The sequence below is a fragment of the Catellatospora aurea genome (genome assembly GCF_042663325.1).
Lineage (GTDB): Bacteria > Actinomycetota > Actinomycetes > Mycobacteriales > Micromonosporaceae > Catellatospora > Catellatospora aurea.
In genome coordinates this window covers 113,479-170,414 of record NZ_JBHTAC010000008.1, presented here as the reverse complement: position 1 = coordinate 170,414, position 56,936 = coordinate 113,479, and the positions used below count along the sequence as shown (strand labels likewise).

Below are 56,936 nucleotides of genomic sequence, written 5' to 3'. Positions count from 1 at the left end.
CGCGATCAACGACGTGCCGCGGCGCGGCCTGGCCCGGCTCGACCCGGTCACCGGCGCGGTGGACACGGTGTTCGACGCGCGGCTGGACGCTCCGGAGATCGGCCGGGTGAAGGTCGAGGACATCGCCGTCTCGCCGGCGGGCGACCGGCTCCTGGCGATCGGCGCGTTCACCCGGGTCGGCTCGGCCCGCCGGGTGCAGGCCGCCATGTTCGACCTGACCGGCAACCCGTCGAAGGCCGCCAACTGGTCGACCGACGCGTACGTCCCGCTGTGCCGCGAGGGCTTCGACACCTACATGCGCGCGGCCGACTTCTCCCCCGACGGCGAGTACTTCGTCATCGTCACCACCGGCCGCCTCAGCGGCTGGGAGATCAACTGCGACACCGCGGCCCGGTTCGAGACCTACGCCACCGGCAAGGTCCGGCCCACCTGGGTAAACCACACCGGCGGCGACTCGCTGTACGCCGTCGAGATCGTCGGCGGGGCCGTCTACGTGGGCGGCCACCAGCGCTGGCTGAACAACCCGTACGGCATGGAGTCGGCCGGCCCCGGCGCGGTGGAGCGCCCCGGTGTCGCCGCGATCAACCCGGTCACCGGGATGGCCCTGCCCTGGAACCCGACCCGCTCCCGCGGCGTGGGCGTGCGCGCGTTCGCCATCTCCCCGCAGGGCCTGCTGGTGGGCTCGGACACCGACGAACTGGGCCGGGAGTACCACGGCCGGATCGGGCTGTTCCCCCGCATGGAGTGAGCGGGCTCCGCGCGACACAGACGGATCAGCCGCCTGCCCGGGTGTACGAGACCCGGACAGGCGGCTGTCGCCGTCAGAGGGCCCTGCGGCGGTGGAGAGACGTCCTCAGAGCAGCAGGCCGCCGTCGCTGTGCATCCAGTCCACGAAGGTGGTGGACACCGAGGCGGCGCAGTCGAGCAGCTCCATGAGGAGCGCGTCGTGCACGCCGGAGCGCAGGGGCACCTGCCACTCGGCGTAGATCGGCAGCTGGCCGCGCTCCGTGGGGTCGCCCACGTACGCCTTGGCGAAGCGGCGGGTGTGGTTCCACTCGTTGACCGCCCGGTAGGCCAGGTCGGCCAGCTCCGGCGGGACGGTGGCGTGCGGGCGGGCCCGGATCACCAGGATCTCGTCGTCGGGGCCCTCGACCGCGAACAGCAGGGCGTGCCGCTCCCACAGCGCCAGCAGGCTCTCCTCCCCGTCGGAGAGGTAGCGGATGTCGAGCAGGTCGAGGGTGGCGGCGATGCGGCGCAGGTTGACCTGGGGTGTCTCGGCCGGCGCCAGTGTCGTCGGAGCCGGTGGCAGGCTGTCCATCATGGACAGGTCGTCCGGCACCTCGAAGAGGCTGCGCTGCTGCGGGACCGAACGCGGCCGCGCCTCCCCCGCCGTCGACTGACCCACCCGCAAGCGTTGCCACGAAAACCACGCCATGCCCATGCTCCTGTCCGACCGTAGCCTGAAGCCGACAGATCAATGCTGAGGGAGATTGCTTGCCTACCCTCAGTTCCATCCCCGGCGAGGAGGCTACCCGTACAGCCGTCTTTCGTCATCCCCTTACCGAAGGTCCCGGGCTGAACAGCCGATGTCCGATCAACCTATCGACCGACTGACAATCGGCCGTACGGACAATACGGGTGTCCGGAACCAGGCGGTGCCATAGGAACCGGCGAGCCCGGTCCACGTTCCGGCGGTGACCACCGTCACCTCGTCGGCGCCGAGGAATCCCATCCGGACCAAGCCTTGCACGAGCCGCTGCGGAACCGCGAACGACACGCCGTCCACATCGGACACGCCGCTGATGACGACGTGGTCCAGCAGCGCGTCCCGCAGCACCCGCTGCCCCACGGCACGGCCCTTGAGCCCGGTGGACCCGACGTCGCGCAGGGCCTGCGCGGCCGCGGCGGCCGCACCGCCGACCACCGCCGCGGGCAGCCGCTCGACGGCGCGGGCGGTCGCCGGGGGCAGCGCGCCGCGCCAGCGGTCGTCCAGCGCCGGCGGCTCCGCGACGCCTTCCAGCAGCGCCGACGCCTGCGTCACCCGGTCCCGGTCGACACTGCCGGCGACCGTGCGGGTGACCAGCACGCCCCACGGCAGCGTCGCCCACAGCGCCACCCGGCCCGGTCCGGCCGGGCACAGCCGCACCAGCGTCGCCGGATCCAGCCGCACCAGCCGGTGCAGGAACACCGCCGCGTCGGCGCGGTCGGTCAGGTCGACAGCCATGGCTTCAGGAAACTCTGCTCGGCCTCGCTCATCCGGCGGGGCCGCTGCTTGTCGAGGTCGTACGGCACCAGCACGGACCGGGCCCGGCTGGCCAGCAGGTCACCGTCGAACAGCTCGTAGCAGACGGTGAAGCGGGACGGCTTCAGGTCCTCGATCCACAGCTCGATGCGCACCGGGTCGCCGTAGTCGATCGGCCGCAGGTAGTCCACCTCGTGCCGGGACACCACGATGCCGTCCTCGAAGGAGGTCACCCCGGCCTCCCGGGCGCCGACGAACATCATCGCGACCCGGGCCTCCTCGTACAGGGTGAGGAAGCGCGCGTTGTTGACGTGCCCGTACGCGTCAAGATCGGACCACCGGAGCGCGCAGTGGTAGGTGAATCTCATGGTTCTCCCACTCGCCTTGATCGTTCGCCCGGCCGACCGCGGCCGGCCGGGCGAACGATCACGAAGATCCGGATCAGTCGCGCGTCAGACGGCGGTGGGTGACCCGGTGCGGGCGAGCGGCTTCGGCGCCGAGGCGGTCGATCTTGTTCTTCTCGTACGCCTCGAAGTTGCCCTCGAACCAGAACCACTTCGACTCGTCGGAGTCGGTGCCCTCCCATGCCAGGATGTGGGTGGCCACGCGGTCGAGGAACATGCGGTCGTGGGAGATGACCACGGCGCAGCCGGGGAACTCCAGCAGCGCGTTCTCCAGGCTGGAGAGCGTCTCCACGTCCAGGTCGTTGGTGGGCTCGTCGAGCAGCAGCACGTTGCCGCCGATCTTCAGGGTGAGCGCCAGGTTGAGGCGGTTGCGCTCACCGCCGGACAGCACGTTGACCGGCTTCTGCTGGTCCGGCCCCTTGAAGCCGAACGCGGCCACGTACGCCCGCGACGGCATCTCGACCTTGCCGACCATCAGGTAGTCCAGCCCGTCGGAGACGACCTCCCAGACGGTCTGGGCGCTGTCCAGGCCGGCCCGGTTCTGGTCGACGTAGGACAGGGTCACCGTCTCGCCGACCTTGACCGAGCCCTTGTCCGGGTTCTCGATGCCGACGATGGTCTTGAACAGCGTGGTCTTGCCGACGCCGTTCGGGCCGATGATGCCGACGATGCCGTTGCGCGGCAGCGAGAACGACAGGTTCTCGATGAGCACCCGGTCGCCGAAGCCCTTGACCAGGTCCTTGACCTCGATCACCGTGTTGCCCAGGCGCGGGCCCGGCGGGATCTGGATCTCCTCGAAGTCGAGCTTGCGGGTCTTCTCGGCCTCGTTGGCCATCTCCTCGTACCGGTCCAGACGGGCCCGGGACTTGGTCTGGCGCGCCTTGGCGTTGGAGCGCACCCACTCCAGCTCCTCGGAGAGGCGCTTGCGCATCTTGGCGTCCTTGCGGCCCTCGACCGACAGGCGCGCCGCCTTCTTCTCCAGGTAGGTGGAGTAGTTGCCCTCGTACGGGTAGGCGCGGCCGCGGTCGAGCTCCAGGATCCACTGGGCGACGTTGTCCAGGAAGTACCGGTCGTGGGTGATCGCGATCACCGTGCCGGGGTACTTCGCCAGGTGCTGCTCCAGCCAGAGCACGCTCTCGGCGTCCAGGTGGTTGGTGGGCTCGTCGAGCAGCAGCAGGTCGGGCTGCTCCAACAGCACCTTGCACAGCGCCACGCGGCGCTTCTCGCCACCGGAGAGCGGGCCGACCGGCAGGTCGGGCTCCGGGCAGCGCAGCGCGTCCATGGCCTGCTCCAGCTTGGAGTCCAGGTCCCACGCGTCGCTGTGGTCCAGCTCCTCCTGGAGCCGGCCCATCTCGTCCATCAGCTCGTCGGAGTAGTCGGTCGCCATCAGCTCGGCGATCTCGTTGAACCGGGCGAGCTTGGCCTTGGTGCCGGCGACGGCCAGCTCGATGTTCTGCAGCACGGTCAGCGACTCGTCGAGGCGGGGCTCCTGGGCCACCATGCCCACGGTGTAGCCGGGCATGAGCCGGGCCTCGCCGTTGCTGACGATGTCCTGGCCGGACATGATCCGCAGAAGGCTCGACTTACCCGCGCCGTTCGGGCCGACCACGCCGATCTTGGCACCCGGCAGGAAGTTGAGCGTGACGTTGTCGAGCACAACCTTGTCGCCGTGCGCCTTGCGTGCCTTCTCGAGCGTGTAAATGAACTGGGCCACGGTCGGGCCAACCCCCTTCAGACAGTCTTCGGTTCAATACTCCCAGGTGGTCCCGCGGCCTGGGACATCGGGCCGTGTGCGGCGGATCGCGCCGCCGGGACGTGCGACGATCCGGACAGCGGGTTTGGCGGGGCACGGGCCGGGCATCACGCAGCGGGTTGTGATCAATGCGCCCCGCTGGGATGATCTACACGTATCGCCCCAGCGTGCCGCGCCGATGATCCACCTTTCAGGGGACTTCAGTAGTCTCAGAGGATGGCCCACGATCCACCGATCGGAGGAGAGGCAGCGATGGTCGATCGCAGTCCGTTCGTCGTCGTCGCGAACCGGCTGCCCGTGGACGAAGTGACCACGGACACGCCAGGAGGTCGCGTCACGGGTTCCGGTGACTCCGCCCGCCGCTGGCGGCGCAGTCCCGGCGGGCTCGTCACCGCACTGCACCCGGTGCTCGTCGAGCGCCATGGCACGTGGATCGGCTGGTCGGGTTCGCCCGGCCCGGCTCCGGAGCCGTTCGAGCTGGACGGGATCAACCTGCGGCCGGTGCCGCTCTCCGAAGAAGATCTCGAGCGGTACTACGAGGGCCAGTCCAACGCCACCATCTGGCCGCTCTACCACGACAACGTCGAGCCGCCCGTCTTCCGCCGCCGCTGGCGGGAGGCCTACCGGGTGGTCAACCGCCGCTACGCCGAGGCGGCCGCGGAGGTCGCCGCCGAGGGCGCCACCGTCTGGGTGCAGGACTACCAGCTGCAACTGGTGCCCGCGATGCTGCGGGAACTGCGCCCCGACCTCAAGATCGGTTTCTTCCTGCACATCCCCTTTCCGCCGATCGAGCTGTTCATGCAGCTGCCGCAGCGCGCCGAGGTGCTGCGCGGGCTGCTCGGGGCCGACCTGGTCGGCTTTCAGCAGCGGCTGGCCGCGCAGAACTTCATCCGGCTGGCCCGGCACCTGCTCGGCACGCCGTACCACGGCAACGTGATCGAATACGAGGGGCGCCAGGTCAAGGCCGACGCGTTCCCGATCTCGATCGACGTGGGCGAGATGCAGCGTCTCGCGGACAACCCACTTGTCCGGGAGCGGGCCGTGCAGATCCGGGCCGAGCTGGGAGACCCCAAAACGGTCATCCTGGGCGTGGACCGGCTCGACTACACCAAGGGCATCGAGCACCGCCTGAAGGCATATCGCGAGCTCCTGGCCGCGGGACGGCTTTCCGTGCCGGAATCGGTGATGGTGCAGGTCGCGACGCCGAGCCGGGAACGGGTCGAGCACTACCAGGCACTTCGCATCAAGGTCGAGCGCGAGGTGGGCCGGATCAACGGGGATTTCGGCCGCGTCGGCGTGCCTGCGGTGCATTACCTGCACCAGTCGTACAGTCGCAGTGAGTTGGCCGCGCTGTACTGCGCGGCCGACGTCATGATGGTGACCCCGTTGCGGGACGGTATGAACCTGGTGGCCAAGGAGTACGTGGCGGCACGCTTGGAGCATGGCGGCGCACTCGTGTTGAGCGAGTTCGCGGGCGCGGCCGGAGAGATGCGACAGGCGTTCCTGTGCAATCCCCACGATCTGGACGCGGTCAAGGACGCACTCATGCGCGCGGTCACCGTCGACGAGCACGAGGCCCGGCGCCGGATGAGCGTGATGCAGCGGCACCTGCGGCGTCACGACGTGGCGCGCTGGGCGTCAGACTTCCTGACCGAACTGGGAGCAATACCATGACCCTGGGCATGACCGTCGATCTCGACCGCGACGGCTTCGACCCCGAACTGCGCTCCGCGCTGGCGCAGCTGGCCCGCGTACCGCACCTGCTCGTCGCGTGCGACTACGACGGCACCCTGGCCCCGATCGTGGAGGACCCGTCCGCGGCCGCCCCGATCCCGGAGGCGGTCGCAGCGTTGCGATCGCTGGCCACGCTCCCGCAGACCACCGTCGCGGTGGTCTCCGGGCGAGCGCTGCGCGACCTCGCCGCGCTCTCCCGGCTGCCCAGCGAGGTGCATCTCGTCGGCAGCCACGGCTCCGAGTTCGACATCGGCTTCGTCCAGCGGCTCGCCTCCGACCTGGTCGAGCTGCGCAGCCGGCTGCAGACCGAGCTGGAGCGCATCGCCGCCGAGCACCCTGGCGTACGCCTGGAGAACAAGCCCGCCAGCGTCGCCGTGCACCTGCGCACCGCCTCCCGGGCGGTGGCGGCCGCGGTGACCGACGCCATCCGATGCGGCCCGGCCGCCTGGGCCGGCGTGCACACCACCGAGGGCAAGGAGGTCGTCGAGCTGTCGGTGCTCGCCTCGCACAAGGGCACCGCGATCGACGAACTGCGCCGCCAGGTGTCCGCGGGCGCGGTGCTGTTCATGGGCGACGACGTCACCGACGAGAACGCCTTCCGGCAGCTGTCGGGCAAGGACATCGGCGTCAAGGTCGGCGCGGGCGAGACCGCGGCCAACTTCCGGGTGCAGGACCCACTGCAGGCGGTGCGCATCCTGGCGCTGCTGCTGGACACCCGGCGGCACTGGCTGTTCGGCGAGCGGGCGGTGCCCATCGAGCGGCACTCGATGCTGGCCGACGGCCGCACCGTCGCGCTCATCAGCCCGGACGCCCGGGTGAGCTGGCTGTGCCACCCGCGGCCGGACAGCGCGGCCATCTTCGCCGACCTGCTCGGCGGCGCGCCCGCCGGCCACTTCAGCATCGCCCCGCAACGCGGCGGGCACCCGCTGGGCCAGCGCTACCGCCCCGGCACGATGACCGTGGAGACCCGCTGGTCCGGGCTGACCGTGACGGACTGGCTCGAAGGCGACAGCCTCATGCGCCGCCTCACCGGCAACACCGTGGTCCGCGTCGAGTACGCGCCACGGCCCGAGTTCGGCCAGGTGCCGGTGCAGCTGCAGCCGCTCACCGACGGGCTGCTCGTGCTGGGCACCAGCGAGCACCTGTGCCTGTACTCCCCCGGCGTGGAGTGGGACGTCGTCGACGACGGCGGGCACGACACCGCCCGCGCGGTCATCGACCTGTCGAAGATGAACGGCGAGGCGCTGCTGGAGATGCGCATGCGCAGCCACAACCTGACCGCGCACCCGCTGTCCGCGGGCGAGCGGCTGGAGCTGGTCGAGCAGCCGTGGCGGGAGTGGGCCAACTCCCTGGAGCTGCCCTCGGTCGAGAAGGAGGTGGTCATGCGCAGCGCGCTCACGCTGCGCGGGCTGTGCCACTTCGAGGGCGGCGGCGTCATCGCGGCGGCGACCACCTCGCTGCCGGAGACGCTCGGCGGCATCCGCAACTGGGACTACCGCTTCGTCTGGCTGCGCGACGGCGCGATGACCGTCAAGGCGCTGGTCGAACTCGGCTCGCTGACCGAGGCCGAGGCGTTCCTGCGGTGGGTCGACGGTGTGGTCGACCGGACCGGCGGGCACCCGGAGCGGCTGCACCCGCTCTACACCGTGGACGGCTACGAGCTCGGCCCGGAGGCCGTGATCGAGAGCCTGCCCGGTTACGCCGGCTCCCGGCCGGTGCGCGTCGGCAACGCCGCCAACAAGCAGCTCCAGCTGGACGTGTTCGGCCCGGTCGCGGACGTGCTGATGGCGGTCGCGGACAAGCGCGGCAAGATCCGCCACGAGGAGTGGCGGGTCATGGAGGCCATGGTGCAGGCCTGCTCGCAGCGCTGGCACGAGCCCGACCACGGCATCTGGGAGGCCCGGCTGCCTCCGCGCCACCACGTGTACTCCAAGGTCATGTCCTGGATGACGGTGGACCGTGCCCTGCAGGTGCTGGAGCGGCACACCACCGAGGAACGCCCCGAGTGGGTCGAGCTGCGCGACCGCATCGCCGAGAACGTCCTGCACCAGGGCTGGCACGAGGGCACCAAGGCGTACACGGTGGCCTACGGCTTCCCGGAGATGGACGCCTCCAGCCTGTGGATCGGCCTGTCCGGCCTGCTGGCCGACGACGACCCGCGCTTCCTGGACACGGTGCTGGCCGTCGAGGCCGAGCTGCGTTCCGGCCCGGTCGTCTACCGCTACAAGTGGGACGACGGCATGCCCGGCAAGGAGGGCGGCTTCCACATCTGCACCGCCTGGCTGATCGAGGCCTACCTGCGCACCGGCCGCCGCGCCGACGCCGAGGAACTCTTCGACCAGATGCTCGCCACGGCCGGCCCGACCGGCCTGCTCCCCGAGCAGTACGACCCGGACCTGGAGCGCGGCCTCGGCAACCACCCCCAGGCCTACAGCCACCTGGGCCTGATTCGCTGCGCCCAGCTCCTCGGCCGCTGATCCAGCAAGGAAGGGCACCTTCACAGCGCTATGCGCTGAGAAGGTGCCCTTCTTGACGTCCCGGCAACTATGATAGCGGCAACTATGATAGTTGCCGCTACCATAGTTGTGTGGACGCATCGAAACCTGAGCGGTTGCACGGCCGCGCCCTCGAATGGGACGAGCTGACCGACTTCGTGTCCGCGCCGACGCCCGGCGCGACGCTCGGACTCGTCTACGGCCGCCGCCGCCAGGGCAAGACGCTCATGCTCGAACTGCTCGCCCAGCAGGCCGGCGGTTTCTTCTTCGGCGCCACCCAGCAGACCGAAAGCCAGAACCTGGCCGACCTCGGCCGCGCGCTGGCCGAGCACCGCGGGCTCGGCTCGCCGCTGGCTCCGGCCGACTGGCGCGAGGCGCTGACCGAGCTGATCCGCCTCGGACGGGAGCGGCAGCTACCCGTCGTCATCGACGAGTTCCCGTACCTGGTCGCCACGACCCCGGCCCTGCCGTCGTACCTGCAGCAGGCGCTCAGCCCGCTCGGCGAGGCCAAGCAGGACACCCGCACCCGGCTCATCCTCTGCGGCAGCGCGCTGACCACGATGTCCACGTTGCTCGGCGCGGGCGCCCCGCTGCGCGGCCGGGCCGTGCTGGAACTGGTGGTGCGCCCGTTCGGCTACCGCGAGGCGGCCGCCTTCTGGGGGCTCGACGATCCCGAGCTGGCGTTCCGAGTCAACGCGCTGGTCGGTGGCACCCCGGCATATCTGGAGATGGCCGGCGGCGCGGGTCCGCGCAGCGCCGCCGACGTCGACCGCTGGGTGCAGCGCCGGATCGTCAACCCGGCGTCGGCGATGTTCCGCGAGGGCAGCCTGCTGCTGCGCGAGGACCCGTCGATCGCCGACCCCACGTCGTACGCCGCCGTGCTGACCGCGCTCAGCGCCGGCAAGGTCCGCCGCACCGAGATCGCGGCCGAACTCGGCCGGCCCGCTTCCGCCCTGGCCCACCTGCTCAACGGGCTGCAGGGCATCGGCCTGGTCGAGGCCGTCGACGACGCCCTGCGCAGCAAGCGCACCGTCTACCGGATCACCGAACCGGTCGTCCGGCTGTACCAGCTGATCATCAACCGGCACGAGGCCGAGCTGGTCGCCGGGCGAGCGGAGCAGGTGTGGGACCGCAACAGCGACACCATCGCCTCCAAGATCTACGGCCCGCACTTCGAGGACCTGACCCGGCAGTGGTGCCTGTGGCACGCGAGCGAGCAGACCCTCGGCGGCCTGGCGAGCCGGGCGCTGCCCACCGAACTCCCCTGCCGGGAGCACCGGGCCGGCCACGAACTCGACTCCGTCGTCTGGGAGACCCGCTCCGGCCACCCCGATCGCATCATCGCGATCGGCGAGGCGAAGGCCACCGCGAGCCCCGTCGGCGTCGACGAGCTGCACCGCCTCGAGCACCTGCGCACCCTGTTGCCCGCTGACGCCGCGACCCCCGCGCCCCGGCTGCTGCTGTTCGCCCGCTCGGGCTTCACCTCCGCGCTGAGGCGCACCGCGTCCACCCGCGGCGACGTCGAACTCGTCGACCTGGCCCGCCTCTACCAGGGGTCGTGACGGGCCCGGGTCGCGACGACCGGCCCTGCCGTCGCGCTCACCGGCCGCGGCGCTCCGTGTCGGTCGTGCCGCGCCGCCACGGTGGCCTGCACCGCTTCATGATCTGTTTTTGTGGACGCTGGGTGCCCCTACAGGGGCCGCTGGCGTCCACAAAAACAGATCATGGCTGCGAACGGCCCCGGATCTTCCGGCGGCGCGACCCAGGTCCGGGCGGGGTCAGAAAGTGGTGGGCAGGACGTCGACGACGTCGCCGATGACGACGATGGCGGGCGGGTTCAGCTGCTCGGCCAGGGCGGGCAGGTCGGCGAGGGTCCCGTGGACCGACTTCTGCTGGTCGGTGGTGCCCTCCTGGACGATCGCGGCCGGGGTGGCGGCGTCGCGGCCGTGGGCCAGCAGGCTCGCCACGATGGCGGGCAGGTTCTTGAGGCCCATCAGGATCACCAGCGTGCCGCGCAGCCGGGCCAGCGCGGGCCAGTCCACCAGCGAGTCCGGGTGATCCGGGCCGATGTGCCCGCTGATCACGGTGAACTCGTGCGCCACCCGGCGGTGCGTCACCGGGATGCCGGCTGCCGCGGGCACCGAGATCGCACTGGTCACGCCAGGCACGACGGTCACCGGGACACCCGCCTCGGCGCAGGCCAGCACCTCCTCGCCGCCGCGGCCGAAGACGTACGGGTCGCCGCCCTTGAGGCGTACCACGAACAGGCCCGCCTTGGCCCGCCCCACCAGGATGCGGTTGATCTCCTCCTGCTGCGCGGCCGGACCGTACGGCAGCTTCGCCACGTCGACGAGTTCCACGTCCGCGCGCAGCTCGTCGAGCAGCAGGCCGGGCCCGAGCCGGTCGGCGACCACCACGTCCGCGGCGGCCAGCAGCCGGCGGCCCTTGACCGTGATCAGCTCCGGGTCGCCGGGGCCGCCGCCCACCAGCGCCACGGTGCCCTTGACCGTCTCCGGCACCGTCGCCTCGTCGGTGGCCAGCAGGTTCGCGATGCGGTCACGCACCGCGACCGCCCGCCGGGGCGAACCGCCAGCAAGAACGGCGACCGTCACCGCCCCGTGCCGGGCCACGGCCGGGGTCCAGGCGCTCGCGGCGTGCCGGTCGTCGGCGCGTACGCAGAAGATGCGGCGACGCTCAGCGGCGCCCGAGACCGACTCGGCGGCCTCGTGGTCGTCGACCGCGACCTGCACCAGCCAGACGCCGTCCAGGTCGTCCTCGGCGAACGGCCGCTCCTGCCAGGTGAGCCGGCCCGCGTCGGCCAGGCCGCGCAGCGCCGGGGTCAGCTCCGGCGCGACCAGGCGCACCTGTGCCCCGGCCGCCAGCAGCGCGGGCACTCGCCGGGTCGCCACCGCGCCCCCGCCGACGACCAGCACCAGCCGCCCGTCCAACCGCAACGCCAGGGGATACAGCTCAGTCACGGGCGTCCTCACTCGGTTCGCACGGCGAGCCACCACCCGCCGCCGCGGCCGCCGTGGCGGCGGCCGCTGTCATCCTCGTCTGTGCAGTGAAACCGGGCTCGACCCGGTGGGCTCACTCCTCGACTTTCGCGGCTACTCCGGCGCTGTCGAATGTCGCCATCTCGTGCAGGACCCGCACCGCGCCGGCCACGATCGGGTAGGCCAGCACCGCGCCGGTGCCCTCGCCCAGCCGGAGGCCGAGGTCGAGCAGCGGGTTCAGTTCGAGCTGCGACAGGGCCACGCTAGCGCCCGGCTCCACCGACTGGTGTCCGGCGATCATGGCGTCCCGGCTGCTGGGCGCGATGGCGGCGGCGGTCAGCGCGGCGGCGGCCGCGATCACGCCGTCGAGGATGACGGGCACCCGGCGCGACGCCGCGCCCAGGATGAAGCCGGCCAGCCCGGCGTGCTCCAGACCGCCGATCGTCGCGAGCACGGCCACCGGGTCGCTCGCGGCGTCGTCGCCCCAGGACGGGCCGTGCAGCGCCAGCGCCTGCCGGATGACCTCGACCTTGCGCAGGTGGGTGGGCGCGTCGATGCCCGTGCCGTAGCCGGTGACCACGCCGGGGTCGCGCCTGGTGAAGGCCGAGATGAGGGCCGCCGACGCGGTGGTGTTGCCGATGCCCATGTCGCCGGTGAGCAGCACCCGCGCCCCGCCGTCGATCATCGCGTGCGCGGTCTGGATGCCGACCTCCAGCGCGGCCTGCGCCTCGGCGCGGGTCATCGCGGGCTCGACGGTCATGTCCCGCGTCCCGGCGCGGACCTTGGCCGAGACCAGGCCGGGTGCCGGGGGCAGGTCGGCGGCGACGCCGATGTCGACCACGGTCACCGCGACGCCGGTCTGCCGGGCGAACGCGTTCACCGCCGCGCCGCCGGCCAGGAAGTTCGCGACCATCTGCGCGGTGACCTCCTGCGGCCACGGCGTCACGCCCTGCGCGTGCACCCCGTGGTCACCGGCGAAGATCGCCAGCTGGGCCGAGTCCAGCAGCGGCGGCGGGCAGACCGCGGTCAGGCCGGCCAGGCGTACCGACAGTTCCTCCAGCTCACCCAGCGATCCGGCCGGCTTGGTCAGCCGGGCCTGCAGTTCGCGGGCCTGGTTCATCGCGGCGGCGTCGAGCGGACGGACCGCCTCGATCGTTAAGCCCAACAGCTCACTCGTCACGACCTCACCTCACCATGTCGACTGTCGCGATGCCGACTCGGGGGCAGAAATCGTCGCGTCTTTTACTGCTTTGAATCCTTCTTCTGAGTAGTTTGTCCTACCTTTGTAGGGTGAAGCCGCTTAGCCGCCTAAAAGGTGCAATTTCCGCCACTGGACGCCTCGCGCCGATCCTGCGGTCCGGCCTGATCGCGGGCGTCGTCGTAGCCGCGGTCACCTACCCCCTCGCCGCCGTCGGCGGCCTGGGGCTGAAGGCCGGCGCAGATTTCTACGACTCGCTGCCCTCGGAGCTCAAGAGCCTGCCGCCGGCGCAGACCAGCTACGTGTACGCCTCGGACGGCAAGACGCTGCTCACGAACTTCTACGAGGAACACCGCAAGTACACGCCGATCGCGAGCATCTCGGAGAACATCCGCAAGGCGATCGTGGCCAGTGAGGACGGGCGCTTCTACGAGCACAACGGCGTCGACGCCAAGGGCATCGCCCGCGCCTTCGTGGCCAACCACACCGCGGGCGAGGTGTCCCAGGGCGCGTCGACCCTGACCATGCAGTACGTGCGCATGGCCCTGCGCGACGGCGCGCAGACCCCCAGCGAGGTCATGGCGGCGACCGAGCAGACCCCCATCCGCAAGATCCGCGAGGCGCGGCTGGCCATCAAGGTAGAGAAGGAGATGTCGAAGACCGACATCCTGGAGCGCTACCTGAACGTGGCCTACTTCGGGCACCGCGCGTACGGCGTCTTCGCCGCGGCGCAGATCTTCTTCTCCAAGCTGCCGCAGGATCTGACGCTGGCCGAGTCGGCGACACTGGCGGGCCTGGTCAAGGCGCCGACCGCGTACGACCCGGCGGGCAGCGACCAGACGGCGGCCACCCAGCGGCGCAACTACGTGATCGACCGCATGGCCGAACTCGGCTACATCACTCCCGCGGTCGCGGAGACCACGAAGAAGGAGCCGATCAAGCTCAAGATCACCGAGCCGCCGAACGACTGCATCGCGGTCGCCAAGAAGAACAACAGCTGGGGCTTCTTCTGCGACATGTTCAAGAACTGGTGGCTGTCGCAGCCCGCCTTCGGGGCCAACCCCGGTGAGCGCGAGGACAACCTGCGCCGCGGCGGCTACAAGATCACCACTTCGCTGGACCCGAAGGTCCAGGACATCGCGATGGACCACGTCACCAAGCGCCAGCCGATCGGCAGCGCGTACGCCCTGGGCGAGGTGGTCGTGCAGCCCGGCACCGGGCTGGTCAAGGCGATGGCGGTGAACCGCACGTACTCGCTCGACCAGGCCGGCAACGGCGCGCACACCGACCCCAAGCGGTACGGCAAGATCAAGGGCAACTACCCGAACACGGTGAACCCGCTGCTCGGTGGCGGCAACCTGCCCGGATACCAGGCCGGCTCGACGTTCAAGATCTTCACGATGGTCGCCGCGCTCGACGCCGGCATGAAGATGAACACCTGGTTCTACGCGCCGCACCGCTACAAGTCGCAGTACTTCGCCGGCTGGGGCGAGCGCGGCTCCTGCGGCGGCGGGCACTGGTGCCCGTCCAACGCGAGCGGCTCGATGACCGGCAACCACGCCATGTGGTCGGGCTTCGGCAAGTCGGTCAACACGTACTTCGTGCAGCTGGAGCAGAAGGTCGGCGCGGACAAGGCGGTCCGCATGGCCGAGCGGCTCGGCCTGAAGTGGCGCACCGACATCGACAAGCTGCAGGCCTCCCCGGGCAAGTCCAAGACCTGGGGCTCGTTCACCCTCGGCGTCGCGGACACCACGCCGCTGGAGATGGCCAACGCGTACGCCACCATGGCCGCCGACGGCAAGTTCTGCGAGGTCCTGCCGGTCACCGGAATCGTCAAGCCCGACGGCACCCCGGCGATGATGGACGTCAAGGGCAAGCAGGTGCCGGTCGCGACGCCGCGCTGCCGGCAGGAGGTCAGCAAGGACGTGGCCCGTGCCGCCACCGACGCGATGCGCTGCGTCACCGGGTACGGCGCGGCCAAGGGCGCCTGCGGCGGCTGGTCCACCGCGCCCGGCGTGTACGGCATGGTCGACCGCCCGGTCGCCGGCAAGACGGGCACCACCGACGACACCCGCGCCGCCTGGTTCGTCGGCTTCACCAAGGAACTGGCCGCGGCGTCGTTCATGGCCGACCCGGACAACCCGTTCCACGCCACCGGCGACTACAACTCCTGGAAGCCGATCGAGACCGTGGCGTACACCCTGAAGGACGCGCTCAAGGGCAAGGACGTGCAGCAGTTCACGCCGCCGTCGGACAACATCCTCGGCAAGAAGCCGGCGAACCTGCCGAAGATGAAGAAAAAGAAGAAGAACTGAACGGCTCACACAGCGAAGGGGCCCCGCCGGTCGGCGGGGCCCCTTCGCGTTGCCGCCTCAGCGCAGGTCGGCCGCGACGATCGACCAGACCTCCAGGTCCACCCGGCCGCTGTGCACGTAGCCGGCGTTGCGCAGCAGGCCCTCGTAGGTGAAGCCCGCCTTCTCGGCCACCCGGCGCGAGGCCGTGTTGCCTGGGGCCACCCGCAGCTCGATGCGCTGGAAGCCGTGCTCCAGCACCAGCGCCAGGGTCAGCGCGTCCACCGCCTCCGGAGCCATGCCCAGCCCGCGGGTGTCCGCCGAGACCGCGTACGAGATCTCGGTGACCCGGCCGACCCAGTCCGTGCGCTTCGTCCACAGGCAGCCGACCAGGCGCTGGTCCTCGCGCCGCACGATGCCGTAGTGGTCGCCCGCCCCGCTGTCGCGGCGCTCGCCCGCCATCTCCGTGCACCACGAGCGCCCGTCGATCTGCCCGAACTCCTTCGGGAACGGCAGCCAGCGCTGCGTCTGCTTGTCCGCGAAGATCTCCGTGACCGGGTCGGCGTCGGCGGCCAGCAGCGGCCGCACGTCCAGCCGCGGGGTCTGCACGGTCATCGTCGGAAAACGGCGTACGGCGACGTTGCCCAGCCCGGCCACGCCGGGATCGTTGGCAGGCATACGAGGACTCCAGACGTGAGGGCGGCCGCCTCGGCGGAACACATGTGCTGTTTCACGGACGCGCGGCCGCTGTCCGAAGCTGCACCATACCCGCTGGCCCAACCGGTCGCCCGAGTGACCGCTCCACCGATCGGCCGTGACAGAACTCACAGCTCAGGGCATAGGTAAACTGCCCGGGTGCACGCCCTCCTCACCCGCCGCTGGCTGACCGTCTTCGCCGTCGCCCTGCTCGCCTCCTTCGTGATGGTGCTGCTCGGCCGCTGGCAGTGGAGCCGGTACGAGCTGCGCAGCGCGATCAACGACCGGATCGACGCCAGCACCGTGGTCACGCCGGTGCCGGTGGGCGACGTCCTGGCCCCCGCGACCGGCAAGGGCGCGGCGCCGGGACCCGGCGAGGCCGCGGCCTGGACCCGGGTCACCACGACCGGGCGGTACGACACCACGCAGGAGATCCTGGTCCGCAACCGCACCGTCGACGGCACGGTCGGCTACGAGATCCTCACGCCGCTGCTGCTCGCCGACGGCTCGGCGCTGCTCGTCGACCGCGGCTGGGTCCCGCCGCACCCCGACGGCATCACCGTCGCGCCGCGGTTCCCCGCCGCGCCGGGCGGCACCGTCACCGTCGTCGGCCGGGTGCACCTGACCGAATCCGGCGCGAGCGGCGTCGACCAGCGCAACGGCCACTGGGAGACCCGCCGCGTCAGCGTGCCCGCGATCGCGGAGAAGCTGCCCTACCCGGTGCTCGGCGCGTACCTGCTCGCCGACGCCGACACCCCCGGCGCGCAGGGCCTCACCGCGATCGAAGTCGGCCACGAGAACGACTGGCTCAACCTCGGCTACGCGGTGCAATGGTGGATCTTCGCGGCCGGCGCCCTGGTCGGCGTCGCCTATCTGGCTCGCAAGGACCTGCGCGAACAGCGGGCCGCCGCGGAGACCGGCACCGGCCCGGACCCCGACCTCGACCCGGAATCCGCACCCGCCGACGCCGCGACGCCCGCCTGAGCTGCCCCGACGCAGCAACATCGGTTTCGTCCCGGCCGCCGCGCCCAACCGTCCGGTGTGTACGCCGCTGCCGGACACCGGGCCGGGCACGGGCGGTCACCCCGATGAGCGCTGATGCCGTTGCGGGCCAGCGGCTATCGTGCCGGTGTGACCGACGAGCAGCCCGACAAGCCGACCCCCGACCTGCCGCCCACCCTGCCGCTGCCGACCGAGCCGCTGGCGGCCTTCGGTGCGCGTGCCCGGGCCGAGATGCCCGGTGCGGCTCAGGTCCCCGTCGCTGCTCCACCGAGCGAACCCCCGGCCCTGCCCACCATGCCGGTGGTCTACGTCGCCACCCCGCCCGTGCCCCCGGCCGACCCGACGCAGCCCCTCCCGGCCGCCCCTGCAGTGGGCTCGGCGCAGGTCCCCACCCCACCGGCCCCTATCGCGCCGGCGGTAGGTTCCGCGCAGGTCTCCACTCCCCCGGTCGCGCCCGCCGTCGGGTCCGCGCAGGTCTCGGCTCCCACAATCCCGTCGGCCGCAGCACCGCTCGCGCCCACCGCGCCGATCTCCTCCGCACCCGCTGTGGGGTCGGCACAGGTGTCCAGCCCTCCGGTCGCGCCGCCCGCACCGCCGCTCGCGCCCACCGCGCCCATCTCCTCCGCACCCGCTGTGGGGTCCGCGCAGGTCTCGACTCCTCCGGTCCCGCCCGTTGCGCCGCCGCCCGCGGCTCGGGCTACGCAGCCCGCGCCGCCTCGGTTGCAGTTGCCGAACGAGCCGGCTCCGGCGACCCGTCCCCCGGCCACGCCCCCACCCGGCGGCCGGCCGCCGGGCCGGGGCCGGTGCTGGTGCAGCTCGGTGAGGTGTCGGTCAGCTCGACCACCATTCACACGCCGTCGGGCGAGATCCCGCTGCGCGGTTCGCAGTGGACGGTCAGCGACCAGTGGCACTCCCAGCAGCGCATCCCCGCCTGGGCGGTGGTCTGCGCGGTGGTGGGCTTCTTCCTGGTCTGCTTCCTGAGCCTGCTCTTCCTGCTCGCCAAGGAGACCCGGTACAGCGGCACAGTGCAGGTCCTCATCACCAACGGCCCGCGGCAGTACGTGATCCGCATCCCGGTGACGGATCAGCGCGTGGTGGCCCACATCCACGCCCAGGTCAACTACGCCCGCTCACTGGCCGCCCTGTAGCGGCCCGCCGGGGCGCACCTTAATCGACGGAGCGCGAGGCGTCGAGCCGCCCACGGCCCGCGTGGATGCGGGACGTGGGCGGGACACGGGTCAGGACTTGGCGGCCTCGGCCACGTTGTGCAGGAGCAGCGCCTCGGCGAGGCAGACCCGCGCGAACTCGCCCAGGTGCAGGCTCTCGTTCGGCCCGTGCGCCTTCGCGTGCGGGTCCTCCACGCCGGTGACCAGGATCGACGCCCCAGGGAACATCTCCTGGAAGGTCGCGATGAACGGGATCGAGCCGCCCACGCCGATCTCGACCGGCTCGGTGCCGTCCCAGGCCGTCGCGAACGCCGAGCGGGCCGCGTCGAAGTACTTGCCGGTCGCGTCGATCACGCACGGGTTGCCGTCGTGCTCGAACTCGAAGCTGACCTTCGCACCCCACGGCGTGTGCTTCTCCAGGTGCGCCATCAGCGCCTGGTACGCCGACTTCGGGTCGTCGCCGGGGGCCAGCCGCAGGCTCAGCTTGGCGCGGGCCGCGGGGACCAGCGCGTTGGGCGCCTCGGCCGTACGCGGGGCGTCGATGCCGAGCACCGCCAGCGCCGGCTTGGTCCACATTCGGTCGACGATGCGGCCGGTGCCGATCAGCTCGACGCCGTCGAGGATGCCCGCCTCGGCGCGGTAACGGTCCACCGGGTAGTCCAGCGGCGCGGCCGCACCGCTGACCAGGCCGGGCACCGCGACGTCGCCGTTGGAGTCGTGCAGCGTGGCCAGCATCCGGCACAGCACGGTCAGCGCGTCGGGCACCGGGCCGCCGTACATGCCGCTGTGCACGGCCGACCCCAGCACCTGCACGTCGACGAAGCTGTTCACGATGCCGCGCAGCGAGGTGGTCAGCGCGGGCACGCCGATGTCCCAGTTGCCGGAGTCGGCGATCACGATGACGTCGGCGGCGAGCTCGGCCTTGTGCTTCTCCAGCAGCGCGGGCAGCGAGTCGGAGCCGAACTCCTCCTCACCCTCGACGAACACGACCACGCCCAATGGCAGCCGGTCGTCGTCGGTGCCGCAGCCGAACGCGCGCAGCGCCGCGATGTGCGCCATGACGCCGGCCTTGTCGTCGGCCGCGCCGCGGCCGTAGAGGCGGCCGTCGCGCTCGGTCGGCTCGAACGGGTCGGACTCCCACTTGCTCAGGTCGCCGACCGGCTGCACGTCGTGGTGGGCGTAGAGCAGGACGGTCGGCGCTCCGGCCGGGGCGGGGCGGCGGCCGATGACCGCGGGGTGCCCGTCGCCGATGCGGCTGACCTGCACGTCGAGCCCGACGCCACGCATGAGTTCGGCGACCGCCTGGGCGGAGCGCTCCAGCGGGGCGAAGTCGAAGCCGTCGAAGGCGATGCCGGGGATGCGCACGAGCGTCTCAAGGTCGGCCCGTACCCCCGGGAGCTCGCGCTCGATCGCAGCGCGCAGCTCATCAACAGTGAGGGTCGTCATGAGGATGATCCTGTCACGGCCCCGGGACGACCTGCACGGCGATCGGCCTGTTGCGTCGTGGCCGACGCACGGCCACCGCAGCTCCGGGCCCGCGCGGCCGCGGGCGGGCGGGGCCGGTGCCGCCGGTCAGCCCGCGCCGTCGATCCGCACGTCGGCGAGCGCCGCGGTGCCGTCGGCGGCGAAGTGGATCGCCTCCCGCCGCCGCCACGCGCGCAGCGCCGGCTGCATCGCCGGGCCGTCGCGCAGCACGCTGCGGGCCCGGCGCACCCGGGCCGGGGCGTCGACGTACACGGTGAGGCTGGCCCAGGCCCGGCCCTCCGCGCGGGCACTGCCGACCCCCTCGACGATCACGATCTCGGCGGGCCACACGGTGATCCACTCGGTGCCGAAGCGCCGCAGGTGCCAGTCGTACGGGTGGTAGCCGCCCGGCGCGCCGAGCCGGATCGGCGCGAGCACCTGCCGCTCCAGCCGCGCCCAGTAGGTGAACTGGTCGTCCCAGCCGTCGAGCAGGTCGTCGGTGTGCACCACGGCGACGGACCGCTCGCCCAGCGCCTGCGCCAGCCGCGCCGCATAAAAGGTCTTCCCGGCCCCACTCGGCCCGTCTACCAGCACCAACCGGCTACGCCCGAGCCGCGGCTCCGCCGCCAACACCCGCGCCACCTCTTCACTGGTCACCACACCCCTCCTCGGAACGGGGCGGGTCATGCGAGGGTGGGCGCGCCGGGCGGGAGGAACGGGAGGCCCGCCGGGGCGCCCTTTTCGATGAGCTGCCAGAGGGCCTCGGTGTCCAGGTGCTCCTCGACCAGGTCGCCGAGGCGGTCCACGGTGGCCTCCCGCATGGCGGCGAAGCTCGTGTCCGGCGCGACCTCGAACCCGTGCCGCCCGGCCAGTCCCGCGGCCAGGGTGAGGAAGCGGCGGCGGAACTCGTCGGACTCGAACGCGCCGTGCCAGTGCGTGCCGAACACGTTGCCCGCGGCCACCCCCTCGGTCTCGCCGCCGGCCAGGGTGATCAGCGACGCCAGCGCCGGATCACGGTACGCCACCCGCCCGTGATGGATCTCGTAGCCGCGCACGGCCGCCCCGAGCGCCTGACCGGAGGGCCGGGACAGCGTCTTGTCAGGTGCGAACACGATGCGCACCGGCAGCAGCCCGAGCCCGGCCACCTCGCCCCGGCGGCTCTCCACCTCGTCGGCGATCTGCTCGGACAGCATCTGAAAACCGCCGCAGATGCCCAGCAGCGGCCGCCCGGCGCGGGCGTGCGCGAGCACCGCCCGGTCCAGGCCGGTGTCCCGCAGCCAGCGCAGGTCGTCCACGGTCGCCTTGGTGCCGGGCAGCACGACCAGGTCGGCGTCGGCGATCTCGCCCGGTTCGACGGTCAGCCGGACGCTCACCCCGGGCTCGCAGGCCAGGGCTTCGGCGTCGGTGGCGTTGGAGATGTGCGGCAGCCGCACCACGGCGACCCGCAGCCACTCCTGCCCCCTGGCCGGGCCGGGCCGCCCGAGCACCCGCCCGTACGCGAGCGCGTCCTCGGCGTCGAGCCACAGGTCCACGTCGAACGGGAGCACGCCGTACACGGTCCGGCCGGTGGCCGCCTCGATCATGTCCACGCCGGGCTGCAGCAGGCTTCGCGAGCCCCGGAACTTGTTGACCACGAACCCGGCGACCAGCGCCTGGTCCTCGGCGTCGAGCAGGGCGACGGTGCCGAACATGGCCGCGAACACGCCGCCGCGGTCGATGTCGCCGACCACGATCGTGGGCATCCGCCCGTGCCGGGCCAGCCCCATGTTCACGTAGTCGTGGTCCCGGAGGTTGATCTCCGCCGGGCTGCCCGCGCCCTCGCAGACCACCACGTCGTACTCGGCGCGCAGTGCGTCGTAGGCGGCGAACGCGGCCCCGGACATGGTCGACTTCAGCCGCCGGAAGTTCGCCGCGTCGATGGTGTCCACCGCCTGCCCCAGCAGCACGACCTGGCTGGTGTGATCGCTGCCGGGCTTGAGCAGCACCGGGTTGAACCGCACCTGCGGCTCCAGCCCGCTGGCGACGGCCTGCAGCGCCTGCGCCCGCCCGATCTCGCCGCCGCGGCCCGACGCGTCGACGACCACCGCCGAGTTGTTCGACATGTTCTGCGCCTTGAACGGGGCGACCCGCACACCGCGCCGGTGCAGCCAGCGGCACACTCCGGCGGTCAGCACGCTCTTGCCGGCGTCGGAGGTCGTGCCGGCGATCAAGATCCCGCTCATGCTCCCAGCCTAGGGGAACGCCGTGGTCCTCCTCCGGGGGCGGGGCGACCGGCCTCCCCCTCGCATGCCCGCCGGTCGCCCCTCCCCTCCCCCGGGTCTACGCCGCGACGGGCACCCGCGAGCGGGCCGCCGCCTCGTCGTCCTCGTCGAGGTCTTCGTCGGCCTCGTCGGCGTCCTGCTCGCCGGTGACGAGCTCGGCCTGCAGGCCGCCGCCGCGCAGCGAGGAGATCGCGTCGAGGTCGAACGCCCCGCCGAAGGACGCGTCGTCGTCATCGGCGAACAGCGGGTCGTTCGGGTCCGGGCCGATCCGCATGTCCGGCGCGGCCTCGGTCTGCTCGCCGCCCACCCGGTCCTCGCCCGTGCCGTCGTCGAGCGCGCTGGTCGCGGTGCTCGGCTTGGTCCGGGCGAACTTGCCCCGGCCCCGGGACAGGTCGTGGCCGACCGCCGCCGCCTCCAGCTCGTACATCACGCGGCGCTGGCCGTCCTCGTCGATCCAGTCCCGGGTGTAGAGCCGGCCGACGACCACGACGGGGTCGCCGACCATGACCGAGCTGGCGACGCCCTCGGCGAGCCGGCGCCAGCAGTTGACGCGCACCCGCAGGCTGTTCCCGTCGACCCAGCGGTTGTTGGCCCGGTCCAGTCGGCGGGCCGTGGAGGCCACCTTGAAGTTGGCCACGAGCTGCCCGGACTGGCTGGTGCGCCGCCACTCCGGCGCGGTGAGAACATTGCCGACGATCGTGACGTTCGTGTCGAACACTGCTTTTCTCCTCTCGGCATCCGATGCCACCGAGCGTGCGCCAGGAGCCGCGGTCCCGGCCATCGACCACCGTCGCGCCCTGTGGACGGCGGGCCGGTTGGGGATAACCACCTGATCATGGAGTTGATCTGTTAAGGCGACCCCTACTTCGCGGTAACATAGGCGCGTGCAGACGGACATCCTGGGCGAGCCCTACCGGCAGCGGGTCATCGAGCTGCCCGACGACGACCAGGGCAGGGTCGTCGCGACGCTGGTCAGCCGCCGCGCCCCGGGCGGCAGCCGCCGCGCGGTGCTCTACCTGCACGGCTTCACCGACTACTTCTTCCAGACCCACGTCGCCGACTTCTTCGTCGCGCGCGGCTACGACTTCTACGCCCTCGACCTGCGCAAGTACGGCCGCAGCCTGCTGGCGCACCAGACCCCGAACTTCACCCGCAGCATGGACGAGTACTTCCCCGAGCTGGACGAGGCGGCACGGATCATCCGGGCGGAGGACGGCCACGACACGCTGGTGGTCGCCGCGCACTCCACCGGCGGGCTGATCTCCTCGCTGTGGGCGCACGCCCGCGCCGACGCGGGGCTCGTCGACGGGCTGCTGCTGAACAGCCCGTTCTTCGACTTCAACGCGCCCTGGCTGCTGCGCCGTCCGGCGGTGTCGGCGGTCGGCTCGCTGGCGCAGCGCGCGCCGTACCGGGTGGTGCCGTTGAAGCTGCCCGGCCTGTACGGCCGCAGCCTGCACCGCGACCACGACGGCGAGTGGGACTACCGGGTCGACTGGAAACCCGTCAACGGCTTCCCGGTCCGGGTGGCCTGGCTCAAGGCGATCCGCAGCGGCCAGCGCCGCCTGCACGCCGGGCTCGACCTGCGGGTGCCGGTGTTCGTCGGCTGCTCCACGGCCTCGTACCGGCAGCGCACGTGGTCGGAGCAGGCGCACGAGGCCGACGCGGTGCTCAACGTGGACCACATCGTGCGGTGGGCGCCCGCACTGGGCCGCGACGTCACGCTGGCGCGCATCGAGGGCGGCAAGCACGACCTGTCCCTGTCCCGACAGCCCGCTCGCGACCGCTTCTTCGCCGAGTCCGGCCAGTGGCTCCGGACTCAGCTGGGCTGACCGACGCATCAGTTCGACATGAATATAAGTCGCTGTTCGGCGGGCGTGTCGCTGCCCTAGGATCGTGGTCAACTTCCGCCGGGTAGCCGATCACGCCGGTCGTCTCGCGCGGTAGCCTTCAATCGCGCGCTCGTAGCTCAGCTGGATAGAGCAGGGGCCTTCTAATCCTCAGGTCGCAGGTTCGAGTCCTGCCGGGCGCACCATCTCCGCTCCACCCCGCGGCGGGCACTCAGGTGCCCTGTGGTCTGCGAAAACCTGTCCACATGGTGTCGCCTGTCAGTGATAGCTTCCGTCGGTGAACTACCCCTCACCTGAACCGACTCCGCCGCCATACGGACAGCCGCCATACCCGCAGGTGCCGGCACCGCCGCCGGCCGCGCCGCAGTCCGGTCCGCCCGCAGACCCCTACGCGCCCTACGGCGCCGCGCCCCAGTACGGCACCGGACAGCAGTACGGCACCGGCCCGCAGTACGCCGCGAGCCAGCCCTACAGCGCTCCCCCGCAGCAGACGCCCCCCGGCGGCTACGGCGTGCCCTACCAGCAGCTGCCGCCGCCGAAGTCGGGCACCAACGGCTTCGCCATCGCCTCGCTGGTCTTCGGCGTGATGGGCGGCGTCCTGCTCGGCTTCATCTTCGGCTTCGTCGCGCTGTCGCAGATCAAGAAGCGCAACCAGGGCGGCAAGGGCATGGCCGTGGCCGGCCTGGTCCTGAGCACGCTCTGGTCGCTGGTCATCTGCGGTGTGATCGGCGTCGCGATCATCGCCGCCAACAGCGACGACAGCACGACCGGCACCAGTGGCACGGGCGACGACACGTCCGTGTACTCGCTGCGCATCGGCGACTGCCTCAACGATCTGAGCACCGAAGAGGAGATCGAGGAGCTGCCGGTCGTGCCGTGCAGCCAGCCGCACGACGGTGAGGTCTACGCCGAGTTCAAGCTGACCGACGCCACGTTCCCTGGTGTCGACGCGATCGAGAAGAAGGCCGACCCGCGCTGCGCGGACCTGCTCAAGTCGTACGCCCCCGACGCCGTGGACGACCCGGACGTGGACACGTACTTCCTCTACCCGACTGCCGAGAGCTGGGCGCGCGGTGACCGCGCGATCACCTGCATCGCCAGCTTCGAGCCGGCCCGCACGGGCAAGCTCAAGGGCTGACCGGTCCGTGCCAGGGGCGCTGTCCGGGATCCCGGACGGCGCCCCTTCGTCATCGCCGCCGCCTCCTGCGCCGCAGCAGCATCACGACGGGTGTCGCGAACAGGCCGGTGAGGACGGCCAGGCAGCCGAGGAACGCCCAGTCGATCGAATCGGCGCCGCCCGAGACGATCGCGACGATCGTCAGCGGCAAGGTGAGCAGGCCGAGACCGAGGGCCACGAGCCCGAGCAGCACCATCGCGATGATCTCGCCGATGTTCCCGCCGTCGGCGGCCGGCGGGGCGGCAGCGGGTGCGGCGGCGGGCCGCGGGATCGAGGCCAGGTCGCGCGCGGGTTGCGGGAGGTGCCGGGCCGGGCCGACGCCGGCGTCGAGCGCGCCGATCTCCTGGTACGGCATGGCCCACATGCCGGGTTCCAGGTGCAGCACGATGCCGTCGTTGCCGATGAGCCGGCGCGCGCCGTCCGGCCAGCTCATCATGGCCGCGCAGTCGGCGTAGTGGACCGTGGAGCGGGAGTGCTCGCGCACGATGCTCACCGCCTCCGGCCCGATCACCAGCGCCACCTCGCCGTCCTCACGGTGGGCGTAGCGGCGGCCGTCGGCCTCGCACTCCGACGAGGTCGGCGCGGCGGCGAACCCGGCCCAGTCGGCCGTGGTGCGGTGCGGAGTCTGCAGCAGCGCGGTGTCGGCGGCCTCGACGGCGACGGCGTACACCTGCGCCACGGTGACCGCCGACAGCTCGGCGCGCAGTTCGTCCACGGTCAGGTTGCGCTGGCCGGTCAGCAGGTTGAGCGCGTGTCCGGGCAGGCGGACCGCCTCGATCTCCGGGTGGTTCAGGTTCTCCAGGGACTTGTTGCGTACCGCGGTGACGCTCGCCGGGTCGATGGTCCCGTGACGCAACCGGGCCAGCACGTCGACGAACCCGCCGAGCACCGCGCCCTGCTTCTCGGGCAGCGCGTCCGCGTACGCGGTGATCGTCGCGTAGCCGTCGCCGCGGGGGTCGTACGACGTGGACGCGGTGTAGGAGTAGCCGCCCTCCTGGCGCAGGTCGCGGAACAGCTCCCGTTCCAGCACTCCGGAGTAGACGCTGGCCGCGGTGCTGCGGCGGACCACCGCGCTGAACACCACACTGGTGTCGTCACCGGTGTACCAGGCGGGGGTCTGCGGCAGGGCCGAGGTCGGCACGGGCACCGGGCGGCGCGCCCCCGGCCGCAGCCGCAGGCGCAGCCCGGCCGGGACCCGCTCGCCCGCGATCCACAGCACGGCGTTCTCCCGGGTGAAGTAGTTCTCCACCCACCAGCGCAGGTCCTCCGGGCGCAGCCGGGCCAGTCCCCACTCCGGGTAGCTGGGCAGGCCGTAGCCCTGCGCGCCGTACCGCCACAGGGGCAGCGCCGAGGTGCCGCCGCGGGTGCGGCTCTCGGTGCGCAGGATCTCCTTCTCGGTCTCCAGCCGGTGCATCGGCAGGTCGGCGAGCCCGTCGCACACCTTGCCCAGGTAACCCACCACATCGGACTCGCTGCCGCGCAGGTGGAAGTGGGTGTACACCGACGCCGTCTCGCCGTTGTAGTGGTAGTCGGACAGCCCGCTGTCGTGCAGCGCCAGATGCTCGACCAGGTGCGTGATGCCGTGCAGCGGCAGCGTCTCGTCGGCCTGGCCCACCCGGAAGATCAGCCCGGCCGCGGTCCGCCCCGCGGACGGCGCGAACAGCGTGGGGACCCCGTCGACCTCGATCGCCTCGACCACCGGTCAGCCCTCCTTCAACGCGAGGTCGCGGTGCTTGGCGAACTGCTGCCCGGCGTCGCCGAGATAGGTCCAGGGGAACTCGCTCGCGAACCCGCCCAGGGCACGGAAGTGCACGGCGGCCCGCCGGTGGTCCCCGGCGAGGCTGAACACCCAGGCGAAGTGGCTGTGCGCGCTGACCCAGCCGTACACCGGCCGGAACGACGGGTGCAGCACCGAGCGCAGCGCGGCCTCGGTGACCTCCCGCAGCACCTCGGGCCGGCGCAGGTAGCCGTCCCGGTCGGCGCCGCGCAGCGTGGCCCAGTACTCCATGTGGACCTCGGGGATGAGCAGCGCGTTCACACTGCCCTCGGGAGCGGCGGCGGCGCACTGCCGGGCGAACCCGAACGCCGCCTCCCAGGATCCGCCCCACTTGGGGCAGAGCTGCTGCAGCAGCTGCGTCTGCGCGAAGAACACGTGGGGGTGGTGCATGGCCAGCCGGTCGTACCGCCGGCGCGCCTCGGCCTGGCCCAGCTCCAGCCCGCGCGCGTTGACGATGCGCATGGCCCACGCGGCACCGTTGCCGGGCTCCCGGGCGGTGACCTCCAGCAGCCTCTCCTCACCGAAGCGCAGGAATTCGTGCATCTCGGCGAACTGCTCCTGGCTGACGTACTGCGCCTGGGCCCCGGTGCGCGCCTCCCAGGCCAGCTCGATGGCCCGTGCCCCGAGCAGCAACTTCGGCAGGATCGCGCTGGGCTGCGCCTGCGACACCCCACCGACGAAGGTCGTCACGCCGGGCACCTCGGCGACGGCCCGCGCGTTGAAGTAGACGGCATCGGCCGTCGGCAGCTGCGCGAAGTGGCGGGCCACCGAGTCCCAGTCGCCCTGGCGGCACCAGGCCTGAACGGCCCGCACCTCAGGAAAGGGCGCGGCGCGGTCGAACGAGGGGACCGCGGCGGCCGGGATGATCGTCACCGGGGCATCCTAGGTGACCTGTCACGCTGTGCGATGCCCCGTGACGACCCGCCGTACAGCTAGAGTTTCACCACCATCTTGCCGGTGTTCGCCCCGCGCAGCAGGCCCGTGAGCGCCTCCGGCGCGTTCTCCAGCCCGTCGACCACGGTCTCCTCGGCCTTGATCTCGCCGGCCGCGTACCAGGCGCCGACCTCGCGGATCAGGTCCGGCATGCGGTCGTTGTGGTCGCTGACGATGAAGCCGCGCATGGTGAGCCGCTTGCCGATCATCAGGGTCATGTTGTCCGGCCCCGGCACCGGCTCGTTGTACGCCGAGATCGCGCCGCACAGCGCGAACCGCGCGAACACCTTGGCCCGCGCGATCGCGGCGGTGAGGTGGTCGCCGCCGACGTTGTCGAAGTAGACGTCGATCCCGTCCGGCGCGGCCTGCTTGAGCAGCTGGGACACGTCGCCGTCACGGTAGTTGAACGCGGCGTCGAAGCCGAGGTCATCGGTGAGGTGGGCGACCTTCGCCGCGCTGCCCGCGCTGCCGACCACGCGCGCGGCGCCCTTGAGCCGGGCGAGCTGGCCGACCAGGCTGCCGACCGCCCCGGCCGCGCCGGACACGAACACGGTGTCGCCGGGCTTCATCGCGGCGATGTCGAGCAGTCCCACGTACGCGGTCAGGCCCGGCATGCCGAGCACGCCGAGGAAAGCGCTGGGCGGGGCGACGGGGTCGAGTTTGCGGAAGCGGCGCGCGTCGTCGACCGCCCACTCCCGCCAGCCGTAGCCGTGCAGCACCAGGTCACCGGGCTTCAGGTCGGGTGAGCGCGACTCGACGACCTCGCCGACGGCCCCGCCGTCGAGCACCGCGTCCAGCGCGAACGGCGGCACGTACGACTTCACGTCGTTCATCCGCCCGCGCATGTACGGGTCCACCGACATCACCAGGTTGCGTACCTTGACCTGGCCCTCGGCGGGTTCCGGCACCGCCACCTCCACCAGGCGGAAGTTGTCCGGGGTGGGCATCGCCACGGGGCGCGAAGCCAGGTGGATCTCACGTCCGACGGTCACGTCGTCTCCTTGTCCGGGGCGGCCGTGGCCGCCTCAGTGATCTTGCGCAGCGTGTCACGCAGGTAGGCGAGTTCGGAAGCGGGCACGCCGGTCGCCTCGGCGATGGCCCGCGGGATGCCGGTGGCCTGCTCGCGCAGGCGGTCGCCGGAGGCCGTGAGGCTGACCACGACGGAGCGCTCGTCGCGCGGGTCCCGGGCACGGTCCACCAGACCGGCCGCCTCCAGGCGTTTGAGCAACGGGGACAGCGTGCCCGAGTCGAGCTGGAGGGACTCCCCCAGCGCCTTGACCGACGTCTGCCCCCGCTCCCAGAGCACCAGCATCACCAGGTACTGCGGATAGGTCAGGCCGAGCCGTTCCAGCACCGGACGGTAGACCGCGGTCAGCGCACGGCTGGCGGCGTACAGCGCGAAGCAGACCTGTTTCTGCAGGTCCAGGTCACCGGGGTCGGGGCGGTCGGCGCGGGTCATGGTCTCAGCGAAGCACGAGCTGGACGTCGATGTTGCCACGGGTGGCGTTCGAGTACGGGCAGACCTGGTGCGCGGTGTCGACGAGCTGCCGCGCCGCGTCGGCGGGCACGCCCGGCAGCGCGATCTCCAGGGTCACGGACAGGCCGAAGCCGGCGCCGTCCCGGCCCAGCCCGACGTGCGCGGTCACCTCGGAGCCGTCGACGTCGGCCTTGGCCCGCCGGGCGACCAGCCGCAGCGCGGAGTGGAAGCAGGCCGCGTACCCGGCCGCGAACAGCTGCTCCGGGTTGGTGGCCCCACCGGCCCCGCCGAGCTCGGTGGGCGTCGCCACGGCCGTCTCCAGCAGCCCGTCGGAGCTGCGCACCTTGCCGTCACGTCCGTCACCGGTAGCCGTCGCGACGGCCGTGTAAAGAGGAGTCATGCCCCGAACTTAACGGCAACTTAGGTTGTGCACAACTAAACAGTGCGCGACCTAAGTCACCACCGGTCGACGCACGCGGTGCGGCCGCCGTGGCCGGGTCAGGGGTGCGACGATGGCCCAGTGGCGCGGACGCGACAGAGCGGGCGTCGGCGGGAGCAGCGCGCGACGCTGTTCTGGCTGGTCGTGCTCGTGCTCGCCGCTGGCGGCTGGCTCTGGTACGCCTACGGCCGCCCCGGCACCCCACCCCCTGCCACGACGGCCTCGCCCAGCCCGTCGGCCCGCCCCACCGGCCCGCCCGCCGGGGCACAGCCGGTGCGCGTGGACTTCCCGCTCGACGGCGACTCGCTGCAGGTCACGGCCGATCAGCCGGGTACGGTGATCGACGTCACCGAACCGGTCCAGGTGCGGCTGCTCGGCATCGACGCCCCCGAACTGCACGGCGCCGACGGCAGCCCCCAGTGCTGGGCCGACACCGCCCGCGCCGAGCTGCAGCGGTTCGCCCCGAACGGAGCCCGGCTCTGGCTGCTGCCCGACACGCAGCGCCTCGACCCGTACGGCCGCCGCCTGGTCTACGCGTGGACCGCCGACGGCCGTTTCGTCAACGGGGAGCTGGCCGCCCGCGGGGCCGTACGCGAGCTCGCGATCCGCCCCAACCTGGCGTTTCAGCAGGAGCTGCACGACGCCGTCGAGCAGGCGCGGACCGAGCGGCGCGGCCTGTGGGGAAGTTGCGTCGGCCGATAATCATTTAGCGAAGATTTCAAGTACGTCCAATGGCTTTGTGTCGTTGATTGCGGAAGAATCCCGCCCGTGGAGGTCCCGATCGGTACGGCGCTGGCAGGGCGATACGTGCTGACCAGGCCTCTGGCGCGCGGCGGAGTATCCACTGTGTACCAGGCCGTCGACGCGACGGCGGGTCGCCGGCTCGCGGTGAAGGTGGTCGACGACCGCTACTCCGGCCTGATCCGGCACGAGGCCGCGATGACCGACCGGCTGCGCCATCCCCACGTGCCCAAGGTGCTCGACGTGGGTGTGGAGACCGGGCCGGACGGCCGCGACATCGGCTACCTGGCTCTGGAGCTGCTGAAGGGCGAGGCGCTGACCAGCGTGCTGCTGGACGGGCCGCTGCCCTGGGCCGGCGCGGTGCGGGTCGCCGCCACCGCCGCCGACGTGCTCGCGGTGGCCCACCGCCGCGGCGTCGTGCACCGTGACCTGACCCCCGGCAACGTCATGATCACCACCACCGGGCCGAAGGTGGTCGACTTCGGACTGGCCGAGCTCATCGGCAGCAAAGCCACCCCGGAGTTCGCCAGCCCCTCCGACGACGTGTACGCCCTGGGCGCGCTGCTCTACCAGGCGCTCACCGGCAAGTCGCCGTACGCCGGCGGCAACCGCAGCCCGCAGAGCCCGGCGGCGCTGCGCTGGCTGGCCCCGACCCCGGTGCTGGCCGTGCCCGGCCTGCCGCAGGCCGTGTCGGACCTGTGCCGCGCCTGCATGGACAAGAACTCGCTGGCGCGGCCCAGCGCCCGGGAGGCGTCGCTGCGACTGTGGACCATCGTCGGCAACGCCATGCATTGAGGCTGCTCAGCCGCGTAGCTCTCCAGCCACGAGCCCGGCCGTGAAGACCCGCCACTCGTCGGCGTCGAAGATCAGCCACGGCCCGTTCGGCTCGCGCGAGTTGCGCACGAGGACCAGTTCACCGTCGAAGGACACTTCCACACAGTGCCCGGACTCGCACCGGGAGGACCGCCGCCAGTGACGGTCCTGTTGGTTCTCGGACATGGCCTACCGCCTTACGCCTAGTTCCGGTTCCCGTTCATCACTGTGGCATATCCGCGAATTCACGAACATGCCATGAGTCGTGAACGACCGGCACTCCCGCACGCACATTCACGTCCGCGGCCCGGGCAGACAAAAGGCCGGCACGTCGTCGTCGCGTGCCGGCCGGAGCCCGTTCATCCCTACGGGGTCAGCGCAGGTCGAACTCTCCGGTTTTCACGCCGGCCACGAAAGCTCGGAACGCCTCCGTCGACACGACCAGATGCTGCGCCGGGCTCACCGAGTCTCGAAGACCCACTCCGGTGGTGCCGAGGTCGGCGACCTCCACGCAGTGGGCCGATTCGCAGCGGCCGCTCTTGCGCCATGCTGCGCCCAGCACAGACGTCATAGGTTCACTCCAGGTCACGATGGGTAAGAGATACGCCCGCGCGGTTACTGGCATGCCGGTCGTTGGCGCGCAGGGCTGCGCCCCCAGTAAACTCGTCCGAAAGATTGGTCGCAAGTAGCCATACGGCGTTTCGCCAGCGGCTCAGTCCGTGGCGGGAACGGAAGGCGGAGATCCACGTGAGCGCGCAGAGCCCGGCGGTCGCCCGTCTCAGGCTGCGGCACGCGCTCCGCTCCGCCCGGGAGAGTTCCGACTACACCCAGGAACAGGTCGCCTCCGAACTCGATTGGTCACTCTCCAAGGTGATCAGGATCGAGAACGGCACCGTCCGGATGACCGTCACCGACGTGCGGGCGCTGATGCAGCTCTACGGCATCGACGACGCCTCGGAGATGTCCGAGATGGAGAGCCTGGTCCGCGCCTCGCGCCAGCGCTCCTGGTGGACGCAGTACGGCAGCGAGGTCATGTCCGGCCGCTTCGCCACCTACATCGGGCTGGAGGACGGCGCGTCGGCGCTGTCGATGTACCAGGCGCTGGTGGTGCCCGGGCTGCTGCAGACCGAGGCGTACGCCCGCGCCGTCATCGCCGGGCTGCGCATGCCCGAGCAGGACAGCCGCAACCACGAGACCTACCTCGACATCCGGCTGCGCCGGCAGGAGAACGTGCTCCAGCGCAAGGACCCGCCGCAGATCCACGCGGTGCTCGACGAGGCCGTGCTGCGCCGCATCAACGGCGGCGTCGGCGTGCAGCGCGACCAGCTGCTGCACCTGGTCGCCCTGGGCGCGGCGCCGCACATCCACCTGCGGGTGCTGCCGCTGTCCAGCGGCATCCACACCATGGAGTCGACGTTCGTGCTGCTCTCCTTCCCGTTCGGCGAGGACGTCGTCTACCTGGAGCTCAACAGCGCCCTCGCGGGCGACCCCGACCGGGGCCAGTTCCTCGACCGCGGCGAGGTCGCCGCGCCGTACCGGGACACCTTCACGATGCTCACCGGCACGGCGCTGAGCGAGGCCGACTCGCTGGCCTTCATCGCCAAGGTCGCCGGCGAGCTTCGTTGATCACCACGTAGCGGCTTGTCGCAGCGTGCGGCATATGCTCGGCGGCATGAGCTTTCCTCCCTCCGCAGCGCCCTGCGCCGACGTGCAGCGGGTGCTGTGCGTGTTCGCGCATCCCGACGACGTCGACTTCGGCTCGGCCGGCACGGTGGCCCGCTGGGTGGACGAGGGCCTTGAGGTGTCGTACCTGCTGGTCACCAGGGGTGACGCGGGCGGCTTCGACGAGACTCCGCGCGACGAGATGCCGGGCCTGCGGGAGGCCGAGCAGCGGGCCGCCGCGGCCGCCGTCGGGGTCAAGCAGGTGGACTTCCTGGAGGGGTACGCCGACGGCTCGGTCACGCCGAGCCTGGCCCTGCGCAAGGACCTCGTGGCCGCGATCCGGCGGGCCCGGCCCGACCGCATCCTGACCAGCTCCCCGCTGCGCCGCTGGGACCGCATCGCCGGGCCGAGCCACCCCGACCACCTGGCCGTGGGCGAGGCGTTGACCTGCGCGGTCTACCCGGACGCCCGCAACCCGTTCGCGCACCCCGACCTGGGCGCGGCGGGTCTGGCCGCCTGGACGGTCCGCGAGATCTGGTACTCGGGCGGGCCCGAGCCCGACCACGCGGTCGACGTCACCGACACCTTCGACCGCAAGCTCGCCGCGCTGCGGGCGCACGTCTCACAGACGACCCACCTGCACGAACTCGACGTGATGCTGCGCGAGCGGCTGGGCGGCCTGGCGGAGTCGCTCGGCCTGCCCGGCCGGCTGGCCGAGGCGTTCACGATCATCAGGACCGAGTGAGGGCCCGCCGCACAGTGAGGGCGTTGCCGCGAGCTGCGGCAACGCCCTGTTTTCTGAAGCGGGTGGTCAGGCCGCGCGCTCCCAGCCGGACCGGCTCCCACCGGGAACCAGCCGCGAGGGGTGCATGTTCGAGGGGTGCGGCACCCCCCGGGGCTGCCGGGGCCGCGGGAGGTTCAGGTGGCCCAGCCGCTTCTCGACGAGGCTGCGCCGCAGGTAGCGCTCCACGGCGTGGAACAGCCACCAGTCGTCGCTGACGAACAGCTGGGTGGGGTGACCGTGGTAGTCGGCCCACAGCTCCAGCCGCCGCGGCCGCCGCCGCGCGCTGATCAGCGTGGCCACGGCCAGTCCGCTGAGCACGGCGACGGCGGCGACGATGCCGGTCGGCTGCAGCAGCGGTGCGAACGCCCCGAGCAGGACCATGCCGCCCACGGTCATCGCGCCGACGCGACGCGTCAGCGGGTCGTGTCCGGCCTGTCGGGTGTGGACGTTCTCGATGGCGCCGAGGGTGAAGTGACGTGCTCCCACCTGGAAACATGTCGCCGAGATGTGCAGCCCCGGGCGGATGGTCACGATGGCTTGTTCTGGTGGCCGTTCCAGTGCCCGTGTAGGCTCCATGGAAGTCTCCCAACTGCTCGACACGCGGGCCCGGCTGGTGGTGGTGCCCGCAGAGGTGGCGACGCCTGGCATGTGGTGGAGCTTGTGGACCGACATCCGGTGGCCGCCGGGTGTCGGTCTTTTCGTTTCTTCGAGCCGCCGCGCGAGCCGTCCGTCGGTGGACTTCCCGGCTGCCTCGTGACCTCAGTGTGACCGAGACAGCCGTCGTTGTGAAGCCTCTCAATCAGCCAGGTGGCAAGTTGGCACGTTCCCTGAACCTAATGTGCGTTCAGGCATCACCTAATGTGACGGAACTTTTTCCACATACCTGGATCAGGTCGGGCACATCGCCTATCTCGCCCTTGGGCCTGGCCGATTCCGGGACTACCGTGACTGACACTGGCCGGTTGTCCGCCGCCCACCCCCGGGCGGCACCGGACCAGCGCCGCCGAATCGCCGCACGCTCGCGAAGATCAATCCCCTGCGGGTGCGCGCGAACCGGGGACCCAGGTTATCGGGGTGAATCAGTGGTCACCGACAGTGACCGCGGTAGGGCGCCCTTCGCCCGAACCCGTCAGCTAACTCGGTAGGCGGCTGCGGAGAAGGGCCACCCATACCTTGTCATCACCCCATGGCAGGGGCTGGCGCGCTGCCGCGCGCCTGCTCGCCCCCGCCGGAGCACTGACCATCGCACTGCTCGGATTCGGCGCACCCGCGCACGCCGCGCCCAGCGCCGCCGAGCTGCGCAAGCAGATCACGGAGAAGTCCGACCAGCTGGAGAAGGTCGTCGAGCAGTACAACAAGCTCAACACCCAGCTGAAGGAGACCCGCGCCGAGGCCGCCGCGCTGGAGCGCGAACTCGGCCCGCTGGAGGTCAAGGCCGACCAGGCGAAGGGCAACGTGGCCCGGATCGCGGCAACCGCATACCGCACCGGGTCGTTCAGCGGCCTGAACGCCCTGCTGGACTCGTCCGGCGACGGCAAGCTGCTGGCCCGGCTGAGCGCCCTGGACCAGCTCGCGACGAGCCAGCGGGCGCAGATCGACGAGGCGCACCGGGCGGCCGGCGACCGGTTCGAGGTCAAGGCGGCGCTGGACGCGCGGCTGCAGGAGCAGACCACCCGGTTCACCGCGGTCGAGACCCAGCGCAAGGGCATCGAACGCGACCTGGCCAAGCTCAAGGAACTGCGCCGCCAGGCGGGCCTGGTCGACGAGAAGTCGTCCACCTACACCGGCTCCATCCCCAAGTACAAGGGCAAGGCCGGCGTCGCCGTGTCGTTCGCGTACAAGCAGCTGGGCAAGCCGTACGTGTGGGGTGCCGACGGGCCGGGCGGGTACGACTGCTCCGGCCTCACGATGGCCGCCTGGAAAGCCGCGGGCATCAGCCTGTACCACCAGGCAGCCACGCAGTGGCGTGAGGTCGCGCACATCAGCCGATCCCAGCTGCTGCCCGGAGACCTGGTCTTCTACTCGGGCCTGGGGCACGTGGCCATCTACGTCGGCAGCGGCAAGGTGATCCACGCGCCGACCACCGGCGAGGTGGTCAAGGTCGCCAGCGTCGACATGATGAGTCCCTACGGCTACGGCCGGGTGCGTGTGTAACCCGGTCAGCACGGCAAGAAGCCCTCTCCCGGACTCGGGAGAGGGCTTCTGCGTCAGCAGGGAGCGGGTCGGGTCAGACGGACTGCAGGCCCTCCGCGCGGGCCAGCTCGCGCAGCCGGCCCAGCGCCTGGATCTCCAGCTGGCGGATGCGCTCACGGGACAGCGAGAAGCGCGACGCCACCTCGGTCAGCGAGTGCTCGCGACCGTCCTCCAGGCCGTACCGCGCGCGCATGATGCCGGCGGAACGGTCGTCGAGGTGGTTGAGCAGGCCCTCGATCCGCTGGCGCTCCAGCGCCGAGAGGACGATCTCCTCCGGGCTGGGCGTGTCGCGGTCGGCGACCAGGTCACCCAGGTTGGTGTCGCCGTCGTCGCCCACGGGCGTGTCCAGCGAGACGGTGTCCTGCGACCAGCGGATCAGCTCGGTCACCCGCTCGACGGTGACGCCCAGCGCGGCCGCGATCTGGTCCGGCTCGGGGTCGCTGCCCAGCTCACGGGTGAGCTGTCGGGTCACGTTGCGCATCCGGTTGACGTCCTCCACCAGGTGGACGGGCAGCCGCACGGTGCGCTCCTGCTGGGCGATGGCCCGGCTGATCGCCTGCCGGATCCACCAGGTCGCGTACGTGGAGAACTTGTAGCCCTTCACGTAGTCGAACTTCTCGACGGCCCGGACCAGGCCCGTGTTGCCCTCCTGGATCAGGTCCAGCATCGGCATGCCCGAGCGCACGTAACGCCGGGCGATCGAGACCACCAGGCGCAGGTTCGCGCGGATGAACAGGTCCTTGGCGTGCTCGCCCTCGGCGACCAGCTTCTCCAGCTCGTCGCGCTTCAGGCCGCGCTTGAGCTTGTCGGCCTCCAGCAGATGCTCAGCATATAGTCCTGCCTCGATCGCCTTAGAGAGGTCGACCTCCTGCGCCGCGTCCAGCAGCGGAGTACGCGAGATCTCGTGCAGATATACACCGACGAGGTCTCGCTCCTCAGCCACCTGGTCGGTGCGCAGCATGGTCATGTTCTCCACGTTCGGGTCCCTCCCACGTAATCGCCGCAGGGCCTTGCGGTACTGACACCTTCACAACAGATGACGCCCGGAGATGATTCCGCGTTGCTCATCGAAACTGTCACGAAAAGCTGTGAACTCGCTGATACCGACTTGGCGACTCGCTGGAAGCGAGCCGACCGGTCCGCAATGCCCCATTTATGACACCACGGAGCCGCCCAGGATACAGCGATCCACCTCACTACAACGCTGTGACCTGCGTCGCCATTTCTTGTGACGTCCGAGCCCGCGCGCTATTGCACGGTTCCACACCTGTCCCACCCGAACGCAGGACACGTATACCCCACCGAGGGGAAAGCACACCCATTCGGCCATGAACTCCCCACGAATGGGGTCCGGCTTTCGGGTTAGTCGCGCAAGCCGGGCGCAGCGCACACCAAGGTCATTCGACTTGCCGGGCACATGGACGAAAGCGGGCTCAAGATACGCACAGGCGCCTGGCAAGTCCGACGATCATGGGCGACCGGCCGCACCGGGCACGGCCCCGGCGGGTCCATCCGGCCCGGCGGACGATCATGGGCGGCGGACCGTGCCGGAACGGGCCGTCGGGCCTGCCCGGACCCCGATGACGGGTGAATGCGGTCAGGACGGGCCGGTCGGGTCGGTCCGACCCTGACGACGGGCAAATGCGGTCAGTCGGTGAGGGCGGCGACGGCGTCGCGGACCCGGTTGCCGTGGCCGGCCAGCGCGCCTCGGGCGGCGGCCACCTCGCGGTCGGCCAGGAGCGCGACCAGGGCGGCCCGCAGGTCTCCGCCGGCCGCGTCCAGGGTGCGGTGGCACTCGTCCTCGCTGTGGCCGGTCGCCTCGACGAGGATGTTCAGCATGCGGCCGCGCAGCTTCGCGTTGGTCGGCACCATGTCGATCATGAAGTTGGAGAACACCCGCCCCAGGCGCACCATCACCGCGCTGGAGAACGCGTTGAGCAGCAGTTTCTGCGCGGTGGCGGCCTTCATCCGGGTAGATCCGGTGATCACTTCGGGTCCGGTGTCGACGCCGATGAACACGTCCACCCACTCCGCGGCGGCGGCGTGCGGGTTGGCCGCGATCAGGGCGGTCCGGCAGCCCAGCTCGGCCGCGGCCTGCAGCGCGCCGAGCACGTACGGCGTGCGGCCGCTGGCGGCGATGCCCACGACCACGTCGCCGGTGCGGGCGCACCGGGCGATCTCGTGGGCCCCGCCCGCGGTGTCGTCCTCCGCGTCCTCGACCGCGGCCAGCAGCGCGCCCGGGCCGCCCGCGATGTGGGCGCAGAACCAGGTCCGCGGGGCGTTGAAGGTCGGCGGCAGCTCGGCGGCGTCGAGCACGCCGAGCCGGCCGGAGGTGCCCGCGCCGACGTAGTGCACGCGGTTGCCGCGCTGCAGCGCCGCGACGGCGTCCTCGACCACCACGGCCAGCGGGTCCAGCACCGCACCGACCGCCTCGGCGACCGTGCGGTCGGCCTCGTTGATCACTTGCAGGATCTGCCGAGCGCCCAGCAGGTCGAGGTCGGCACTCGGGGCGTAGCGCTGCTCGGTGGGGGCGTCGACACGGACCGGGAGGGAGCCGGTGGGCAACTCAGGCATCGCCGGACCGGCGGCGGGCAGTTCCGATGCGACGTCCGCGCACCGCCTCGGCGGTGACCTCCAGCGCCTTGCGGGCCTTGCTGCGGGTGCGCGCGGCCACCCCGACGAATAGGCAGTCCACGACGGTGAGCTGGGCGAGCCGGCTGGCCATCGCGCCGGACCGGTAGGTGGTCTCGCGAGCCGCGGTGGTCAGCACGAAGTCGGCGACGTCGCAGATCGGCGAGCGGGGGAAGTTGGTCAGCGCGACGGTCACCGCGCCCGCCGCCTTGGCCCGCTCCAGCACGTCGATGGTGTCGGCGGTGGTGCCGGTGTGCGAGATGCCCAGCGCCACGTCACCGGGGCCGAGCAGGGCCGCCGAGGTGAGCGAGGTGTGCAGGTCGGGCCAGTAGTACGCGACGCGGCCTATGCGGTGCAGCTTGGCCTGGAAGTCGGCGGCGACGAAGCCGCTCGCGCCCGCCCCGAAGACCTCGACCCGGGACGCTTTCACCAGTAGATCCACGATCTTGTCGCAGACCTCGGGATCGAGCTGCTCGGCGGTCTCCTCGACGGCGCGGGCGTCGTTGAAGGCGATGGTGGCGATGATCTGCGCCATGTCGGCGCCGGGCGGGATGTCCCCGCCGACCACCCGCGAGTCGGCCGGCTCGACCCGGCGCGCGGCCTCGGCAGCGAGCCGGATGCGCAGCTGCGGGTAGCCCGACATGCCGATGGACCGGCAGAACCGGATGACCGTCGCCTCGGAGGTCTCCGCAGCGGCGGACAGGTCGGTGATGGTGCGGCGGGCCGAGGCGGCCGGATCGGCGAGCACGAGCCGTGCCACGCGCTGTTCGGCCGGGGAGAGCGCGGGCAGCAGACCATTGATCTGAACGATCAGCCCGACAGGTTCCTGACCCGCGCGCGAGACGCTGTCATTCTCCTCGGAAACTTTCGACTTCTTCGCCACGATTGAAACTTACTTTCAGGACCGCCCCACGTCAACTGCCAAACCACGTTTCACGACCGGCCAAACGACCGCCCAGACGGCTTGGGCGACCGCATCGGGATCGCCACTGCCGTCGACGTGTACCGCATCCGACAGTACGTCTTTGTAGGCCGCGTAGCTCGCGTTCAGATATTCGATGTCCTCGTGGTCGTCGCCACGCTGCTCCACCCGGTGATAGGCCACCTCGGGCGGGACGTCGAGAAAGATGATGACAGCCGGGCGGGGGAACGGGGCATAAGCCGCGCGTACCGTCCGGGCCAGCCACTCGCCGCCCTCATGTGCCCGAATGCTCACCAGCTGGCAGGGGGTGTAGCGGTCCATCACCGCCACCGCCCCCGTCAGCCGCGCCGTCAGCAGCGATCGGGCGATGGCCAGCCAGCGCAGCACCGCCTCGATCGTGAGCAGGCCCCGGCGACCGAGCAGGGAGACCGCGTCGTCGCGGCCCAGCTTGCGGGCGACCCGCCCCAGGAAGCGCCGGCCGCCGGCGTTGCGGCCGTACCGGGCCGTGACCCCGGCCGCGCAGAGCGCCGCGGCCAGCCGTACCGCCTGGGTGGTCTTGCCTGAGCCGTCGATGCCGACCAGGGCGACCACCGACGCACTCGTGCCTGCCATGCCGCTGACGCTACCCGGCGCACGCCAGCGGTGATCGACAGTGCGGACACGGACACGCTGTGCGATTGAGTGAGCATCATTCATGGGCCAATGGCATCCTCCTAACCTCCCGGAGGCACTCCCATGGCAGAAGTGCACCATTTCGCGTACGGCTGGTTCAACCCGGTGACCGCGTACGTGATGGCCTTCATCGGCTCGATGCTCGGCCTGGTCTGCACCGCCCGCGCCCGCCGCGCGCCCACCGCCGGCCGGCGAGCCCGCTGGCTGGTGATCGCCGCGCTCTCCATCGGCGGCACCGGCATCTGGCTCATGCACTTCATGGCGATGATCGGCTTCGACGTGCCGAACAGCCCGGTCCGCTACGACCCGGTCGTCACCTTCATCAGCCTCGCGCTCGCCGTGCTCACCGTGGGCATCGGCCTGTTCATCGCGGGCCAGGGCCGCCGGTCCGCGCTGCGCATCGTGGCCGGCGGCGGCTTCACCGGCCTCGGCGTCGTGGCGATGCACTACAGCGGCATGGCCGCGATGCGGGTCGCCGGCCGGGTCAGCTACGACTTCGGCCTGGTGGCCGCGTCCGTGCTGATCGCCGTCGTGGCCGCGACCGTCGCGCTGTGGTTCACCGTGACCGTCTCCGGCATGCGCGCCATCACGGCCGCCGCGGCGGTGATGGGCGTCGCGGTGTGCGGCATGCACTACACCGCGATGGCCGCGATCCGCATCACGCTGGACGTCGGCGGCACCGGCCAGGTCGAGGGCCTCAGCCCGTTCGTGCTCATCGTGCCGATCGTGCTGCTGTCGGCGCTGTGCCTGATCGGTGTGACGTTCAACGCCCTGCAGGCGATGACGCAGGAGGAGTTCGACGGCGCGGACGCCAGCCGGGTGAAGCACCGTGCGCAGGTTCCCGCCACCGTCATCCCCGCGCCGCGCGGCGCCGATGCCCCGCCCCTGGTCAACCCGCCGTTCAGCCTGGCCAGGTCGCTGGCCGACCGCAACCGTACGAAGATCCCGCGCTGACCGCACCGCCCGTACGCGGATACCGCGCGCCTGAGTCGGCACCCCGACACCGGGCACACGGTATCCGCGTATGTCCATATCAGAGGGAAGCGCGGACGGCGTTGATCCGATATAAACGGCGGCATGGACGCCCCGGCTTACCTCATGACCATGCCGCTGCACGCCATCACGGAGGTGCTCGGCGAGCAGGGCCTGCGGGACCGGTTCGCCCTGGAGATCCAGCGCCTGCCCGCGGCCGACCAGGCCGTGCTCGCCGAGGCGCTGGAGCTGGCCGGCCGGCTGCACGCCGAGCAGCGGCGGGTACGCGAGCCGTACCTCAACCACCTGCTGCGGGTCACCATCCGGATCATCACCTACTACCGGATCACCGACCGGGACGTGCTGGTCGCCGCCCTGCTGCACGACTCGGTCGAGGACCAGCCGTGGGGCATCGTCGGCCAGGCGCACCGCAGCGGTCCGCCGCCCCGGGAGCAGGCGCTGGCGGTGCTCGCCGAACGCTTCGGCCCCCGCGTCGCGCAGCTGGTCAACGCGGTCACCAACCCGGAGTACGACCTCGACCGCGACAAGGACGAGCAGTATCGCGAGCACGTGGTCGAGTCGCTGGACGTGGACCCGTGGGCGCGGATCATCAAGGTCTCCGACTTCACCGACAACGGGGTCGGCGTCATCCACACCATCGGCCCGAAGGTGCTGCGCGCCGCCACCAAGTACCAGCCCCTGGTCCCGCTGCTGCGGGAGCTGGTGGCCCGGCCGGACACGCCGCTTCTCGGCGAGGTCAAGGCGCACATCTTCGCCCAGTTCGACCTCGCCGAGAAGCGCTTCAGCGCGATTCTGGCCGGGAATTGAGGCTCAGAAGTCCTCGTCGAGGCTGACCGTGCCGGGGACCGCCACCTGGTAGGCGGTGACCCGGCGCTCGAAGAAGTTGGCCAGCTCCTGCACGTCCTGCAGGGCCATGAACGGGAACGGGTTGCTCGACCCGAACCGCGCCGGCAGGCCCAGCCGCGCCAGCCGCTGGTCGGCGACGTACTGCAGGTACTCCCGCATGTCGGCCAGGGTCATGCCGGGCAGCCCCGCGCCGCACAGGTCCTCCGCGAAGGCCAGTTCGGCGTCGACGGCGTCCTCCAGCATCCGGGTCACCGCCTTGCCCAGCTCGTCGTCGAGCAGCTCCGGCTCCTCGGCGCGCACCGTGTCGACGACGGCGAACGCGAAGTCCATGTGCATGGACTCGTCGCGGAACACCCAGTTGGTGCCCGCGGCCAGCCCGTCCAGCAGGCCGCGGGAGCGCAGCCAGTAGACGTACGCGAAGGCGCCGTAGAAGAACAGGCCCTCGATGCAGGCCGCGAAGCAGATCAGGTTGAGCAGGAAGCGCCGCCGGTCGTCGGCGGTGACCAGCTCGGGCAGGTCGAAGACCGAGTCGATCCACTCGAAGCAGAACCGCGCCTTGCGGGCGATCGACGGGATGTTCTCCACGGCCGCGAACGCCTGCGCCCGCTCCGCGTCGTCGGGCAGGTACGTGTCCAGCAGGGTCAGGTAGAACTGGACGTGCACCGCCTCCTCGAACAGCTGGCGGCTCAGGTAGAGCCGGGCCTCGGGCGCGTTGATGTGCCGGTACAGGTTCAGCACCAGGTTGTTGGCCACGATGGTGTCCCCGGTGGCGAAGAACGCGACGAGGCGGTTGACCAGGTGCCGCTCGCCGTCGCTGAGCGAGGCCAGGTCGGGCAGGTCGTTGCCGAGGTCCACCTCCTCCACCGTCCACGTGTTGCGGATGGCGGCGCGGTAGCGCTCGTAGAAGTCGGGGTAGCGCATCGGCCGCAGGGTCAGGTCGAGGCCCGGGTCGAGCAGCATCTTCTTGGCGTCGGTGGTCACTGGCAGGCCTCGCAGATCTCAGGGTTTTCCAAGTTCAGGTTGATCAGGCTGGTCGCGGTCCGCAGCGGCTGCGCCGGCAGCCCGGGCACGCCGCCGGCCGCCACGGCGCCGCCGAGCGGCACCGCCGGTTCACCGGCCGACGCCGCGCCCACGGCCGCCGCTCCCAGCAGCGCCCCGTCGCTGCTGCCCGCGCCCGCCGGAGCGTTAAGAAGGTGCCCTTCCGCTACGGAAACCGATGGGAAGGTGCCCTTCCTTACGGTGGTGGGGGTGATGGTGGTGGCGGGGCGGGAGCGGAGGTAGTAGGTGGTCTTGAGGCCTTTTCGCCAGGCGTAGGCGTACATCGAGGAGAGTTTGCCGATGTCGGGGGAGGCCATGAAGAGGTTGAGGGACTGGGACTGGTCGATGAAGGGGGTGCGGGCGGCGGCCAGGTCGATGAGGGCGCGTTGCGGGAGCTCCCAGGCGGTGCGGAAACGGGTGCGCAGTTCGGCGGGGATCTCGGGGATCGCGGCGATGGAGCCTTCGGCGGCGAGGATGCGTTCGCGCAGGGCGGCGCTCCACAGGCCGCGGGCCTTGAGTTCGTCGACGAGATAGCGGTTGACCTGGAGGAACTCGCCGGACAGGGTCTCGCGCTTGAAGACGTTCGCGACCGGCGGCTCGATGCACTCGGCGCAGCCGGCGATCGAGGCGATGGTGGCCGTGGGCGCGATCGCGATGAGCAGCGAGTTGCGCAGGCCGGTGCGGGCCACCTTGGCGGCCAGCTCGTCCCAGGCCCAGGGGCGGGTGCGGGTCGCGTCCGGGTAGTGGTCGGGGTGCAGGACGCCGCGGGCGGCGCGGGTGTCCGCGTACGACGGGTGCGCGCCCAGCTCGGCGGCCAGGTCGGCGCTGGTGTCGTACGCCGCGAGCGCGATCTCCTCGGCGATGCGGGTGGACAGGGCCAGCGCCTCGGGCGAGTCGAAGTCCAGGTGCAACGCGAAGAAGACGTCGGCCAGGCCCATCACGCCCAGGCCGATCGGCCGCCACCGGTTGTTGGCCCCGGCCGCCTCACCCGTCGGGTAGTAGGACAGGTCGATGGTGCGGTCGAGCACGCGTACGGCGGTGCGCACCGTGTCGCGCAGCGCGTCCCAGTCGACGCCGTCGCCGCCGAGGTGCGCGGCCAGGTTGATCGAGCCGAGGTTGCACACCGCCGTCTCGCCGTCGCTGGTCACCTCCAGGATCTCGGTGCACAGGTTGGACAGGTGCACCGTGTTGCCGGCGACCGCGGTCTGGTTGCAGGCGCGGTTGGCGGCGTCCTTGAACGTCATCCAGCCGTTGCCGGTCTGCGCCAGGGTGCGCATCATGCGGCCGTACAGCTCGCGGGCCTGCACGGTGCGCACCGCGCGCCCGGCGGCCTCGGCGGCCCGGTAGGCGGTGTCGAACTCCTCGCCCCACAGGTCGACCAGCTCCGGCACGTCCTTCGGGTCGAACAGCGACCAGCTCGCGTCGGCCTCGACCCGGCGCATGAACTCGTCCGGCACCCAGTTGGCCAGGTGCAGGTTGTGGGTGCGCCGGCTCTCCTCGCCGGTCGAGTCCCGCAGCTGCAGGAACTCGTCCAGGTCGGCGTGCCAGGTCTCCAGGTAGACGCAGGCCGCGCCCTTGCGCCGGCCGCCCTGGTTGACGGCGGCGACGCTGGAGTCCAGCGTGCGCAGCCACGGCACGATGCCGTTGGACAGCCCGTTCGTGCCGCGGATCAGCGAGCCCCGCGACCGGATCCGGCTCCACGCCACCCCGATGCCCCCGGCGTACTTGGACAGCCGCGCGATCTGGCCGTAGCGCTCGTAGATCGACTCCAGCTCGTCGCGCGGCGAGTCCAGCAGGAAGCAGCTGCTCAGCTGCGGACGCCGGGCGCCGGCGTTGAACAGCGTCGGCGAGCTGGGCAGGTACGCCAGGCGGCTGAGGATGGCGTACAGCCGCGCGACCTCGGCGGTGCTGCCCGGCAGCCGCCGCCCGGCGGTGCCCGCGTCGCCGACCTCGCCCGTCAGGCCGCAGGCGACCCGGAGCAGGAACTGCTGGGGTGTCTCCAGCACCTTGCGGGTCATCGGGTGCCGCAGCAGGTAGCGGTCGTAGACGGTACGCAGCCCGAAGTATTCGAAGCGATCGTCGGCGGCCGGGTCGACGAGCTCGGCCAGCTCGTCCGCGTGGGCCGCCACGAAGGCAGCCAGGTCGTCGGCGAGCAGCCCGGCCGTGTGCGCGGCCCGCACGGAGCTCGGGAAGTCGGTGACACCCTGAGTGGCCGCCTCCGCGGTGATGTGCACGGTGAGCAGCCGCGCCGCGAGCCGGCTGTACGACGGCTCCTGGGCCACCAGGGCGGCGGCCGTCTCGACGGCCCGCAAGCGCAGGTCGGCCTCGGTCGCGCCGGGCCAGACGCCGGCCGCCACCGGGGTCAGCACGGCCGCGTGGTCCACATCGGGCAGCCCTTGCGCCGCCTCGGCGAGCAGTGTCGCGAGCGACGCGGTGAGCGGCTCCGCGTCGGCGGTGCCGGCGTCGGCGGTGTTGCGGAAGGTGGTGCTGGTCAAAGTGTGCGCTCCCCCTCGTCGAAGCGCGGGAGGGCACGCGAACGGCACCGACCCGGCTGGTCCGGGCGCACGCCATCCACCGAGGACCATCCCGCGCGGTCCGGTGTCGCGGCCCCCCGCCCCGCCGCGCAACGGCGCGGTCGGCACAGTGGGTCGCGGGCGCGTCGCGGAACCGTCCGCGGCACGCACGCCGGCAGGTCTTCGGGCTCGTGGGCGCGGCCTGGCGGCGTGGTGCGGACACCGTGCTGCCGTGGACCCCCTACGCCGTCGCTTCCCAGGCCGGACCGGCCCAGTGCTGTCCGCTCCCCTCTTCGCGGGAGGAGGGCGGGACGGCTTCGTTCCCACTCACCGCTGCGGGGCAGCTCCGGAATCGCACCGGATTCCCTCAGCGCGGGCCGCCTGACGGCGGCTCGCGCGCACCCCGAAACCCGGCCCCGAGGGGGCCGGAGGGGTGGACCAGCGATGCCTTCACACTACATCTAGTGGCACGCAGACAACAGCGGCCCCATATAGGCTCGGCGTGTCGTCGATGGCCCACCCTCACCGGCATCGATGCGGGCGGTCAGCAGGCGCAGGCCGCGCCGCTCGCGGGGGCCGTCAGCGGGTCCACGTCGTTCTTGCGCAGCCCGAGGAACGTCTGCGTGTCGAATCCCTCGCGGACCCAGTACTCGTACCCGCCGAGCATCTCCTTGACCTGGTAGCCCAGGCGGGCGAAGGCCAGCGCGGCCCGGGTCGCGCCGTTGCAGCCCGGCCCCCAGCAGTAGGTGACCACGACGCTGCCGGCCGGCACGAGCTCGGCCGCCCGTGCCGCGATCTCGGCGGTGGGCAGGTGCACCGCGCCGGGCAGGTGCCCCTGCTCCCACGCCTCCAGCGAGCGGGAGTCGACGAGCACGAAGCCCGGCGCGCCCGAGGCCAGGTCGGCGTGCACATCGGACACGTCGGCCTCGAACGACAGGCGGGCGGCGAAGTGCGCGGCGGCGACGTCGGCGGCGGCCGGCGGAATGCCGAGCACTGCGGAGGTGGTGGCAACGGCGGACATGTGCGGCTCCTTCTGGTCGGTCACTGGATCCATCCTGTCGAGCAGGCCGGATCGCCAGAAGTGGCGAGAACGCCGCTGTCCGCTAAGATCTCGCCATGGGTACGCCCGTGACACTGGAGACCCGCGCCCGGCACCGGATCGCGGTGCTGGCCTATGCCGGGATGGCGCCCTTCGAGCTGGGCTGCGTGGTGGAGGTGTTCGGCCTGCCCCGCCCCGAACTCGACGTCACCTGGTACGACCTCGACGTCTGCGCCGAGACGCCGGAGCCGATGGCGGCCGTCGGCGGCTTCTCGATCACCGCCCGGCACGGCCTGGACGTGCTGGCCGCCGCCGACACCGTGATCGTGCCCGGGGTCGCCGACGTCCGTGCCGAGGTCTCCCCCGCGCTGGTCGAGGCCCTGCGCACCGCCGCCGACCGGGGCGCGCGGATGGTCTCCATCTGCTCCGGCGCGTTCGCGCTGGCCGCGGCGGGCCTGCTGGACCGCCGGGCGGCCACCACGCACTGGAAGTACGCACCGCTGCTGCGCGAGCGCCACCCGCTGGTCGAGGTGACCCCCGACGTGCTCTACGTCGACAGCGGGCAGGTGATCACCAGTGCGGGGAGCGCGGCAGGGCTGGATCTGTGCCTGCACCTGGTGCGCCGCGACCACGGTGCGCAGATCGCCAACACGGTCGCCCGGCGGCTGGTGCTGCCGCCGCACCGCGACGGTGGTCAGGCACAGTTCATCGAACTGCCCGTGCGCGACGTCGTCGACGACGACGGCGTGGCCCGCGCGATGGCCTGGGCGCTGGACCACCTGACCGAGCCGCTCACGGTGAACCTGCTGGCCGCACACGCACGCATGTCCCCGCGCAGCTTCCTGCGCCACTTCGCCCGGCACACCGGCACCAGCCCGATCCGCTGGCTCATCGACCAGCGGGTGGCCGCGAGCCTGCCGCTGCTGGAGACCTCCGACTCCCCCGTCGAGCAGGTCGCCGCCGCGGTCGGGTTCGACTCACCGGCCACGTTCCGGCACCACTTCAGCAGGTGCATGCGCACCTCACCGTCGTCGTACCGGCGGACGTTCCGTGGCCGGTGAGCCGGGTCAGCCGGTCAGCAGCACTCGATCGAGTACTTCGGCGCGGCCGACGCCGGTCCGGCGACCGCGAGGCCGACGCCCGTGGCGGCTACGGCCAGCAAAGCCGCGATCAGAGTGACGATGGTCTTGCGCATGGTGCGACTCCCTTCACCTGATGGATCCCTTCACCGGTCAATACCGGCCAGGCCCCCGGTCAGGTGGGTGCTCACATCGGATGAACGCGTGCCATCTCCACGGTGGACTGCAGTCGCCGGGCCTCGGCCAGGTACGCGTCGGACAGGCCGAACCGCTCGTCGCCGCGGTGCAGCTCGCCCAGCCGGCGCGCGGTCTGCGCCTGGGCGCGGCGGTCGCCGATCCGCTCGAAGATCTCCAGGGCCTGGGTGAGCCGCTGCACGGCCACCTCGGGCGCCTCCAGCGAGGCCAGATCGGTCAGACAGTACGCCTCGCAGTGGGCGTCGCCGAGCACCGCGAACCGGTCCAGCGCCGCGATCAGGTCCGCCCGCGCGAGGGCCGGCTCGCCGTTGCGCAGCCGGAGCAGGCCCAGCTGGCGGGTCAGCAGCGCGGCCCGGTGCTCGTCACCGATCTCCTCAGCCAGCGCCAGCCCCGCGGTGAAGTCGTGGTACGCCTCGGCGAGATCGCCCTTGGCGAGCCACACCATGCCCAGCGCCCCGCGGGAGTACGCCTCGCCGTGCCGGTGCCCGAGCAGCCGGTATGCCTCCAGCGCCTGCCGGTAGCAGTCCAGCGCCTCGTCGTGCTCGGCCCGGATCCGGTGCCCCGTGCCCAGCCCGGCCAGCGCCGCGGCCTGCCCGCACAGGTTGCCCAGCCGGGCGAACAGCAGCCGCGACCGGCTGAACGCCTCCGCCGCCTCCTCGTAGTGGTCCCGGTAGAGGTGCAGCTGCCCCAGCCCGCGCAGGGTCACCGCCTCACCGAGCAGGTTGCCCTGCGCCCGGCAGGCCGACAGCGCCGTACGGTGCGTCTGCTCCCACTCGGCGGTGTGCCCGCCCATGTCGCACCAGGCCACCATGGCGTGGGCGAGTTCCCAGGCCAGATCGGACAGCCCGTTGGCGGCGGCCGCCTCGACCGCGCCGAGCAGCGCGTCGCGTTCGGTCGCGAACCAGCGCACCGGATCGCCGGCCAGCTCCGCGGCACCCGGCACCGGCCAGCGTGCCGCGACGGTGACGCCGGGGCCGAACACCTGCCGCGGCAGCCCGGCGGCGGCACGTTCGGCCAGGGTGAGGTAGCCGCCGAGCGCGCGGGTCAGCGCCGCGCCGATCGCCTCCCCGGGCAGGTCCGGGGCCAGCAGGCCGACCAGCACCGGCAGTCCGTAGCGCGGCTGGTCGAGGTCGTCGGTGCCGGTGGACCGCAGCAGCCGGGCCCGGTCGAGCGCGCCGAGCACCTCCGTCGCATCCGGCCGGTCCAGCAGCGCGGCCGGCACCCAGCCCGGTGCGGCGGGGATGCCCAGCCGGGCCAGGCCCCGCAGCACCAGCGCGGCCGCGCCGTCCAGCCGGGTGCCCAGCACCGCCGGGCCCTCCTGTTCGACGAGCAGGGTGCGGTGCAGGCGGCGCAGCGGCTCGCCCGGCTCCACGCCCAGCTCCTCGGTCAGGGTGCGGCGCGCGGTGGCGTACGCCGACAGCGCCTCGGCCCGGTGCCCCGCGTCGCGCAACGCGGTCACCAGCAGCGACCACGCCTCTTCGCGCAGCGGCTCCTCGGCGATCAGCCGGCGCAGCTCGTCGACGGCCGCCGCGGGCTGCCCGGCCTCGATGCGCAGCCGGGCCCGGGTCTGCCGGACCGCCCGCCGCCGCTCCACCAGCCGGTCGATCTCCGCACGCCACAGCGGTGAGGCGGGCAGGTTCTCGACCGGCTCACCGCGCCACAGGCCCAGGGCCGCGTCGAGGCTGTCCGGGTCACCGCCGCGGGCGTACTCCTCGAAGCGCAACAGGTCCAGCTCGCCGCAGTCCAGCTCCAGCCGGTATCCGGGCGCCTGCCTGCGCAGCCGGTCCTCACCCAGCCGGGTGCGCAGCGCGCTGACATAGGTCTGCACGTTGGCCAGCGCCGACCGGGGCGGGTCCTGCCCCCACAGCACCTCGATCAGCTGGTCCACCGACACGGTGCGGCCGTGGTTGAGCGCGAGGGTGGCCAGCAGCTGGCGCGGCTTCACACCGCCGACAGGTGCGTCGAGGCCGCCCAGGGTCAACTCGAAGGAGCCCAGGATGCGCAGTTCCAGCCGGTCCGACACGCCAAACCCACCCACACGATCCGTGATCGATCGCCTGAGCCTACGCGCGCTCGGCTGATCGGACCAGAGCACTCGGCTGAACGGCTGTAGGGGTTCTGGAGAAACGTTGGAGAGCTTGTCGCAACGCTGTGAACACACCCCGCAGTCACGGGCCTCCTGTTCCACCACCCCACGGAAGGGAATCGTCCATATGCGACCAACACGACTGTTCGCCGGCGCCGCAGCGCTGGTCATAGGCCTGGCCGGTGCGGTCCTGCTCGGCAGCCCCGCGCAGGCCGCGCCCGCCTTCCAGCTGCCCTTCCCCTGTGGCCAGACGTGGAACGGCAACAGCACCGGCAGCAGCGCCCACGTCTCCTGGGAGATCGACTTCAACCGCGGCTCCACCGCCACCGCAGACCTCGGCGACACCGTGGTCGCCGCCGCCGCGGGCACCGTCGAGGTCTCCGCCCACCAGGGCTCCGTCAACGGCTACGGCAACCTGATCGTCATCGACCACGGTGGCGGCTACTTCACCTACTACGCGCACCTGGACACCCGCGCCGTCACCGCGGGCCAGGCGGTGCTGCGCGGCCAGGCCATCGGCTCGGTCGGCAACACCAGCAAGCCGGGCAACGGCATCTCGCCGCACCTGCACTACGAGGTGCGCTACCCGGACCGGTCGCAGTCGCACATCATCAAGGCCGTCTTCAACGGCAGCACCTTCGGCTACGGCTCGGCCAACGTGACCAGCAACAACTGCGCCACGTCGTACGACCCGGCGGCCGAGTGCGGCAGCGGGTTCCAGGTCATCGACTCGGTGAAACTCGGCAGCGCGGGCACCGCGAACCTGCTGTGGAAGGGCTCCACCAGCCAGAACTGCGTCATCACCCTGAAGATGGCCAGCGTGGGCACCCCCACCACCACCAGCGCGTTCCTGGAGCCGCAGGGATCCAGTAGAACCACCGACTCAGGCAGCTTCTCCTACTACGCAGGGCCGGTCATCCGCACCGCACCCGACTGCGTGAAGTGGGGCGGCAGCGCCGGCGGCACCAGCTACACCTCCGGCTTCGAACACTGCGCCTGATCCCTTTACCCCCGCAACCACTTCACCAGAGGAGCACCCAGTGCACGTCAAGCGTTTCCTGGGGCTGGCCGTGACCGCCGTGGCGGTCGCCGCGGCAGTCCTGGTCGAGGCCTCGCCGGCGATGGCCGCCCCGACCTTCAAGGTCCCCTTCCCCTGCAACCAGGTGTGGTCGGGCCAGACCCGCACCAACCACAGCCCCGCCAACGCCATCGACTTCAACCGCACCGACGACCAGGGCGACCCGGTCGTGGCCAGCGCGCCCGGCACCGTGGACGTGGTCACCAACCTCGGTGACACGAGCTACGGCAAGTACGTGCGGATCAACCACGGCAGCGGCTACACGACGTACTACGCGCACCTGAACTCGTTCAACGTGTCCGTGGGCCAGACCGTCAAGTACGGCACCGTGATCGGGTACGTCGGCACCACCGGCGGCTCGACCGGCCCGCACCTGCACTACGAGCAGCGCTCCGGCGGCTCCGCCATCCAGATCAAGTTCAACGGCGTGACCGCGCTCTACTGGGGCACCAAGAACTACACCAGCGACAACGGCTGCGGCGGCGGCGCGGCGCAGGGCACCGTCAACACCGCGGGCTCCCCGCTGACGGTGCGCTCCGGCCCCGGCACCGGCTACGCGTCGGTGGGCACCGTCAACGACGGCGCGACCGTCTCCATCCAGTGCCAGACCACCGGCACCACGGTCACCGGCACCTACGGCACCAGCAACATCTGGGACCGCATCGGCTCGGGTCGCTTCATCTCCGACGCCTACGTCTACACGGGATACGACGGCTTCATCCCCGGCGTCCCCCGCTGCTGAGACCAAAGGAAGGGCACCTTCTTAACGCTCCGCGTTAAAGAAGGTGCCCTTCCTAACGCCTGACCCCCTTTGACCTGCGGTGCAGCGGCCGGAGCGGCGAACCGAGCAGCTGCCCCGCCAGACGGCCGCAGCCGCGAATCCCGCGGGGGCAGCGCTTCGCCGCGCGCGTTGTTACCGTCTGCCGGTGCCGCACCGATCCGCAGCCGTCCTGGTCGCCGTGTTCGCCCTGACCGCCCTCACCGGATGCGGCGAGGCGTCGCCGCCCGCACCCGCCGGTTCGCCGTCCGCCGTGGCCGCACCGGCGTCGACCCGGGACCCCGTGGCCGAGCTGTCCCGCACCACGTGTGACAGCGCGGAATTCTCCACCGTCCGGTTCTTCACGCCTTACGTCGAGGCACTGCTCGCCTACACCGACAGCCTGGCCGGCGGTGACGAGGCGGAGCAGCGCCGCCGGGAGCGGGCCGTGCGCGACGCCGTCGCCCCCTGGGCCGCCGTCTACCGCGAGTACGCCGGCCGCGACATCGATCCGCGGCTCCAGCACTTCTTCTCCGACCTGGCCGACGACATGGTCAAGACCGAGCCCTCGGGGCAGCTGCCCGACACGCAGAACCTGGTCAAATCCGAATGCACCCGGTTCGGCTACCTGCCCGCGGCCTGACCGGTCAAACCGCGGGCCAGCAAGGCGATCCGCCTGCCCCGCCCCACCACGGCCCTGCGGGCGAAGACATCGTGGTCCGCGCGCTCGATCTCGTCGAGGATCGCGCCGTAGACCAGGTACGCCGTGCGCACACAGGTGCGGGAGGCGCCCGGTAGCAGGTCGAGGCCGGGCCGGGCGGCGGCGTAGTGGGTGCGGGCGCGAGTGATCTCGTACGCGATGAGGCTCTTGATCTGCGGTGTGGCCCGGCCGGCCACGGCGGCGGAGCGCAGGTCGGCCGTGCTGACGCCGAACCGGGCGAGGTCGTCCTGCGGCAGGTAGACGCGGTCGCGGGCGAGGTCCTCGGCGACGTCGCGCAGGAAGTTGGTGAGCTGGAACGCCAGACCGAGCTGCCGCGCGGGCTCGCGGGCCGCGGCCGGATCGGCGGGGCCGAGGATCGGCAGCATCAGGGTGCCGATGACGGCCGCCGAACCCTCCATGTAGGACAGCAGCGCCGGGTAGTCGGCGTACTCGCGCACGGTCAGGTCCATCGCCATGCTGTGCAGGAACGCGGCGAAGTCGGCCGGGTCCAGGTCGAAGACCTCGACGGTGTGCAGCACGGCAGGCAGCAGTGGATCGGTCACGGAATCACCGCGCAGCCCGGCCAGGAAGCGCTCGGACCAGTCACGCAGCCGACGCGCGCGGTCGGCGGGGGTCCCCGTGTGGGTGCGGTCGACGATCTCGTCGGCGTACCGGGCGAAGCCGTACAGCGCGTGCACGTGCGGGCGCTTCCAGGCGGGTAGCAGCCGGGTCGCGAGGAAGTAGCTGCGGCCGTGGCTGCGGTGCAGGTCTCGGCAGCGGCGGTACGCCTGCGCCAGCTCGGCCGGGATCGGGGCGGCACCCGCTGGGACGCGTCGCGGGTCGGCGTCGGCCGGAATGCGGTCGGCCGCCATACCCACCTGCCGCACCGCCGCTGCTCCCCCCACACCTCTGCCGCCCAGGCATTCGCACAGGCCACAGCCATCCTAGGCACGAGACGCCGCCGGCCTGCCACCGGGCGGCCGCAGAAGATCGCTGTCTCAGGTCAAAAGGTGAGGTTGGACCGCAGATCTTGACCGGAAACAGCGATATTGCCGCGACCGCCGCCCTTCGGGCCCGGCTTCCGCACACGCTCCCGGAGCGGCACCGGCCCGCTGCCGGATCGCCGCAGGCTGCGGCTCTGCCGCGTTAAGAAGGGCACCTTCTGCAACGCATAGCGTTAAGAAGGTGCCCTTCCTTTGTCTCGGTGGTGCCGGAGGGAGCGGCGTCACGCGGTGGCCCGCCGGCCGTCACGTGGGAGCAGCGGCCGGCGGGGGCCAGGGCTCAGTCCGAGCTGAAAGCCGCGTCGAACGAGGCGGTGGGCGGGTCGAAGAGCAGACCGCGCACGAACTCCAGGGCCTGGGGAGCGCCGACGAGGCGGTCCATGCCCGCGTCCTCCCACTCGATGGAGATCGGGCCGGTGTAGCCGATCGAGTTCAGCGCGCGGAAGCAGTCCTCCCACGGCACGTCGCCGTGGCCGGTGGACACGAAGTCCCAGCCCCGGCGCAGGTCCGCCCAGGGCAGGTGGGACGACAGGATGCCGCGGCGGCCGTCGCCCATGCGGACCTTGGTGTCCTTGCAGTCCACGTGGTAGATGCGCTCGGCGAAGTCGAGGATGAAGCCGACCGGGTCGCAGCCCTGCCACACCATGTGCGACGGGTCCCAGTTCAGGCCGAACGCGGGCCGGTTGCCCAGCGCGTCCAGGGTGCGGCGGGTGGTGTGGTAGTCGTACGCGATCTCGCTGGGGTGCACCTCGTGCGCGAAGCGCACGCCGACCTCGTCGTACACGTCGAGGATCGGGTGCCAGCGGCGGGCGAACTCCTCGTAGCCCGCGTCGATCATCGACTGCGGCACCGGCGGGAACATGGCCACGAAGTGCCAGATCGGCGAGCCGGTGAAGCCGACGACGACGTCCACGCCGAGCTTGGCGGCGGCGCGGGCGGTGTCGGCCATCTCGGCGGCGGCACGCTGGCGTACGCCCTCGGGCTCGCCGTCGCCCCAGATGCGGGCGGGCAGGATCCCCTTGTGCCGCTCGTCGATCGGGTTGTCGCAGACCGCCTGGCCGACCAGGTGGTTGGAGATCGCGTAGACGCTCAGCCCGTACTTGTCGAGCTGGGCGCGCTTGCGCGGGATGTAGGTCTCGTCCGACAGCGCCTTGTCGACCTCGAAGTGGTCGCCCCAGCAGGCGATCTCGAGGCCGTCGTAGCCCCACTCGGACGCCAGTCGGCAGACCTCCTCGAACGGGAGGTCTGCCCACTGGCCGGTGAACAGGGTGATGGGTCGAGGCATGTGTTCGCTCTCCGATCGTGTGCGGGAGTGCCTGGTGCGTCGAGCGGAAGTCGGGTGGGTGAGAGGGCCGGTCGGTCGGCGTCCGACCGGCCCTCCCACGTTCAGTGCCGGTGCGGTCAAGCCGCGACCGGGAAGGCGGGCTGCGCCACCTCGGTCCAGGCGGACCCGGACTCGGCGGAGTGCTGCACCGCGTCGAGCACGAGCTGCACGCCGAGCGCCTCCTCGAAGGAGGGGTGAGGGTCGGTGCCCTCCGCCACGGCCTGCACGAAGTCGCGCATCTGGTGGGTGAAGGAGTGCTCGTACCCGATGATGTGGCCCGGCGGCCACCAAGCGGACAGGTACGGGTGCTCCGGCTCGGTGACCAGGATCCGGTTGAAGCCCTGCTCGGCGGCCGGCTTGGTCGCGTCGTAGAACTCCAGCTCGTTGAGGCGCTCCAGGTCGAACACGAGCGAGCCGAGCGAGCCGTTGATCTCCACGCGGAGGCCGTTCTTGCGCCCCATCGCGAAGCGGCTGGCCTCGTACGTGGCGATGGCCCCGCCGGACAGCCGCGCCGTGAACAGCGCCGCGTCGTCGACGGTCACCTGGCCGACGGCCTGGCCGTTGCCCGAGGCGGACAGGCCGCTCGTCTCGCTGGGGATCGGCCGCTCCTTGATGAACGTCTCGGTCAGCGCGCTCACCCCGGTGATGCGCTGGCCCGTGACGTACTGGGTCAGGTCGATGATGTGCGCGCCGATGTCGCCGAGCGCGCCCGACCCGGCCCGCTCCTGCTGGAGCCGCCAGACCAGCGGGAACTGCGGATCGGTGATCCAATCCTGCAAGTACACGGCACGCACGTGGCGGATCACCCCGAGCCTGCCGGCGGCGATCATCTGACGCATCAGCGCCGCCGCCGGCACGCGCCGGTAGTTGAACCCGCACAGCGTACGAATACCCGACTCCCGCGCCGCGGCTGCGGCATCGACCATCGCCCGGGCCTCCGCCACGGAGTTCGCCAGCGGTTTCTCGCACATGACGTGCTTGCCCGCCGCGAGGGCGGCGATGGTGATCTCGGCGTGGCTGTCGCCGGGCGTGCAGACGTCGATCACGTCGATGTCGTCCCGGGCGATCAGCTCCCGCCAGTCCGTGACATAGCCGTCCCAGCCGAGCTTGTCGGCCGCCTCGGACACCTTGGCCTCGTCACGGCCGCAGACCGCCGCCATCCGGACCCGCAGGGGCAGGTCGAATGCGCGGTTCACGGTGCGCCACGCCTGTGAGTGCGCGGCGCCCATGAACGCGTAGCCGACCATGCCGACCCGCAGTGTCCGCTCTGCGGACAAAGGGGCGCGAGTCTTGTTGTCGTTTGTGGACACGGGGTGGGCTCCTCCGTTACCGAGCCCGCTGGTGCGGGCGAACCATGTCGGGCTTAGAAACCGAGCTTGAGGTACGTGCTCGCGTTCTCTTTCGTGATCGTCTCGGAAGCCAGGATGATCTCCTTCGGCACCTGCAGCTCCACCAGGTCGGACATGCCCCGGCCCTGGCCGATCAGGCGGGCCAGCGAGATCGCCGACGACGCCATGGACGGGCTGTAGGTGACCGTGGCCTTGAGCACGGTCTTGTCGGCGGCGATGTCCTCGATCGCCTTCTTCGAGCCGGCGCCGCCGACCATGAAGAACTCGCTGCGGTTCGCCGCCGTGATCGCGGCCATCACGCCGATGCCCTGGTCGTCGTCGTGGTTCCAGATCGCGTCGATCTTGGGAAGCGCCTGCAGCAGGTTCGCTCCTTCTTTCTGGCCCGAGTCGGCGGTAAAGCGCGCCGCGCGGCGGTTGGCCACGGTGAAGCCGTAGGTGGCCAGCGCGGCCTTGAAGCCCGCGCTGCGCTCCTGGGTCAGCTCCAGCTCGTCCATGCCGGCGATCTCGCCGATGATCGGGCTGGCGACGTTCTTCGCCTTGAGCGCCTTGCCGATGTAGTGACCGGCGGCCACGCCCATGCCGTAGTTGTCGCCCTTGATCTGCAGGCGGTAGGCCAGCGCGTCGGGGAAGGCACGGTCCAGGTTCACGACCGGGATGCCCGCCTCCATCGCCTTGAGGCCGAACGCGTTGAGCTCCTTGCCGTCGTGCGGCAGCAGCACGATCACGTCGGGCTTCTCGGCGATCAGGGTGTCCAGCGCGGCACGCTGCGCCGCGGCGTCCTTGCCCGCCTCGACCTGCTTGAACGTGACGTCCTTGTACGCCCCGGCCTGCGCCTTGGCGTTGTTGGTGATCGCCGCGATCCAGCCGTGGTCGGCGGCCGGGGCGGAGAAGCCGATCGTGACCGCCTTGCCGGCGGCGGCGTTCGGGTTTTCGGTGTCGGCGCCCTTGGTCTGCGCCGGGGTCGGCGTCTGCTCGTTGCTGGTGCAGGCGGTGAGCAGGGCGCCGGCGGCGATCGCCGTGCCACCGAAGAGGAGCCGGCGGCGGGACGTGTCCGGAATCGAGTTGGTCATCACGACCTCCTGGTCGTCGCGAGGGTGTGTTCGGTCTGGCGACCGTCGCGTTCGACGGTCACCCCAGGTGGAGCGGGCTGTGCGGTGATGGAACCTCA

At 71.5% G+C, this 56,936-nt stretch carries 51 protein-coding genes, 1 tRNA gene and 2 riboswitches (1 of these 54 running past the window's edge); of the genes, 21 read left to right on the top strand and 31 right to left on the bottom strand.

Annotated features, from left to right (window positions below):
• On the top strand, positions 1-748 hold the 3' portion of the coding sequence (locus ACFQO7_RS10820; RefSeq protein ID WP_376806223.1) for a PKD domain containing protein. 536 nt of this gene lie to the left of the window's left edge; only the last 748 of its 1,284 coding nucleotides appear in the window; the start codon falls outside the window, past its left edge; the stop codon is at positions 746-748.
• A gap of 105 nt (positions 749-853) precedes the next feature.
• On the opposite strand, the gene ACFQO7_RS10815 is transcribed toward ACFQO7_RS10820, so the two are convergent.
• From ACFQO7_RS10815 to ettA, 4 genes are all read right to left on the bottom strand, one after another.
• The gene (locus tag ACFQO7_RS10815) at positions 854-1,435 is read right to left on the bottom strand and encodes a type III secretion system chaperone family protein (RefSeq protein WP_376806222.1); all 582 of its coding nucleotides are present in this window, start codon (positions 1,433-1,435) and stop codon (positions 854-856) included.
• 159 nt (positions 1,436-1,594) lie between these two features.
• A complete protein-coding gene (locus ACFQO7_RS10810) occupies positions 1,595-2,224 on the bottom strand; it encodes a DUF8185 domain-containing protein (RefSeq protein ID WP_376806221.1) in 630 nt (209 codons plus the stop codon).
• A complete protein-coding gene (locus tag ACFQO7_RS10805; protein ID WP_120316575.1) occupies positions 2,209-2,610 on the bottom strand; it encodes an acyl-CoA thioesterase in 402 nt (133 codons plus the stop codon). Before ACFQO7_RS10805 ends, ACFQO7_RS10810 begins: the two co-directional genes overlap by 16 nt.
• 73 nt (positions 2,611-2,683) lie before the next feature.
• Positions 2,684-4,360 carry an energy-dependent translational throttle protein EttA gene (gene ettA / locus ACFQO7_RS10800; RefSeq protein ID WP_376806220.1) on the bottom strand — a complete coding sequence of 559 codons (1,677 nt, stop codon included), beginning with the start codon at positions 4,358-4,360 and terminating at the stop codon, positions 2,684-2,686.
• A 291-nt stretch (positions 4,361-4,651) separates the two neighbouring features.
• Here ettA and ACFQO7_RS10795 point away from each other — a divergent pair, with 291 nt between their 5' ends.
• From ACFQO7_RS10795 to ACFQO7_RS10785, 3 genes are all read left to right on the top strand, one after another.
• Positions 4,652-6,073 carry an alpha,alpha-trehalose-phosphate synthase (UDP-forming) gene (locus ACFQO7_RS10795; RefSeq protein WP_376806219.1) on the top strand — a complete coding sequence of 474 codons (1,422 nt, stop codon included), beginning with the start codon at positions 4,652-4,654 and terminating at the stop codon, positions 6,071-6,073.
• The gene (gene otsB, locus ACFQO7_RS10790; protein ID WP_376806218.1) at positions 6,070-8,610 is read left to right on the top strand and encodes a trehalose-phosphatase; all 2,541 of its coding nucleotides are present in this window, start codon (positions 6,070-6,072) and stop codon (positions 8,608-8,610) included. Before ACFQO7_RS10795 ends, otsB begins: the two co-directional genes overlap by 4 nt.
• Before the next feature lie 110 nt (positions 8,611-8,720).
• A complete protein-coding gene (locus tag ACFQO7_RS10785; RefSeq protein WP_376806217.1) occupies positions 8,721-10,190 on the top strand; it encodes an AAA family ATPase in 1,470 nt (489 codons plus the stop codon).
• Between the two features lie 216 nt (positions 10,191-10,406).
• On the opposite strand, the gene cobA is transcribed toward ACFQO7_RS10785, so the two are convergent.
• Both cobA and cobT read right to left on the bottom strand, forming a co-directional pair.
• Positions 10,407-11,606: a uroporphyrinogen-III C-methyltransferase gene (cobA, locus tag ACFQO7_RS10780; protein WP_376806216.1), complete on the bottom strand. Its 1,200-nt coding sequence runs from the start codon at positions 11,604-11,606 to the stop codon at positions 10,407-10,409.
• 112 nt (positions 11,607-11,718) lie between these two features.
• The gene (gene cobT / locus ACFQO7_RS10775; protein ID WP_376806259.1) at positions 11,719-12,792 is read right to left on the bottom strand and encodes a nicotinate-nucleotide--dimethylbenzimidazole phosphoribosyltransferase; all 1,074 of its coding nucleotides are present in this window, start codon (positions 12,790-12,792) and stop codon (positions 11,719-11,721) included.
• Between the two features lie 122 nt (positions 12,793-12,914).
• Here cobT and ACFQO7_RS10770 point away from each other — a divergent pair, with 122 nt between their 5' ends.
• Positions 12,915-15,137, top strand: a complete 2,223-nt coding sequence (locus ACFQO7_RS10770; protein ID WP_376806215.1) for a transglycosylase domain-containing protein — start codon at positions 12,915-12,917, stop codon at positions 15,135-15,137.
• Positions 15,138-15,194: 57 nt separating this feature from the next.
• On the opposite strand, the gene ACFQO7_RS10765 is transcribed toward ACFQO7_RS10770, so the two are convergent.
• The gene (locus ACFQO7_RS10765) at positions 15,195-15,791 is read right to left on the bottom strand and encodes a GNAT family N-acetyltransferase (RefSeq protein ID WP_360540167.1); all 597 of its coding nucleotides are present in this window, start codon (positions 15,789-15,791) and stop codon (positions 15,195-15,197) included.
• Between the two features lie 177 nt (positions 15,792-15,968).
• Between ACFQO7_RS10765 and ACFQO7_RS10760 the strand changes: the two genes are divergently transcribed.
• Both ACFQO7_RS10760 and ACFQO7_RS10755 read left to right on the top strand, forming a co-directional pair.
• Complete coding sequence (locus ACFQO7_RS10760; RefSeq protein WP_376806214.1) at positions 15,969-16,793, top strand: SURF1 family cytochrome oxidase biogenesis protein; 825 nt, start codon at positions 15,969-15,971, stop codon at positions 16,791-16,793.
• A gap of 821 nt (positions 16,794-17,614) precedes the next feature.
• Positions 17,615-17,959, top strand: coding sequence for a hypothetical protein (locus ACFQO7_RS10755; RefSeq protein ID WP_203698531.1), 345 nt, complete (start codon positions 17,615-17,617; stop codon positions 17,957-17,959).
• Positions 17,960-18,049: 90 nt separating this feature from the next.
• Here ACFQO7_RS10755 and ACFQO7_RS10750 read toward each other — a convergent pair whose 3' ends face one another.
• From ACFQO7_RS10750 to ssb, 4 genes are all read right to left on the bottom strand, one after another.
• Positions 18,050-19,423, bottom strand: a complete 1,374-nt coding sequence (locus tag ACFQO7_RS10750; RefSeq protein ID WP_376806213.1) for a dipeptidase — start codon at positions 19,421-19,423, stop codon at positions 18,050-18,052.
• A gap of 126 nt (positions 19,424-19,549) precedes the next feature.
• Positions 19,550-20,098: a uridine kinase family protein gene (locus ACFQO7_RS10745; RefSeq protein ID WP_376806212.1), complete on the bottom strand. Its 549-nt coding sequence runs from the start codon at positions 20,096-20,098 to the stop codon at positions 19,550-19,552.
• A 26-nt stretch (positions 20,099-20,124) separates the two neighbouring features.
• Entirely contained in the window at positions 20,125-21,663 is a 1,539-nt protein-coding gene (locus ACFQO7_RS10740) for a cobyric acid synthase (protein WP_376806211.1), read from the bottom strand.
• Between the two features lie 97 nt (positions 21,664-21,760).
• Positions 21,761-22,420, bottom strand: a complete 660-nt coding sequence (gene ssb / locus ACFQO7_RS10735; RefSeq protein ID WP_376806210.1) for a single-stranded DNA-binding protein — start codon at positions 22,418-22,420, stop codon at positions 21,761-21,763.
• A gap of 166 nt (positions 22,421-22,586) precedes the next feature.
• On the opposite strand from ssb, the gene ACFQO7_RS10730 reads away from it, so the two are divergent.
• From ACFQO7_RS10730 to ACFQO7_RS10720, 3 genes are all read left to right on the top strand, one after another.
• Positions 22,587-23,531 (top strand): alpha/beta hydrolase, encoded by a 945-nt coding sequence (locus ACFQO7_RS10730; protein ID WP_376806209.1) that lies wholly within the window; start codon positions 22,587-22,589, stop codon positions 23,529-23,531.
• Between the two features lie 126 nt (positions 23,532-23,657).
• Positions 23,658-23,734 (top strand) — tRNA-Arg (locus ACFQO7_RS10725).
• A 152-nt stretch (positions 23,735-23,886) separates the two neighbouring features.
• Positions 23,887-24,687, top strand: coding sequence for a DUF4190 domain-containing protein (locus ACFQO7_RS10720; protein ID WP_376806208.1), 801 nt, complete (start codon positions 23,887-23,889; stop codon positions 24,685-24,687).
• A gap of 49 nt (positions 24,688-24,736) precedes the next feature.
• Here the strand turns inward: ACFQO7_RS10720 and ACFQO7_RS10715 are convergent, their stop codons facing one another.
• From ACFQO7_RS10715 to ACFQO7_RS10695, 5 genes are read right to left on the bottom strand one after another with little or no spacing between them, the layout of a single operon-like run.
• A complete protein-coding gene (locus ACFQO7_RS10715) occupies positions 24,737-26,425 on the bottom strand; it encodes a M16 family metallopeptidase (protein WP_376806207.1) in 1,689 nt (562 codons plus the stop codon).
• A 3-nt stretch (positions 26,426-26,428) separates the two neighbouring features.
• Positions 26,429-27,376, bottom strand: coding sequence for a hypothetical protein (locus ACFQO7_RS10710; protein ID WP_376806206.1), 948 nt, complete (start codon positions 27,374-27,376; stop codon positions 26,429-26,431).
• Between the two features lie 59 nt (positions 27,377-27,435).
• A complete protein-coding gene (locus ACFQO7_RS10705; protein WP_376806205.1) occupies positions 27,436-28,428 on the bottom strand; it encodes an NADP-dependent oxidoreductase in 993 nt (330 codons plus the stop codon).
• Positions 28,425-28,895, bottom strand: a complete 471-nt coding sequence (locus ACFQO7_RS10700) for a MarR family winged helix-turn-helix transcriptional regulator (RefSeq protein WP_360522869.1) — start codon at positions 28,893-28,895, stop codon at positions 28,425-28,427. The genes ACFQO7_RS10705 and ACFQO7_RS10700 overlap by 4 nt, the downstream gene beginning before the upstream one ends.
• 4 nt (positions 28,896-28,899) lie before the next feature.
• Complete coding sequence (locus ACFQO7_RS10695) at positions 28,900-29,313, bottom strand: organic hydroperoxide resistance protein (protein ID WP_376806204.1); 414 nt, start codon at positions 29,311-29,313, stop codon at positions 28,900-28,902.
• A gap of 120 nt (positions 29,314-29,433) precedes the next feature.
• Between ACFQO7_RS10695 and ACFQO7_RS10690 the strand changes: the two genes are divergently transcribed.
• Both ACFQO7_RS10690 and ACFQO7_RS10685 read left to right on the top strand, forming a co-directional pair.
• A complete protein-coding gene (locus tag ACFQO7_RS10690) occupies positions 29,434-30,054 on the top strand; it encodes a thermonuclease family protein (protein WP_376806203.1) in 621 nt (206 codons plus the stop codon).
• 66 nt (positions 30,055-30,120) lie between these two features.
• Positions 30,121-30,888: a serine/threonine-protein kinase gene (locus tag ACFQO7_RS10685; protein WP_376806202.1), complete on the top strand. Its 768-nt coding sequence runs from the start codon at positions 30,121-30,123 to the stop codon at positions 30,886-30,888.
• 6 nt (positions 30,889-30,894) lie between these two features.
• Here ACFQO7_RS10685 and ACFQO7_RS10680 read toward each other — a convergent pair whose 3' ends face one another.
• Together ACFQO7_RS10680 and ACFQO7_RS10675 are read right to left on the bottom strand one after the other, a co-directional pair.
• Positions 30,895-31,092 (bottom strand): DUF397 domain-containing protein, encoded by a 198-nt coding sequence (locus ACFQO7_RS10680; RefSeq protein WP_376806201.1) that lies wholly within the window; start codon positions 31,090-31,092, stop codon positions 30,895-30,897.
• Between the two features lie 187 nt (positions 31,093-31,279).
• Positions 31,280-31,477: a DUF397 domain-containing protein gene (locus ACFQO7_RS10675; RefSeq protein WP_360522854.1), complete on the bottom strand. Its 198-nt coding sequence runs from the start codon at positions 31,475-31,477 to the stop codon at positions 31,280-31,282.
• A 176-nt stretch (positions 31,478-31,653) separates the two neighbouring features.
• Here ACFQO7_RS10675 and ACFQO7_RS10670 point away from each other — a divergent pair, with 176 nt between their 5' ends.
• Positions 31,654-32,532 (top strand): helix-turn-helix domain-containing protein, encoded by an 879-nt coding sequence (locus ACFQO7_RS10670; RefSeq protein ID WP_376806200.1) that lies wholly within the window; start codon positions 31,654-31,656, stop codon positions 32,530-32,532.
• Positions 32,533-32,578: 46 nt separating this feature from the next.
• Positions 32,579-33,313 carry a PIG-L deacetylase family protein gene (locus ACFQO7_RS10665; RefSeq protein WP_376806199.1) on the top strand — a complete coding sequence of 245 codons (735 nt, stop codon included), beginning with the start codon at positions 32,579-32,581 and terminating at the stop codon, positions 33,311-33,313.
• A 66-nt stretch (positions 33,314-33,379) separates the two neighbouring features.
• Here ACFQO7_RS10665 and ACFQO7_RS10660 read toward each other — a convergent pair whose 3' ends face one another.
• Entirely contained in the window at positions 33,380-33,883 is a 504-nt protein-coding gene (locus ACFQO7_RS10660; protein WP_376806198.1) for a DUF6232 family protein, read from the bottom strand.
• 492 nt (positions 33,884-34,375) lie between these two features.
• Positions 34,376-34,516, top strand: a riboswitch (cyclic di-AMP (ydaO/yuaA leader).
• 9 nt (positions 34,517-34,525) lie between these two features.
• Here ACFQO7_RS10660 and ACFQO7_RS10655 point away from each other — a divergent pair.
• Positions 34,526-35,506, top strand: a complete 981-nt coding sequence (locus ACFQO7_RS10655; protein WP_376806197.1) for a C40 family peptidase — start codon at positions 34,526-34,528, stop codon at positions 35,504-35,506.
• Positions 35,507-35,579: 73 nt separating this feature from the next.
• On the opposite strand, the gene ACFQO7_RS10650 is transcribed toward ACFQO7_RS10655, so the two are convergent.
• From ACFQO7_RS10650 to ACFQO7_RS10635, 4 genes are all read right to left on the bottom strand, one after another.
• Positions 35,580-36,512, bottom strand: a complete 933-nt coding sequence (locus ACFQO7_RS10650) for a sigma-70 family RNA polymerase sigma factor (RefSeq protein WP_203698535.1) — start codon at positions 36,510-36,512, stop codon at positions 35,580-35,582.
• A 680-nt stretch (positions 36,513-37,192) separates the two neighbouring features.
• Positions 37,193-38,119, bottom strand: coding sequence for an N-acetylmuramic acid 6-phosphate etherase (locus ACFQO7_RS10645; protein ID WP_376806196.1), 927 nt, complete (start codon positions 38,117-38,119; stop codon positions 37,193-37,195).
• A complete protein-coding gene (locus tag ACFQO7_RS10640; RefSeq protein ID WP_376806195.1) occupies positions 38,112-39,059 on the bottom strand; it encodes a MurR/RpiR family transcriptional regulator in 948 nt (315 codons plus the stop codon). Before ACFQO7_RS10640 ends, ACFQO7_RS10645 begins: the two co-directional genes overlap by 8 nt.
• A 15-nt stretch (positions 39,060-39,074) precedes the next feature.
• Positions 39,075-39,710 carry a dTMP kinase gene (locus ACFQO7_RS10635; RefSeq protein ID WP_376806194.1) on the bottom strand — a complete coding sequence of 212 codons (636 nt, stop codon included), beginning with the start codon at positions 39,708-39,710 and terminating at the stop codon, positions 39,075-39,077.
• A gap of 123 nt (positions 39,711-39,833) precedes the next feature.
• Between ACFQO7_RS10635 and ACFQO7_RS10630 the strand changes: the two genes are divergently transcribed.
• Together ACFQO7_RS10630 and ACFQO7_RS10625 are read left to right on the top strand one after the other, a co-directional pair.
• Positions 39,834-40,724 carry an MHYT domain-containing protein gene (locus tag ACFQO7_RS10630; protein WP_360522833.1) on the top strand — a complete coding sequence of 297 codons (891 nt, stop codon included), beginning with the start codon at positions 39,834-39,836 and terminating at the stop codon, positions 40,722-40,724.
• 123 nt (positions 40,725-40,847) lie between these two features.
• Positions 40,848-41,570, top strand: a complete 723-nt coding sequence (locus ACFQO7_RS10625; RefSeq protein ID WP_360522830.1) for an HD domain-containing protein — start codon at positions 40,848-40,850, stop codon at positions 41,568-41,570.
• Between the two features lie 3 nt (positions 41,571-41,573).
• Here the strand turns inward: ACFQO7_RS10625 and ACFQO7_RS10620 are convergent, their stop codons facing one another.
• From ACFQO7_RS10620 to ACFQO7_RS10610, 3 genes are all read right to left on the bottom strand, one after another.
• A complete protein-coding gene (locus ACFQO7_RS10620) occupies positions 41,574-42,569 on the bottom strand; it encodes a ribonucleotide-diphosphate reductase subunit beta (RefSeq protein ID WP_376806258.1) in 996 nt (331 codons plus the stop codon).
• A 17-nt stretch (positions 42,570-42,586) separates the two neighbouring features.
• Positions 42,587-45,142: a ribonucleoside-diphosphate reductase subunit alpha gene (locus ACFQO7_RS10615; RefSeq protein ID WP_376806193.1), complete on the bottom strand. Its 2,556-nt coding sequence runs from the start codon at positions 45,140-45,142 to the stop codon at positions 42,587-42,589.
• Positions 45,143-45,337: 195 nt separating this feature from the next.
• A riboswitch (cobalamin riboswitch) is annotated at positions 45,338-45,528 on the bottom strand.
• A gap of 176 nt (positions 45,529-45,704) precedes the next feature.
• Positions 45,705-46,181 carry a rhodanese-like domain-containing protein gene (locus ACFQO7_RS10610; protein ID WP_376806192.1) on the bottom strand — a complete coding sequence of 159 codons (477 nt, stop codon included), beginning with the start codon at positions 46,179-46,181 and terminating at the stop codon, positions 45,705-45,707.
• Between the two features lie 95 nt (positions 46,182-46,276).
• Here ACFQO7_RS10610 and ftrA point away from each other — a divergent pair, with 95 nt between their 5' ends.
• The gene (gene ftrA / locus ACFQO7_RS10605; RefSeq protein WP_376806191.1) at positions 46,277-47,260 is read left to right on the top strand and encodes a transcriptional regulator FtrA; all 984 of its coding nucleotides are present in this window, start codon (positions 46,277-46,279) and stop codon (positions 47,258-47,260) included.
• 205 nt (positions 47,261-47,465) lie between these two features.
• Here the strand turns inward: ftrA and ACFQO7_RS10600 are convergent, their stop codons facing one another.
• Positions 47,466-49,496 (bottom strand): BTAD domain-containing putative transcriptional regulator, encoded by a 2,031-nt coding sequence (locus tag ACFQO7_RS10600; protein WP_376806190.1) that lies wholly within the window; start codon positions 49,494-49,496, stop codon positions 47,466-47,468.
• Positions 49,497-49,686: 190 nt separating this feature from the next.
• Between ACFQO7_RS10600 and ACFQO7_RS10595 the strand changes: the two genes are divergently transcribed.
• The 3 genes from ACFQO7_RS10595 to ACFQO7_RS10585 all read left to right on the top strand — a co-directional run bounded on the left by ACFQO7_RS10595 (position 49,687) and on the right by ACFQO7_RS10585 (position 52,037).
• On the top strand, positions 49,687-50,559 hold the full coding sequence (locus tag ACFQO7_RS10595; RefSeq protein ID WP_376806189.1) for a M23 family metallopeptidase: 873 nt from the start codon (positions 49,687-49,689) through the stop codon (positions 50,557-50,559).
• Positions 50,560-50,599: 40 nt separating this feature from the next.
• Entirely contained in the window at positions 50,600-51,379 is a 780-nt protein-coding gene (locus ACFQO7_RS10590; protein WP_360522818.1) for a peptidoglycan DD-metalloendopeptidase family protein, read from the top strand.
• Between the two features lie 184 nt (positions 51,380-51,563).
• Positions 51,564-52,037, top strand: a complete 474-nt coding sequence (locus ACFQO7_RS10585) for a hypothetical protein (RefSeq protein WP_376806188.1) — start codon at positions 51,564-51,566, stop codon at positions 52,035-52,037.
• Here ACFQO7_RS10585 and ACFQO7_RS10580 read toward each other — a convergent pair.
• The 4 genes from ACFQO7_RS10580 to ACFQO7_RS10565 all read right to left on the bottom strand — a co-directional run bounded on the left by ACFQO7_RS10580 (position 52,019) and on the right by ACFQO7_RS10565 (position 56,838).
• Positions 52,019-52,903 (bottom strand): phytoene/squalene synthase family protein, encoded by an 885-nt coding sequence (locus tag ACFQO7_RS10580; protein WP_376806257.1) that lies wholly within the window; start codon positions 52,901-52,903, stop codon positions 52,019-52,021. The two genes, ACFQO7_RS10585 and ACFQO7_RS10580, sit on opposite strands and share 19 nt — an antisense overlap.
• A gap of 472 nt (positions 52,904-53,375) precedes the next feature.
• Entirely contained in the window at positions 53,376-54,380 is a 1,005-nt protein-coding gene (locus ACFQO7_RS10575; RefSeq protein WP_203698658.1) for a sugar phosphate isomerase/epimerase family protein, read from the bottom strand.
• 116 nt (positions 54,381-54,496) lie between these two features.
• A complete protein-coding gene (locus ACFQO7_RS10570; protein ID WP_376806187.1) occupies positions 54,497-55,729 on the bottom strand; it encodes a Gfo/Idh/MocA family protein in 1,233 nt (410 codons plus the stop codon).
• Positions 55,730-55,782: 53 nt separating this feature from the next.
• Complete coding sequence (locus tag ACFQO7_RS10565; RefSeq protein ID WP_376806186.1) at positions 55,783-56,838, bottom strand: substrate-binding domain-containing protein; 1,056 nt, start codon at positions 56,836-56,838, stop codon at positions 55,783-55,785.
• Between the last annotated feature and the right edge of the window lie 98 nt (positions 56,839-56,936).

Bases quoted from the DNA above. Each gene is read 5' to 3' on its own strand.
- ACFQO7_RS10750 (WP_376806213.1), bottom strand. From the start codon at position 19,423: ATGACGACCCTCACTGTTGATGAGCTGCGCGCTGCGATCGAGCGCGAG.
- ACFQO7_RS10700 (WP_360522869.1), bottom strand. From the start codon at position 28,895: ATGACCCGCGCCGACCGCCCCGACCCCGGTGACCTGGACCTGCAGAAA.
- ACFQO7_RS10815 (WP_376806222.1), bottom strand. From the start codon at position 1,435: ATGGCGTGGTTTTCGTGGCAACGCTTGCGGGTGGGTCAGTCGACGGCG.
- ACFQO7_RS10610 (WP_376806192.1), bottom strand. From the start codon at position 46,181: ATGTCCGCCGTTGCCACCACCTCCGCAGTGCTCGGCATTCCGCCGGCC.
- ACFQO7_RS10575 (WP_203698658.1), bottom strand. From the start codon at position 54,380: ATGCCTCGACCCATCACCCTGTTCACCGGCCAGTGGGCAGACCTCCCG.
- ACFQO7_RS10810 (WP_376806221.1), bottom strand. From the start codon at position 2,224: ATGGCTGTCGACCTGACCGACCGCGCCGACGCGGCGGTGTTCCTGCAC.
- ACFQO7_RS10680 (WP_376806201.1), bottom strand. From the start codon at position 31,092: ATGTCCGAGAACCAACAGGACCGTCACTGGCGGCGGTCCTCCCGGTGC.
- ACFQO7_RS10630 (WP_360522833.1), top strand. From the start codon at position 39,834: ATGGCAGAAGTGCACCATTTCGCGTACGGCTGGTTCAACCCGGTGACC.
- ACFQO7_RS10565 (WP_376806186.1), bottom strand. From the start codon at position 56,838: ATGACCAACTCGATTCCGGACACGTCCCGCCGCCGGCTCCTCTTCGGT.
- ACFQO7_RS10740 (WP_376806211.1), bottom strand. From the start codon at position 21,663: ATGAGCGGGATCTTGATCGCCGGCACGACCTCCGACGCCGGCAAGAGC.
- ACFQO7_RS10650 (WP_203698535.1), bottom strand. From the start codon at position 36,512: ATGACCATGCTGCGCACCGACCAGGTGGCTGAGGAGCGAGACCTCGTC.
- otsB (WP_376806218.1), top strand. From the start codon at position 6,070: ATGACCCTGGGCATGACCGTCGATCTCGACCGCGACGGCTTCGACCCC.
- ACFQO7_RS10665 (WP_376806199.1), top strand. From the start codon at position 32,579: ATGAGCTTTCCTCCCTCCGCAGCGCCCTGCGCCGACGTGCAGCGGGTG.
- ACFQO7_RS10620 (WP_376806258.1), bottom strand. From the start codon at position 42,569: ATGCTGCTCGACCCGGGCCTCGACCTGACCCTGCGGCCGATGCGCTAC.
- ACFQO7_RS10795 (WP_376806219.1), top strand. From the start codon at position 4,652: ATGGTCGATCGCAGTCCGTTCGTCGTCGTCGCGAACCGGCTGCCCGTG.
- ACFQO7_RS10765 (WP_360540167.1), bottom strand. From the start codon at position 15,791: ATGCCTGCCAACGATCCCGGCGTGGCCGGGCTGGGCAACGTCGCCGTA.
- ACFQO7_RS10675 (WP_360522854.1), bottom strand. From the start codon at position 31,477: ATGACGTCTGTGCTGGGCGCAGCATGGCGCAAGAGCGGCCGCTGCGAA.
- ACFQO7_RS10805 (WP_120316575.1), bottom strand. From the start codon at position 2,610: ATGAGATTCACCTACCACTGCGCGCTCCGGTGGTCCGATCTTGACGCG.
- ACFQO7_RS10635 (WP_376806194.1), bottom strand. From the start codon at position 39,710: ATGGCAGGCACGAGTGCGTCGGTGGTCGCCCTGGTCGGCATCGACGGC.
- ACFQO7_RS10595 (WP_376806189.1), top strand. From the start codon at position 49,687: ATGCGACCAACACGACTGTTCGCCGGCGCCGCAGCGCTGGTCATAGGC.
- ACFQO7_RS10645 (WP_376806196.1), bottom strand. From the start codon at position 38,119: ATGCCTGAGTTGCCCACCGGCTCCCTCCCGGTCCGTGTCGACGCCCCC.
- ftrA (WP_376806191.1), top strand. From the start codon at position 46,277: ATGGGTACGCCCGTGACACTGGAGACCCGCGCCCGGCACCGGATCGCG.
- ACFQO7_RS10695 (WP_376806204.1), bottom strand. From the start codon at position 29,313: ATGACTCCTCTTTACACGGCCGTCGCGACGGCTACCGGTGACGGACGT.
- ACFQO7_RS10625 (WP_360522830.1), top strand. From the start codon at position 40,848: ATGGACGCCCCGGCTTACCTCATGACCATGCCGCTGCACGCCATCACG.